The organism is Paenibacillus sp. S150, from assembly GCF_019352175.1.
Taxonomy (GTDB): Bacteria; Bacillota; Bacilli; order Paenibacillales; family Paenibacillaceae; genus Paenibacillus_AQ.
Genome location: NZ_JACBYI010000005.1, coordinates 173015 through 230685 on the forward strand (window position 1 = coordinate 173015; position 57671 = coordinate 230685).

Here is a 57671-nt window from a genome sequence, read left to right on the forward strand (position 1 = left end):
GTCTATGACAACACCTTGGTGTCCGGCAGCCAGGTGGTTAACGCCCTGCGGAAGTTCAATGACCAGGACCAATTTGGCATTCAGGTAATCACAGGGAAAAATCCGGCTGGACAATGGTACGGCAAGGTGATTAATATCGGCGTCCCGGTGGATAGCATTACTTACGGCTCTGTGGTGGGAGCAGCACCCGGCAAGCTGGCTGATGCGATTGACGAGGCCGATGTGGATTATGTGAACCCAAGCGGCAAGTTCAAGGCTCAACTGGTCAAGGACAGCAGCAATGTGATCCGGGGAATTGTTTTCCTCCAGCATTAAAAGCAGCCAAATCTGCCCCCTTTCACGGGTATCCAGGGGGAGGAACGGGTTTTTGCAGAAAGGGGTAAGAGATGGGCCATTCCCTTCGTTCCATGTTGGAGATGAGTGTGGCTTGCCTGATCTTTGTCATTGCTGCCACGGCCGGGCTCCTGTTGTTTCAAAGCGGCGCTACTGCTCTGGAGGCCACTTTCGTTGCCAGCCGGGGAACAGATCACAATGTGCATACGACATTGACTCCCCTTGCCGGGGACGGCACAGTGTCTGGTACTGATGTGCTGCATTCGATTGGTTCAATTGGCGTGGACGTCGTTGTCGATGGCACGGTGTACACAGCGGCACTAGAACGGGAGCAGGCGGACCTGACTGCGATTCAGGCAACAAAACGGTATAGCATGGCTTGGCAGCGGGGTTCGCAGGGAGAATTAGTGCGGGTGTTGTTTACCTCGCTGTGAAAGGAGTGCAGGATGGACAGTATATCCAAAATATTCGCGGTGTTGATCGCCGTTCTTCTATTATATATGTTTCCGATTTCCGCCGCCTTTGACAATCAGGACGAGGTGTCGGAGTTGGTAGTGCTGCGGGAAGTGACTGCCTTTGTGGATATGGTGCGGGATAAGGGTTACATCAGCCCGGTGATGTATAGCGACTTTGAGCAAGCTATTCAAGCCACTGGCAATACGTTTGATATTCAAATGGAGCATGGCCACAAGCGGTACGATCCCGTCTATGATGATCCTTCGCGTCCGGAGACGTTTACAGGCGAGTATGCGGTTCATTATGACACCTTCTACAGCGGGCAAATCCTGCCCATATTGTTTCCGGATTCAGCGGCGGGTAAGGATGAGCTCTCCCGGCGCTATAAGCTGTATCTGGGGGACACGTTTATGGTGACGGTGAAAAACACAAATCGCACCAACGGGACGATTGTTCGTGACTTTCTCAACAATGCCAGCAGCCCTTCCGAAAAAATCTTCATTCCCTATGGAGGGCTGGTGCGCAATGAAGATCACTAACTGGGCGATCGTATTGGTGTTGATCCTGTTCCCACTTTTTGTAGTGAACCGGATAGAGGTCAAGATGCAGCGGATGACGCAGCTCACGGAATTGCGTTATGATGCAGTACTGGATACAGCGGTGGATGATGCGGCCCGGGCGCTGCTTATTAATGTGAACCAGCAGCAGGAAGCCCGCTATGATTCGGCTAAGCGGCTGAACGTGAATAAGCAAGAAGCCATCGCTACGTTTTACCGGACGTTGTATTTGAATTTTGGTATTGCTGACGATCCGATTGCTCAAGGTGTGCTCAATCGCTACATTCCGGCTGTGGTGATTGTTGGGTATGACGGGTTTTATGTCTATGCAGAGGAGGAGTTCATCAATACAGCGGGCGAAACCGAAATTCGCCCGGTATGGGGGCCAAAGAAGCCGTTCGCTTATGCCGATGGGCAGGGCAATAGCCTGGCGTTCACGCTGGACGAATATGTCACCGCCTACGAGGCTGGCACCCGGACGTGGAGAGAGGGATTGAGGTCGGAAATCGCTGCTGGCTCCACCATTCCGCTGCTTCAGGATCCTGAAGCATTCGAGGCTACACGACGGAATACCATTGTGAATGCCATACAGGATGAGATGGCTTACCGGATCAATGCTCACAATCAGTTGGTGTCCCGGATAGGCGTGTCCTACACGTTTACGTTGCCGGTAATCAGCGAGGAAGAGTGGAATAATACGGTCAATGATATCGGGGTACTGGCGTTTGTTCAAGGCATACCCATGGGCAGCAAACGATATAACAACTATGCGCTGGGCGGTAGCCGGGTGCTGCAAAAGCCGGTCATTTACGGAGCTCTCAAGGATGGTTTGAAAGTGTATTATCGCGGCAACTGCCCGTTTTCCTATCCCGTGCAAGAGACGTTTTCCAGCGAAAAAGCGGCGGCGCATAACGGATACCTGTTCCTTTCCTGCGACAATCAGCCGTAGTCAGCAGAGCAGAAACAGACACTTTTTTCAGAATGCATAAAGCTGGTTCGTTGTTTTCTTGCGATATCGTTTGCTTCACGCGGCAGATTCAAATCGCATGATCAGCAGGCTGTATACAGCTGGAAAGCTTGATATTGTGGTATAATAAGCATAGACATCAATTGGTGAATGCTGAAATAATGAAACCAAAAGGGATGGAACCATGAATCAAAAAGTAAGCTTGTTAAGTCCGCTTAACGACCTTGTATTCAAAGCATTATTTGGCCGGGAGGAGCAGCAAAGCAAGCTTCTGCTCATCGATTTTCTAAACTCTGTGCTGGATCTGCAAGGACCACAGGCCATCTGCACGATCACCCACCTCAATCCGATGAACTATCAGGAATATCAAGGCGACAAACAGTCCATCCTGGATATTAAGGTCCAAACGGAGCAGGAGGAACGCATTAACATCGAAGTCCAGGTCAACCACATGGATGATTTCCGGAAGCGAAGCCTGTATTACTGGAGCCGGATGTATAGCGAAACGATTCATGAAGCAGAGGCGTATACCACACTCAAACGGAGCATTGTCATTAATATCTTGAACGTGGATCTTATCGAAGAGACGTCCCGGTATCATACAAAATATCAGATCCTTGAAACCGAGGAGCAGTTTACGTTAGTGGATGATTTGGAAATTCACTATATTGAATTAAAGAAATTTAATCCCGGCAAAGATATTGAGTCCATGGAAGCCATCGAATTATGGCTGACTTTTATGAAAAACGCGGGAAAAGAAAATGTCGACGAATTATTAAACAAGCTGGGAAGCCGAAAGGAGGAATTGCGAATGGCTAAGGAGATGCTAGGGAAGATCAGCGCCGATGAAATGCTGAGGCAGAAGTATTACGCGCAGGAGAAAGCCCGATTGGACGAAGTCTCCCGCATCAAGTATGCGGAGATCAAGGCGGCCGAGAAGGCAATGGAAAAAGGCAAGCTGGAAGGCAAGCGCGAAGTGGCCAAAACGATGCTCTCGCTTGGAATGCCACTTGAACAAATCGTACGGGCCACAGAGCTTTCGCCCGAGGAAGTGCTCCAATTGGAAGAGGACTCCGAGAAGTAAGGGGAGTGCTTAAGTTGACTAAAGCTCTTTTGCTTGGGAAACCGGGTTAAGGGCTTTTTTGTTGTTTGATTGAAGTGCCCTGGGTTTGAAGCCTATATGTGTAAGAAGAGCCGCGGGAAACCTATCTGTCAAAGTAGAAAGGGTTTCTTAGGTTATAACAACTCAGAGAATGATTTGGATTTGACATACCTTCTTTTAACTATTCCGTAAGCCGGATATGAGCTTACTAAGAGGCAAGTTTCCCACCTCCATGTCTATGCTTGCTTCATTATAGGTAAAGGAGTGGACAGGTGGAAAAAGAGATATTATGATGGAAGAAAAACGACATTATTTTCCTAAATTCTTCAAAAAAATTGAAGGAAGGAGTTGATGGCCGCATGAAAAAATGGGCAAGCATAGGCTTGGCAGCCATCATGTTGTTCAGTTTCATGACCGGGGTTTCTAATGCGGAAGCCAAACCAGCCACCTTTGTCCGTGTTGTTTTGGACGGTCAAAAAATCTGGTTTCCCGATGCCCAAGCGTTTGTCGACGAGAACGAACGGACGCTGGTGCCGGTTCGTTTCGTTGCTGAGAAAATGAACGCTAAGGTCGGTTGGGAACCGGCCACCCAAACGGTTCCAATTGAAAAAGGAGAGCAGAACATCCGCCTAACCGTTGGAGAGAGCAAGGCAGTTGTGAACGGCCAAGAAGTTACCTTTGACACGAAAGCAGTATTTAGCGGGGAGCGGACTTTTGTGCCACTGCGTTTTGTCAGCGAGGTGCTGGGAGCGGAAGTGAAATGGGATGGGCCAACATCGACGGTGTTTATCTCTACAAAAGATCAGGAAGCAGTGAAAGTGGATCAATGGGGACGGTTGATTCGTACTACCGACTTGCCAAAAAATGCAGCTGACTATCCCTATATTTTGGCGGATGTACCCAATGAGATGTATGAGATGCGGTATCCTCATTCCCATCCTGATGTTAATGAACGATCCACATCTGCTAAAATGTATGCGGATTGGCCGGAATTTAAGAAAGAGAACATCGACATATGGATGGAGCGCCTGAAAACATTCGGAGCGTTATGGTTAAATGTGGACTACCGGACAATCGATAATTCATGGGCTGAACAATTGGCTTCGGTGGAGTCAGACGGCAATACCGGGAAATTGAAGGCCGCGAAAGAGTATGTGGCATGGGTTAAGGAAAACGAGATTGTGATTGAGGGATATTTAGATCCGGAGCCGTCAATGATTTATTTGGACGGATTAAGAGGATATAATATCCGTTCTAAGTTTAGAATCAAGTTTAATCACTTCAAAGAACATAAAACAATTCTTTACGATAGTTGGTTTCCCAGTGATATGAAATTGGCAAATGATACGTGGGTTCCCAATGATACTCCATTTGAAAAAGGAGTCTGGTATGAAGGTTACTCAGATATTGTAATGAGTACAAATGTCGGTGGAAATTGGGGAAAGACATTGAAGGTAAGCGCAAATGCCAGCCTTTTTTTCAATATTATTATAAGAGGGGCTGAATAAATGGGATGAAAAAACGATTGAAAGTAAGTTTGTGCATGCTGCTGGCATGCACTTTTTTGTTGTCCTTTTTTTCCTCACCTATTTTTGCAGAGGTACCTGATGTTCAAATCATTCAGGGTAAAATTAAATTTAGTGTCACCAGCACTGCAGCTACTACAGAAGTACGTTATAAAACAGTTGGCTGGACGGTGCGTAGGGACAACGTCAATTACAACGATTCGGCAGGAAAACACAGCGACCCAACAGGTGAAGGTTCCGCAGCAATTGAAAATCTGGTGCAAGTAGATCAATATCCGAACCCTCCCATTCCGGGCAAACAAGTTACCACAACTTTTGAAGTGCCAGAAGACAGAGTTACCAAAGCCTTAACAGATAATGGGATGGAAGGGATCAAGCAAAGCGACCAGCTTTACCTGTATGCAATCATGATTGTTACAGAGAACGGGCGTCAGGTTGGAGGTAAATATTATACCTTAGATGGCATAAAAGGTGCGAGAGCATGGGGAAGCCCAGGTGATTTAGACGATTATTATGGCGTTCCGGTCACTTACAACAGTCCGGATTTTCCCATAGATGTGGTAAGCAAGATGGAAGATGGCACGGTGATGAATGATCCTGCTCATACGTATCATAAAGGGGATTACAAAGCCGGAGAAGAAATTGAGCATACGTTCAACCGGGAGATTTCCTATGATGGAAAAGCCTATGAAATCGTCCGCTCCTACATTGTGACGAAAAACAACCCGGAGGATAAAAAGTATATCCAGGAAAAAGATGACGCGAATGTGCTGGACCGGCATATCAATGTCTATTTGAGCGGAGCTGATATTGTTGCCGAATATAAGGAAGCGGATAATCCGGTCAAAGCGATCTACCAAACAGAAGATGGCACACCACTGAAAGAAGTGGATAAAGGGAAGTTTGCTGTGGGAGCGGAAGCCACCCATACCTTTGAGGCGCAGGTGTCCAGCGGTGGGGAATCTTATGAGATTATCCGCTCCTTTATCATCAACAATAACAAGCCAAACGAGAAACAGTTCATACAGGAGAAAACCGATCCCAAGCTGCGGGAACGATCCATTACCGTAGCTTCAGGCGGCTCCAATTTCGTCGGGATTTACAAAATTCCTTCCTCCGTCACTGTCACCTCCTGGATTGAAGCACCAGCGGAAGTGAACGCGGGGACAACCATGGTCAATGGGCAGTTTATTTTTGATGCCGCGGCGCTAAAAGATTTGAAATCCTATGAAATCACCCGCATCGAAAATGCCAATTTTGTACAGCCCAATGATCGAACCGGAACACTAAGCGGGAAATCCGCCAGCAAGACGATTCCAATTCAAATCCCGTTCACCACCGGTACGAGCGTGACAGTGAAAATGACCGTAGTCGCTCGGGATGTGGACGGTAATACTGGCGATTCTACAGCGGATCATACGGTTATAAAAACGGAAAGCGGTGGAGGCAATCCGCAGTTTCCTCCTCCTGGAAAAGGGGAAATCCGCAAAGCACAGGTGATGGATCCGCAAGCAACCGGTATGATCCGGGCAGACCAGCGCGGAGCAGAAAAATTTAATGTGCTTAAGGGCATTCCGACCTCAGAGAGCTTGTATGTAAATGCCTCCGCGAAGGCGTATTTGTTTCAAAATGAGTTTGCGGAAATGTCCGGAGTGATTACCTACCCGATTCAGGTATCCCGCACCTACACGCTGACGTGGACGGATATCCTTCCAGGACCGCCCGATGCAGACGGTAATCCGACTACCATATCTGTGCCCCGGTCTGACACGGTCACGGTTAATAAACCATATAACATCCAGCGGTCCTACAGCTATTGGATCATTGATCGTTTGGAGGTGTACGGCATCCAAAATGCTGCCTTCAACAATTATGCGTTTCCCTCGGGAACGGTTATGGTGCAGCCATCCGGTTATTCGGAGCCAAGCGTAACAGCAGTTCATGAAGCTGCGGCAGAAGCGCACATCACCCATCCGGTGTACAGCAATGCTACTCTTCCCGGCCAAACTGTGTCAGGCGGTTTTAGCCGTCCAGCCGTACCTAGTGAGGACTGGAAGGGCGAGGCGGAGAAGGCAATCGGCAAAATTAAAGTAACCAACGATTCATTAATCTTTAACGGCAACACGGTGATGGACAACCGCATGGTGGAGGAAAAGGGGGCCGTACCTGGAACGATTCCGGAGCCTGCTTCTATTGGAGCCGATGTATTGTATGGCAAAGGCTATGTGATCGACAAGAGTAAAACCAATAAAGCAGATCAGCCCAGCACCGGCACACTGGCCTTCACCCTGGTGAAAGGCATTAATGGCGGAGTGAGCAAAACTCTTCCGATTAACGGTATTAATCCGGTAACCGTGCATACGCCTGTGGTCAACTATGCCGTTGTTTCCGATGATCGTGCCCATAACCAGAAAACTACGCCTAGCAGCGGTCGTTCGGCCTTGATTTTGGATCGTTCGTTTACCGTGACGGTTCCAACCACTGGGCAGCACCGGGATATCTCCGGCTATGGCAACCGGGATTTTGCCAAGTATGTACAGCAACAGGAGGTATGGTTTCCCTTTGATGTCTATTCGGCTGACCGTACTACCTTTATTCCCAAACAAACATGGACGCAGCTGCCGCTTACTGCGGTACAAACCACCTTTTTTCTGCCGGTATGGGTAGATGAAGGCAACTACGACGTACTGTTTCGGACGTTTGCGGAAAACAGCCCGGCTGCTGGCTTCGGCACACAAATGAATGCAAACCTGGAGGTGCCTAAGCATATAGCCACGCAGACTGTTGCAGTGGAAGTAGTGGGGAGGCTGTATGATTTTCGCATCACCGACATTGCTGATTATAACTGGGAAACCGTCTTTCGAACCTCAAAGGGCAGCGCGGCACCGACCGGCAACGCCTATTGGGTGGGCCTAAACGGGATTGACGGCACACCGCGGGGTAACGCCTCGTCATTTGTACTGCCCGTACGACAGGGAAGTCACCCGGAAGCGGGCAAGAAAAATGTAGCCGTGAAAACGGGATATCACTTTAAATTCGATGTCAAAAGCAAGGGGAACATGTTTGGATCAGGGGATGGCATCCGCATTACGCCTACCTTCTACTTTGTAGATAGCAAGGGTAAAAACCGGCAGGAGGTGGACCTTTACTATCACTCGAGCACCCAAAGGTTTATCCGTATTGGCTCCAATGCAGACGTGGAAAAGCGTTACGTAACGTTAGACGACCGGTTTCGCAATGTTCCGCAGCAGCAGTTGATCAACACGGCCAGCTCCTTCTGGAATCTGGAGGGGGCAAGTGGCGACAAGCAGGCATATATCAACGGGTATCTGAACAATGCTAAAAAGCAAACATATGTAGGCGGCTACGATATTTTGCTTTTGCCTCAGCAGCTTCGCAGCTTCATCGGCAGCATGAGTGTGCCGGAGGGGGTGAACCCTGCCAGGGCCAATGCTTCTGTCCAGCAATGGTATGGCGAGTATAGCTTGCCCGCAAATCCGTATGTAGTGCCGAAGGGAACAGATTTGGCGGTGTATGGAAGAAGCCACGTTCTGGATGACCTGTCTCCGATTTTTTTGAGAAATGGGTATATTGTTGTCAATTTCAATCTCGAGACGATCCGCGATAAGGATGTGGAGCATCCTCATCTGCAATATATCCATGGACCGTTGAATAACCAGTGGAAGATGGAAGGCTTCCAGCGGACGTTTACAGATGCGTATGGGATAACCTTTCAACTAAAGGACGGAGATTTGATCTTTTACCATGCGGATTTATCCTCTTATGATGATTTTGGTTCGGGAGGAACGCATTGATTTTTTGGGACATAACGATTCTAGCTCTTAAGGGCAATGGAGCAGAAGAGAATTTAAGCAGGGAATGCTTTGGGAAAGTTAAAATAAAGCGATTGAGACGAATTCTGGAAAAAAAGACTTGCCACAATGTGCGACGAGAGTTACGATAGCGACACTCTCCGGAGAGGGAAAGGGTGTTGCAAGTGGATATTGAACTGTTGAAAGCATTAAGACAGCAATTTCGAGCGCGAGAGCGAATAGTCCGGCAATTCCCGGACCATCGAAAGGAGCGACGGGAAATCGAGGCTTGGCGGCAACGGGTCGCGTCTTTTCTTAACGAGGAACAGATAGAATTCTGGAAAGAAGGGGAAGAGCGCACCGATTGGCTGCAGGATAAGGAAAAGGAACGCTTATTTTACCAGGGCATGATGACGGGGCTCCAACTGGGTGTAATGGTGCATGCCATCGGGATGCCCTGTTCTCTACTGGATGAATTGGACGGATGAAAAGGACTGTACTTCAAGCCAGTTAGAACCCAGCTGTAGAAGGGAGGTGCAGGAGTTGCGGGAATTTCCGCCATGGGTGTTCGCCGTTTTTGGCAGGCGGGTGGACTGGTTGGATCAACAGTTGCAGGCCAAGCGGGATAAGCAGTTGGAGGGTAGGAAGGAATTCGCTGCCTTTCAACATTTTATGGAATTGCTAAATTTGGAACAACGGGACTTGTATTGTAAATGGGAAGAACAACGCAGCTTACTGGCTGCAAGGGAAAGAGAAAGCCTTTATTTGTACGGTTTTTTTGACGGTTTGCATCTGCAAAGCATTTACGCCGATCACGCTGGGCCAATGAACAGGAGCGGCTGTTTTTCTGCTGCTGGACCGGAGGGTACTTCAAAAGAATAGGTTAAGTGAAAAAACCCGTCCAAGTGACGGGTTTTTTCATGTCCAGATGTTTCCAGTAAATGAGGCCATTTACGATTCAAGGATCTGATTGATCAGGAGGGGACGTATATATTTGAGGATAAAGGACCCTGGTTTATGGGGCGGCGTTTTGAAGGGGAAGTGAACGGTTATTTTGTCCAGGCCCAGGTATTTTCCGAACCTTCACCATATGGCATAGCAGAAGGAAGGATCAGCAGGCTGGCAGTATATCCAAGCCCTCATTTTACATTTAAGGAGAAGCTGATTTACTATGAACGGGGCTGGGACGGTGGTGTGCCGGGAAAACGCAAGATACAGGAGGTTATCGAGATAACAGTTCAGTACTTTGATAAAAAATGCGTGAATTGGTCCTTCGAGGCCCGGCGATGAAAAAGGAAGGAGGAGGGGAATAGCATGGAGTGCTCTCATTCATAGGGCAACGGAAGCTGTTATGAAGGCGAAATCAATGGATACCGTGTACTGGCGAAGGTCATGGATAAACCGTGCGCAAACGGACTGGGCGGCGGTCGGATTGTGGAATTGCATGTGGGCAGGTACGGTACCTTTGGTTTGAGGGACTGTACTTTGCAATATCAAGAAGAATGGTTTCACGCCTCCCCTTGCCGACGTGGTGTTACGGGAAAGTAGTTCACCTTGTGGAAAGAAGGCGGATGAACTGGCTGCAGGAGCAGGAGCGGTATGAATGTAAACTCCATAATTAACGATTTTAGGTTATGGATTGCCAAAGGTACGAGGACAGGCCTATTTGTACAAATTGCTTCAGCCTATTGACGAAGTGAATTTTGAACCTCAAGGTCAATCCGGCCTGCCTTCACTATTCAATAATGAATCTGAAGGCATGTGTGGAGTGTAGGCTTGCATTTTTGGTCAGAACGGTGGCAAAGCTGGGATCAATGAGTCCAGAAAGGGACGATGAGAGTGACGAGAATTTTATTTGTTTGTAAAAGCTGCGGGAAGAGCATACAGGTAGAGCCAGGCGTGTATAAGAAAATCTATCAAAACAAATTACAGTGCCTGTCCTGCCGGGGTACAGCCAAGGAGTCTCAGGAGCAGGGCACAAGGATAAAGTCATAACCGTAGAAGAGGGAATGCTTATGAGGTATGAGGCGGTCCCTCTTCCTTCAGTTTTTTGTAAGCCACACAATGAGATCGTAAAAGAACGCTTACTAAAAAATGGGAGGAAAGAGAGGGAGGGGAAATGAATATGAAACGAATTGAAGAGCACTGCTTGGTAATATACAAATGTAATGATGAAATCATAGGCATAATCCAGTATAACCAACCCGCACCTTCAGAAGAGTCTTTGGATTGCTTGGCAAAACGAATCTCCCATCTATTTAAAGAGTCAAAAAAATACAGAAAAGAATAACAAATAGACTTGCTGTCTTTTTATAGGAGAGCTACAATGTCACCTGACCAATATTCTTAATTGTGCGAGGTGATGAGAATGGCTGTAAATCAGGCGTTTCTGAATGAGAATCCGAAGAATGATATACGTGTTGTAGCGAAATACAATAGGAAATCAAGAGGAGACTCAGAAGAGGACCTGGTCAAACACAATTATATTTTAACAGAAATGTGCAAGCGAAATAATTGGAAATATGTTGATTATCCCGAAATTGGAAGTGGGGATTCTATTGAACTGCGCCCGGTATTTCAACGGCTTCTGCAAGATATCGAGGAAGGCTTGTTCGATGCCGTTTTGGTAGTAGATTGGGATCGGCTAGGGCGTGGGGACATGGGAGATACCGATCGGATCAAAAAAGCACTCAAGAGATCAAACACACTGGTTATCACACCTGGGAAATGGTACGACCTGGACGATGACGATGATGACTTCAATGTGGATGCCAAAGCCTTTATCGCTCGTCAAGAGTACAAGATGATCAAATTCCGTTTGAATCGCGGGAAAAAAATAGGCGCAAGGCTTGGCCGCTGGACCAATGGTACTCCTCCCTTTCCTTACGATTACGATCCCCAGCGAAAAAGCCTCATTGTAAACGAAAACAAGCATACGTTGTATCGATTTATAATTGAAGCAGCATTAGAAGGACATGTATGTGACGAGATTGCGTGGGAGCTGAATAAGCAAGGCTTTCCTTCTCCACGGAACAAGAAATGGACAGGTACTACAATTAGCCGGCTATTAAGAGATGAGACCCATCTTGGTAAAATCATTTCCAACAAATCAGAAGGAAACGGTCACCTCAAAAAAATGCCCAGTGCAAAGCAATTCAAAAAATTTCCGAAGCATTTATGGGTTGTCGTAGATAATTGTCATCAGCCTGTGAAAACTCAAGAAGAACACAATAAATTGCTGTATGCGCTCATGAAAAGAAAGAAAGTACCAGTTGCCGCCCGGGCGGGGAAGCATGCGCTATCTGGTCTTGTAAGATGTGCGATTTGCAATTCGTCCCTCCCCATTTACAGATCTCCAAAAAACAGCTCCCGGATAAGAGCATGCCAGCATCGTGATCATTATGGAAATAAATGCACCAATAAAGGGGGATTCGCAGAGATAATCATCCAAGAAATACATGTAAAGCTTATGCGGCTGGAGGATCAAATTGTTAACCGGATAAAGGATGAGGAAGGCGACGATTTCAGGATTATCCAAGATGCCATTCAACAGAAATACCGGGAAATCAAGCAGAGGGAAGAAGCAATTGAACGAATAGAAGAAGGGTTCGAAGCGGGAGTATATACAGCGAACCGGGCCAGAACTAGAAAAATAAAGCTTGAGAGTGAGTTGGATACTCTTCATGAAGAACTGGCTGTTTTAGAGAAACAAAGCATATCGGCGGCCTCGATAACCGATGAAGAACGACTATTCTTCATTCGTGAATTTTGGAGAACCATGCAATCAAGTGAACAGGACAATCATCAAGAATTAAACAAATGCTATAAGGAAGTAATAAGCTCTATTTCATGGAAAAAGGAAGAAAACGGACCTGCTAGCATCGAAATAAATTTTCTATAGGGGTCTGACGAGTATAAAGAACGAATCCTGGGATTTGTTGGGTCTGCATCACGCTCTTTCATTGGAAAGCACCCATTTATTGGTTGGGTCTTATCGGAATGGTTATAATATAGGGAGAATCAAATTTCCGATAAACTAATTATGGAAAGGGTGCTTCCTGATGAAAGAATTCCTGGATAACCGGGACCGGAAAGCGAACCGATTGATAAATGAAAAATCTCCGTATCTACTGCAGCATGCTCATAACCCTGTTGATTGGTTTGCCTGGGGAGAAGAGGCCTTTACCAAGGCTGCAAGAGAGAGCAAGCCGGTTTTCTTGTCCATAGGTTATTCCTAGCTTCGGCTAAAATATAATGGAAAGTGACTTTTATCTACATGTCATTGGTGTCACGTAATGGAACGCGAAAGTTTTGAGGACCAGGAAGTTGCCCGGCTGCTTAACGATCACTATGTTGCGATCAAGGTAGACCGCGAGGAGCGGCCGGATATTGATGCGCTGTATATGTCGGTGTGCCAGGCGCTGACGGGGAGCGGGGGATGGCCGCTGACGGTGCTGCTGACGCCGGAGAAGAAGCCGTTCTATGCGGGGACGTATTTTCCGAAGCGGCAGATGTTCGGGCGCATTGGGCTCCTGGATGTGCTGGAGCAGATTCAACGCAAATGGGAGCAGGATGGCGATGCGCTGGACAAGCTCGGGGATGATCTGCTCGCGGATATTCAGTCGCTGGACCGTAAAAATGCGCAGAGCAGCGGTGCGGCGGGGGATATCCCCGGAGAAGAGCTGCTGCATGAAGCGTACGAGCTGTACCGTCGTGAGTTCGATGAGGAATATGGCGGGTTCGGGAATGCGCCGAAGTTTCCTTCGCCGCATAATCTGTCTTTTTTGCTGGCGTACAGCGGGGCGTATAACCAGCCGGAAGCTCTGCGCATGGCCGAGAAGACGCTGGAGTCGATGTACCGGGGCGGCATGTACGACCATGTGGGCTACGGGTTCTCGCGGTATTCCACGGACCGGGAGTGGCTGGTGCCGCATTTTGAGAAAATGCTCTACGATAATGCGCTGCTGGCCATTGCCTATCTGGAAGCCCATCAGATTACGGAGAAACCGCTCTATGCGGAGATCGCTGAGCAGATCCTCCAGTATGTGCTGCGCGATATGACTTCGCCGGAGGGCGCGTTCTATTCTGCCGAGGATGCCGATTCTGAAGGGGTGGAAGGGAAGTTCTATGTCTTCTCCCGCGGGGAGATTGAGGAGGCGCTTGGCCTGGAGGATATGCATTCCTACTGCCATTTGTACGGGATTACCCCTGAAGGCAATTTCGAAGGTGCCAATATTCCGAATCTGCTGCAGGGCTTGCCGGATGAGACGGCGGAGCGGCTCGGCATGAATCCGCTGGGGCTGCGGACACGGATGGAGGAATGGCGGGAGAAGCTGTTCGCCTGCCGGAAGCAGCGCATTCATCCGTCCAAGGATGACAAGGTGCTTACTTCGTGGAACGGCCTGATGATCGCGGCGCTGGCGAAAGGGGCCAAAGCGCTGCAAAAGCCCGAATACGCCGGGGCCGCAGCGGCGGCAGCGGACTTCATCTGGGACAAGCTGCGCCGCCGTGAGGATGGCAGGCTGCTGGCCCGCTACCGGGATGGCGATGCGGCAATTCCCGCTTATCTGGATGATTATGCGTTCATGATCTGGGGCCTGACCGAGCTGTATGAAGCTACGGGTGAGTCACTCTATCTGGAGCGGGCGCTGACGCTTAAGGATGGGCTGCTGGAGCTGTTCATTGACGCGGAGAACGGCGGGTTCTTTTTCACAGGGCATGATGGGGAAGAACTGCCGATCCGTTCCAAGGAATTGTATGACGGAGCGCTTCCGTCGGGGAATTCGGTGGCGGCGAAGCTGCTGTGGAAGCTGTCGGTGATGACGCAGGATGTGGAGCTGAAGACGGTCGCTGAGCATACGGCGGCGGTTATGGCTTCGGCTGCTTCGGCGTATCCGGCGGGTTACGCGATGTATTTGCAGGCACATCTGGCGATGGCCTCGGGCGGCAGGGAATGGGTGCTCTCCGGGAAGCGGGAGGACGCTGCCCTGCACAGCATGCTGGCTCAAGTCCAGCAGGCGTACCTGCCGGACGCCTCGCTGATTGTCCGCTGGGAAGGGGACGAAGAAGGGATTCTCCGTCTGCTGCCGCACCTGGCGGACAAGCCGGCTGTTAACGGGAACGCGACGGCTTATGTCTGCCGGAACTTCGCCTGCCGTGCACCGGTTACGAATATGGAAGCGGTGAGGGAGCTTTTGGCGTCCGGCAGCCGGGAGGTTTAGCAGAGAACCACAAGGGCAGCCGGCGGCGTAGGCTGCTCTTTGGTGCGGGTACCCCGCTTAAGCGGCACAAAATAACTCCACAAAGTGTGGCCTTGGCTTCGATGATCACTCAGGTACTTTGCGGGTACCCCAAAACATATCAAATTCTTATCTTATGAGAAGAAACGGCTTCGCCGTCCTCTGAAGGAGGCGGCACCCGTTTCTCCAAAAATAGAAGGATAATGGATAGTGTGAAACATATAAATTCTTATATTTCAAAAAAACCGGCACGGGGCCGGCTTCTTCATCTGCTATAGCTCATCCGCTTACCTGATGAATTGTGCGTATAAGGATTCCCGCGGAATCGCCTTTGCCAGCCGCTCCCAATGCCCGCTCATTTCCCCGATAATGCGCTTGCCCGGCCAATGGTCCGGCAGCAGCTCATCCGGGAGGGACGGATCGGCCATGAACAGCCCGCTTAACTCTTCGCCCATTTGCAGATACAGCAAAAAGAGCTGTAATGGCTGCCCCGTCTGAAGCGCCTCATGCATTAAGGGACCGAATTCCTGCTGCATCCAGGCTGCTTTTTCCTGGTATAAGGCTTCGATTCTGTCCAGCTGCCAGATGGCCTGTGCTTTGTGCGGCGTAATCGCGCCTTCCAGGAATTGTCCCTGGAGGATGGACACTTTGCCGTCCAGCCCAAGCTTCCGGATCTGCCCGGCGGCCTCTTGGCGGTAATTCCACGGAGAAATGTACACACTGTTATATAGAGGCCCATACCCAAGCTGCAAAAGCGCCGAACGAAACTGGTCGCGCTTTTTGCGCTCGGCTTCAGGGACTTCGAGCATGACCACCTCCCAGGTCTGATCCCACTGCTCCTGATAACGGGCAGGCTTGCTGTTAATGGCCTTGATGGTTGCGAGGCCGGCCTCCGTCACTTGATACCATGAGCGGGAGGGGGAGGCGATGTAGCCTTCTTTTTTCAGACGGGACAAGGCATTGCGGATATAGTTGGAGGTGTACCCCCTCTGCTCATAAATCTCCACTAACTGCTGGGCGCCCATCTGCTCCACCTTGGACAACAGAAACAGCATGGTTTTTTCAACGGACAGCAACGTTCTTCACACCTCTCTTGACAACTGGCAGCAATAAATATATCATAAAAACATACGAACGTTATAATTTGTGTTATATCATTAATTTCCGGGACTGTCCCGGATTTCTGGATACTGTGCTGTCATTGTAACGTAAACTTTAGGCTTTTGCACGGTTCTGTCTTATGTTTGCAGCTTGAAGTCCATTAGAGAAGAGGAGAGAATATCAATGAAAATCATTTACCATGGCCATTCCTGCGTACAAATTGAGGTGAACGGCAAGTCGCTGATTATCGATCCTTTCATTAGCGGCAATTCGGCGGCTGTCACGAAGGCGGAGGATATTCAGACGGATGCGGTGCTGCTGACGCACGCTCATATGGACCACATTCTGGACGCTGCACCGATTGCCGAACGCAATAACGTGCCGGTTGTAGCCATTGTGGAGCTGGCCGCCTACCTGGGAGAAAAGGGTGCGGAGACGATTGGAATGAACATCGGGGGAACGGCGGATCTTGGCTTTGCGAAGGCGACGATGATCCATGCGTTCCACACCTCGAGCATTACGCTTGAGAATGGGCAGAGCATCTATGGAGGTACGCCTGCGGGCTTCATTATTGAGGCGGAGGGACGCACCGTTCTGCATGCGGGAGATACCGGGCTGTTCAGCGACCTGAAAATGTTCGGAGAGCTGTACGACATTGATCTGGCAATTCTGCCGATCGGGGGCCATTTCACGATGGGACCTGAGCACGCGCTGATCGCAGCCAAATGGCTCGGGGCCAAGCAGGTGCTTCCGGTACACTATAATACCTTCCCGCCGATCCGCCAGGATGCGGCAGCTTTTGTTAAGTCGCTGGAAGGGGCAGGCATCAAGGGTACGGCGCTTGCCTATGGGGAATCGCTGGAGCTGTAGGGTGGTGGAGGCCGGATGAAGGAAATTTGACGCAGTGGGGAAAGTGCGGCCATTGTAGTGGGAAAAAGTAGAACTGACTGAAGTCATTAGGCTGATAGCGTACTTTTAGTGGGGAGAAGGTAGAACTAACTGAGCTCGTTGCGCTGATGGAGCACTTTTAGTGGGAAAAAGTAAAACTAACTGAAGTAAGTAGGCACATGGAACACTCTTAGTGGGAAAAAGTATCACTAATTCTGCTGAAATCGGCTATACGGGGGAATTAGGTTGAAATTATGTATACAAAATCCCACTAACGCCCGTTAAGGCCGTGATTCCGGCGAATTAGTTTTACTTTTTCCACTTAGCTTCCGTTCCCTATTTACCTCACCGTGTTCTATGAAGATTCAGCTTCTCCCGGTCTAGTCCAGTTCATTTAGTTGGATGCGGCAGGAAAGCTTGGATAATTACGGAGCGGAGCGTCTACTTGAAAGCCTTCCGCAGGAAAGCCCGCTTCGGAAGCTTAAGCTTTCAGCGGATTTTCACCGCAAACAGCAGTCTGCAGACGGGCCGGACGGGCAGCGGCCTGAAGTCCGGACATTCCTTGGTACGCGCACGCCAATGTATTTAAGCTCAATCCAGGACATCACTTAATAAGTGGTGTCTTTTTTTTCAAATGATAAGAATTTATCTGTTTCACGCTATACATTTAGCCTTATTCTTTCTCGCTGAAACGGATACCGCCCTTAAAGGGACGGCGAAGCCGTTTCCACTTAAAAGATAAATTTATATGTTTTGGGATACCCGCAAAGTACCTGAGTCATCATCGAAGCCAAGGCCCCACTTTGTGGGGTTATTTTATGCCTCGAATCTTGTCAGTAAAGTGCGGGATTGGGATTCCTTGCCGGATTGTTAACTGTAACTTTTACAGCCTTTTGATATTAGGAGAATAAAAGCTCTGTAACATAAGGGATAGGACCAGCAGGAAGGCAAGCTGGCAGCGGAAGCCATAAGTGAAGGGAGGATGCTCGCTTGAAGCATAACCCCATTATTGCCTCGATCACCGAAGAGTCGCAGATTGGTCAGGCGATGGCCTGCGGTGTGAAGCGCGTGAATCTGATGACCGGCAACATCAACAACCTGGGACAGATTGTGAAGCCTCTGCAGGAGGCCGGCAAGCAGGTATTCGTACATGTGGAGATGGTCGGCGGGATTGGCCGGGATGCGGCGGCGATTCAGTATTTGGCGGAGGCCTTCCGGATTGACGGGATTATTACCACCAAAAGCAATGCCATCGCCACAGCCAGGGCACATGGGCTAGCCAGTATCCAGCGCTTTTTCGCCATTGATACGGCTGCGACTGAGACTGCGCTCCGGATGATCAAGACTTGTAAGCCGGATGAGGTTGAGCTGATGCCGGGACTGATGCCCAGAATTATCAGGGACATGAAGCAGCGCATCCGGCAGCCGCTGATTGTGGGCGGACTGATCCGGGAGAGGCAAGAAATCAGCAGTGCGCTGCAGAGCGGTGCCGATTACGTCTCTACAGGAGATTCGGCGCTGTGGAACTGGAATTGTGGAACAATAGAATAACGCACCCCGGGGTGGAGACGATGAGAAAACCCAGCGGTCAGTCATTGGCATTCGGTGGAGCCTTACCAGGCTTCAATCGGAAGCTTGATTTCTGGAGCTGGTTTTTTTGCGCGGAAATTTCGGCGCGGAGATCCGGCGAAACTGAATGAAAAGGAGCAAGGCGCTGATGGACATCGCTTCATATGAAGCATACTGCTTTGATTTGGATGGTACTGTGTTTATTGGCGATCAGCTGCTTGAGGGGGCGGGGGAGACGATTGCGGAGCTTCGTCAAAGAGGGCGGAGAGTCCTTTTCCTGACCAACAGCTCTGTCCATACTCCCCGGGATTGCCGGCGCAGGCTGGAGCAAATGGGGCTGGCCTGTCGGGAAGAGGAAATATTAACCGCATTGTATGTCAGCGGCAGCTACTTCGCACGGGAGGAACCGGAGGCCAGGCTGTATCTGGTTGGGGAAACGGTGATGCGGAGGCAGCTGGAGGATTTGGGAGTGGCCGTTACAGAGAACCCGGAGGCAGCGACGCATGTTCTGGTAGGCATGGACCGCGGTTTTAATTATGAGAAGCTGTCACTCGGGATGAAGGCGGTAAGATGGGGGGCAAGGCTGGTTGCCGTCAACCCCGATCCGGTCTGCCCGGTGCCGGGGGGATACATCCCTGATACCTGGTCGATTGTCAAGGCGCTGGAGACGGCAGCCGGAGCAAAGTCCGACTTGATTCTGGGCAAGCCGTCCCCGTATTACGCGCAGGAAGCGCTGCGGAGGCTGAATTGCCCTCCGGAAGAGTGCCTGATGGTGGGCGACCGGCTGGAGACGGATATTCTCATGGGCAACGGCAGCGGCATGCAGACTGCGCTCGTGCTCACCGGAGTGAGCGTCAGGGAGGATATCCGCAGGTTGAAGATCGTTCCGGGTTATGTTCTGAATTCCTTGGCCGATCTGCTGAATGGCCGGGCGGAGGCGCGGCAGAGCAGAGAACTGCCGCGAATTTAGCCTATGTAACCGTAAGTCCGCTAAGAACCCTATAACAGGAGGATGATGATCAATGCAGGATTGTAAAATACTCGCCCACCGCGGCGCAAGCGCCTATGCGCCCGAAAATACGATGGATGCCTTCATACTCGCGGTGCAGCAGCATGCCGACGGTTTGGAAATCGACATTCATCTGACGAAGGACGGGGAGATCGTTGTTATTCATGATGACACCATTGACCGGACCTCGAATGGCAAGGGGGATATTATGGCCTATACCCTGGCCGAGCTGAAGGCCTTCCGCTTCAACCGCGGCTTCGAGGAGCAGTATCCGGCGGCGCAGCTTCCTACCCTCCGCGAGGTGCTGGAGCTGGTGAAGGAGCACAGCCTGTACCTGAACATCGAAGTGAAGGATATCCTGTCCAAGACGGAGCAGTATGCCGGACTTGGGAGTGCGGCGGCGGAGCTGGTGCGGGAGTATGGCTTAAGCGGGAATGTGATTTTTTCTTCCTTCAATCATTCGTCCATGGTGAGGCTCAAGGAGTCTTGCCCGGGGATGCGGACAGCGCTGCTCTATATCGCGGGCTTGTACGAGGGCGGAAAGTATGCGCAAATGACCGGTGCGGATGCCCTGCATCCCCTTTATATTGGCGTCAACCGCGAACTGGTAGAGGAGGCAAGGGCAGCGGGTGTCCAGGTCAATGCCTGGACAGTGAATGACCCGGAACATATCCGCTTGATGCTGGAAGCCGGAGTAGACGCGATCATTACGGATCGCCCCGATGTCTGCTATCAGCTCAGAGAGGTTAGGGCATGAACCAGACACAGATACTGGCTCACCGGGGAGCAAGCGCGTATGCGCCGGAGAATACGATGGCCGCGTTCGGGCTGGCCCGGGACATGGGAGCGGAAGGGATTGAGCTGGATGTGCAGCTGACCCGGGACGGGAAGCTGGTGGTCATCCACGATCTGTCCATTGACCGGACTTCGAATGGCACAGGTCTGGTCGGCGGGCTGACGCTGGAGGAGCTGCGGCAGCATGATTTCTCGTATACCTTTGGCGGAAAATATGGGAATGACGGGAGCCGCCTGCCGGAGCTTGGCGAGGTGATGGAGTTCGCCATGCACCACGGGCTGTACCTCAACATTGAGACTAAGGATTACTCCCGGCCCTACGGTGAAGTGAACATGCGGACGGCGGAGCTGGTGCGGCGGTATGGCTATGCGGAGAATACGCTGATCTCTTCGATTAATCACAATGCAGTGGCGCTGCTCAAGCGGGATTACCCGGAAATCCGGACGGCGATTGCGTTTATGGAGAGCTTTTACCGCCTGGAGGAGTATGCGGCGAACTGCCGGGCGGATGTGCTGCATCCGTACTATCTGGGTGTGGATGAAGACTTCATGGAGCTGGCGAACCGCAGCCGGTTCGAGGTCAATCCCTGGACCGTGGACGATGAGGCGGAAATCATCCGCTTGAGAAATCTGGGCGTCACCCGGATTATGACCAACAAGCCGGACCTTGGGCGAGAGTGCCTGAAGAGCTGAGACAGGAATGGCAGCAGGCAGAAGAATACTGCCGGAGGAGGAGGAGAACATGAGCAGCATAGTTCTGGAAAAGATAAGCAAGAAATATGGCGACAAGCTGATTATCGAGGATTTGAATCTGACCATTGAGAGCGGCAGCTTCACAGTGCTGGTCGGCCCTTCCGGGTGCGGCAAGTCTACGACGCTAAGGATGATTGCGGGACTCGAGGATTCCTCGGCAGGCTCCGTTCACATCGGCGGCGTTAATATGGGCCGGGTGGAGCCGGGCAGGCGGAATCTGGCCATGGTGTTCCAGAATTATGCCTTGTACCCGACGATGACGGTGGAGAAGAACATCGAATACGGGCTGAAAAACAACAAGGTCCCGAAGGAGGAACGCAAGCGGCTGGTTGCTGAAATTGCGGAGACTGTCGGACTCACCAGGCATCTGCACAAAAAGCCGGAGTTCCTCTCCGGCGGAGAACGACAGCGGGTCGCCTTGGCAAGAGCCATGGTCAAGAAGCCCGCCGTGTTCCTGATGGACGAGCCGCTGTCCAATCTGGATGCCAAGCTCAGGCAGCAGATGCGGGCGGAGCTGATCGAGCTGCACAAGAAGCTGGGCGCAACCTTTGTCTATGTGACCCATGACCAGGTGGAGGCCATGAGCATGGGCACCCGGATCGTGCTGATGGACGGCGGGAAGGTGATGCAGGAGGATACGCCGCACAATCTCTACTGCGAGCCGGCCAATATGTTCTCCAGCCGTTTCATTGGCACCCCGCCGATGAACATTCTGGAGCTTGAACGCTGCGGTGAAGGCATACGCAAGCTGGCACCGCAGCAGGCCGGGTATCTCGGCTTCCGGCCGGAAAAAGCGAAGTTCGGCCTGGAGCCGGGTATGGAGCCGGAGGACGTCGTTACCCTGACGGGTACCCTCAGCAGCCGGGAGCTGCTCGGTTCGGAGATTATCTACAAGGCGCAGCTTGAGAACGGGCACAGCATCTCCGTGAAATGCTTCGACCGCCCCGAGCGTGCGCTGGAAGCCGTCAGGCTCTATGTAAACCGGGAGCATCTGGTATTCTTCGACGCGCAGGAGCAGCGGATCTGGGGGCAGGTCCGGTCCGGGAACGGGGCGGACGGAACCATGGGAGATTCGGCATGAGGCGCCGCAGCCCGTCTCTGAGGGTGCTTCCTTATCTGCTGGTTGCTCCGGCGGTGCTCATCCTGACAGTATTTTACCTCTATCCGATTCTGTACAACATCTATTTGAGCTTCTTCAGCTGGAATATGCGCGGTCCGATGAAATTCAGCGGCCTCAGCAACTATGCCGAGCTGTTCAGCGGCCGGGATTTCGTCCGCACGCTGGTCAATACGCTGCTGTACATGATGATGGACGTGGGGCTGGTGATGGTGCTGGCGATGCTGCTCGCGCTCTTTTTACAGAAAAACACCATGGTCAACCGGTTCATCCAGACACTGAGCTTCACGCCCAATATCATCCCGCTGGTGTCCGTATCGCTGATCTGGATGTGGCTGATGAATACGGATACGGGGCTGTTCAACTATGTGCTGTCGGTGCTGGGGGGCGGGCCGGTGGGCTGGCTGACCGACAAGAATGTGGCGCTGTTCTCGCTGGTGCTGGTCTCGGTCTGGAAATCCGTGGGCTTCAATGCGCTGATCATCTGCTCCGCGCTTGGCTCCATTCCGCGCTATCTGTATGAGGCTGCCGCCCTCGACAATGCGTCCAGGCGTTCCGTCTTCTTTCAGATTACGCTGAAGATGGTTTCGCCGACGCTGTTCTTTCTGGTTCTGATGAATATTATCGGCTCCTTTCAGGTGTTCGAGACGATCAATATCATGACGCAGGGCGGGCCGTCCAATGCTACGAACACGCTGATCTTCAGCATCTATAAGCAGAGCTTCGAATATTACCGGGTCGGCTATGCTTCCGCGATGGCGGTGGTGCTGATGGGTATCGTGGGACTGATCACTATTTTTTACTTCAAAGCACTGAACAAACGGGTTCATTACCGGTAAAGGGGTGGGATAAATGAAGGTTTGGCTCCGGTTGCCGGGCGTTGGACTGCGGATTATTGTATCGGTTCTGCTGATTGTCATCTTCCTGCTGCCGTTCTATTGGATGCTCCTCACTGCGTTCAAGACACTGGGCGAGGTGCTCGCCATGCCGCCGGAATTCTGGGTGGATTCGCTGCAGTGGCAGAATTTCCGGGCCGCTTTTACGAGGATTGACTTTCTGCATTATACCCGGAATTCCCTGATCATTACGCTGGGGACGATGCTCGGCCAGTTGTTCGTCGTTGTGCCGGCTGCCTATGCGTTCGCAAGATATCAGTTTAAGGGTAAAAATGTGCTGTTCGGCATCGTTCTCGCCACCATGCTGATTCCCGGCCAGCTGATCTTTCTGCCGATATTCGTGATGTTTGCGAAGTCCGGGCTGCTGAATACCTATGTGTCGCTCATTGTGCCTTTCATTGCCAGCGGTACGGCGATCTTCCTGCTGCGCCAGACCTTCATGCAGGTGCCGGATTCACAGCTGGAGGCTGCCCGCCTCGACAACGCCAGTGAATTCAAAATCATCTACACAATCATGATGCCGGCGGCGATCCCCACTCTGTCCACGCTTGCGCTGCTGACGTTCATCGCGACCTGGAACAGTTACTTTTTTCCGCTGGTCTGGACGACAACCGATGCCGTTCGGACTTTGCCGCTCGGGATCCAGAAGCTTCAGGATGTTGAGGGACTCAGCCCGCAGATTGTGATGGCGGGGAATATGATGCTGATTGTGCCGATTCTGCTGGTGTTTCTGATTGCGCGTAAACAGATTATCAAAGCGTTCACCTACATGGGAGTGAAATAGCGGGTGCGGCCTGCGGCCTTGCATGTTGAATACCAAATACAGCTATTCAGGAGGAGAAACGAACAATGAAGGTATGGGGAAAAAGGGTTATTCCGCTGCTCGCCGCTGTTGCGCTTACAGCCGTACTTGCAGGCTGTGCAACCACCGGAGCCGAGTCCGGCGCAGCGGCTTATGAGAAGGGCGACGCCGTTGTCGAACTGAACTTCTGGACCTCTGCGGTGGAGGATGTGAACAAGAATCTGGTGGACCAGTTCAACGAGACCAGAGGGGCTGAGCTGAATATCCATGTGAATGCCGAATATCAGGGCGATTACTGGGAAATGCAGCAGAAGATCAATGCCGCAGCCATCGCGGGTACGCTTCCGAATGTTTTTATTGATGAGGTTGCCATGACCAAGGGCTTTGCGGACAGCGACATTATCTCCAATCTGGAGCCTTATATTGAAGCCGGCAAATTTGACACCTCGGATTTCAAAATCGGCGACCTCGGCAACCTGTACCTGGGCGACGACCTGTATGCTTTTCCGCATATGCGGAGTGTGCCGGTGATGTATGTGAACAAAACGCTGGCGGCCCAAGCCGGAATCGATGAGAACGGCCCGGCAGCCTTTGCGGACCTTGAGGCATATCTGCAGGCTGCGTATGATGCTACCGGCGAGCCGCCGATGTACCTGTTCAATTATGATTTCTGGGTAATGGAGGCGCTGCTGCATTCGTATTCGGATACCAGTGTGGTCAACGAGGATGAGACGAAGTCCAACATTAACAGCGAAGGTGCGGTGAAGCTGATCACCTTCATTGAGGACCTGGAGTCCAAGGGTCTGATCAAAGTTTTGGGCGTTACGGACAGCGATGCCTTCTACGCCTCCATCGCCAAGCCGAGCACTGCGCTGGTCTTCACCAGTATCGGCGGCTACAAAACCCTCGCAGGCATGGCCGCGCAGAGCGGAATTGAGCTTGGCGTATCGATGATTCCTGCCGGTGAGGCTGGCAAGCGGGGCGTTCCTGTCGGCGGATCGAATACGTATCTGGCCAACACAGGGACGGACAATGAGAAAGCGGCGGCTTTTGAATTCATGAAATGGCTCTCGGATACCGAGCAGGCGGCTTATGCTTCTGCCAATACCGGATATCTCCCGACCCGCCTGACCTCCCTGGATACGGAGCTGATGAAAGAGACCATGGCCGCTTTCCCGGGCTACAAGGTCGCTTCCGCCGAACTGGAATTCAGCAAAATGCGTCCGATGACCGGTGCCTACCACGAGATTGAGGATCTGATGGGCACGCGCATCAACGATATCTGGCTGGACAACCTTCCAATTCAGGAAAGCCTGGACACGCTCGCCAAAGAGGTGGATGCGATTCTGAACCGCTGACAGGAGCGGCGGAATAAGCTGAGCCGCTGATTTCAAAACCGGCATGGCGTGACTGCGGTGCACGAAAGGATTTGCTGATTTGCACCTTTAACCACGGTAGAAATCCACATCTGGACCTGGCTCCGCTGCGGGCCTGTCTGCGGCAAGCTTTCAGGCGGCCGCTATCGCGCCGCACGTATCCCCTTAATGGCTGCTGGATGAAAAAAACGCTTAAAGCGCGGGAAGCTGCGCCTTAGGCGTTTTTTTGGCGTGCGCCCGGCTGATTTCCCCAGATAACGCTTCTCCTGTCCGTAACCGGATAATTCATCGCGTGAAGCGGCCTATGCTAAATACTAAGTGTCAGTCAGCAGCCGTGCCGCCGCAGCGGGTCTGCGCGTTTGAGCGGTAGCCTGAGCCGTGCCGCCGCAGTGTGTCTGAGTGTCTGGATAGTAGGCGGAGCCGCTCTGCCGCAGCGCATGCGGGCAATATCTGCCCAGTCAGCCCCGCCCCGGACTTTCGGGCAATCACCGGCGGCGCCTGGCTGCCACGCCTCGAAGTAAGGCTGAACCCGGCGGGCTTCAGGTTCGGGGGAGCTTGCCGCCGTAACGCGACCGCAGCTGCTGGAGCTTGTCCAGCTTGCGCAGGCTGCTGTCTTTGTGCAGCAGCCCCACGCCGAGAATCAGATTCTCGATGATATACGTGGGTCCGACCATCGAATGGAATTCCCAGACCTCGCCGCGCCCGGCATACAGCACAATGTCGGCATCCTGCGAACGCGGATAGACCAGCCGGTCGGTGATCAGGATGACCAGATAGCCCGCTTCGCGGGCATGGTCAAGAATGACCTCTGTCTCCGGCAGGAGCTGGACGAAGCCGAAGATGAGGACAACATCTTTGGTCCCGGCATGCATCAGCGCTTCCAGCAGCTCATGGCCGCTGGGTGCCATCCGTCTGATCGTCAGGCCGAACCGGGCCATCCGGTAAGCCATCAGCTCGGCCAGTCCGGCGCAGGGTCCGGGGCTGTAGATGTAAATATGCCTGGCACCGGACAGCGCTTCAACCGCCTGCTCCAGCTGCAGCCCGTTCAGATAGCGGCGGGTCTCCGCCAGATGGTGCGAGGCGACCTCCAGCAGCATTTGCGGAAGGGGGCTGCCGCTGGCAGCCTGCATGGCATCGCGCATTTTGACCGAGGGGGCGGATTCGAAGCGGAAGCGCAGCCGGGCTTTGAATTCCTTGGCATGCTTGTAGCCGGCCGCTTTCCAGAAGCGGGAGACAGAAGCGATGCTGAGGCCGAGCTCACCGGCGATCTCCTGCTCCGTCATGTAGAGGGCGCGCTGCTCGTTTTTTTGAATGAAGTCGGCAATGATTCTCTGGTTGGGCGAAAAGGCGCGGCGGTTCCAATCTTTATACATCGTGATCTGCCTCCCTTAATTAATCCTTATGCTCTGCCGCATACGCTGAGCTGTCCACTCTTAAGTCTGCTCCCGGCTCGCTGCACTCTCAATATAGCCGCTGATTATGTTGTAAATATTTTTACAGCGTTAAAAATAATGAAAAAAACATTACGCCCGCTTAACAATCGGAAAAACCTGTCCTGACACGGCCTTTCTATACTTAAGATAAATTCCTGGAGGGGGCCGATGGTTCATATGAGTACGTTAAAAGTGCGGTATACGCTGACCCAGTCTCAAAAAATGATGATTTTTGTCCTGTCGATGTCATTGTATGGTTTGTCCAACATGTTCACGGAGCTGATTCCGAGTGTTCAGCTGGGGCCGGTTGAGCTGTCCGTCGAATACTTCGCCTTCATACCGCTTACGCTCTGCATGCTGTTCCATCCGCTGTATGCGGCAGTAGGCGCCGCTGTGGGAGAATTGATCTTCGGTGAGCTGATGCTCGGCCAGTTCGGGGGTCTGGGAGAGCTGGAGAAATTCATCACGTTCTCCCTGGCGATGTATACGGCGGGCCGGATGGTATCCGATCCCAAGAACCGCCTGCAGGTAGGAGCAGCGGCGATCAGCGGGGTGGCCATCCACCAGTTCTTCAGCTCGGTGATCGACATTGTCAAGGTATGGGTCGGGGTTGAGGAGCTGGAGGCCGTGAAGGGCCTGGCTGAAAGTATTGTTGTGATCGAAGGCGCCGGCTTCCTGAATGATGTGCTGTTCTCCGGCATTCTGTTCGCGCTGCTGCCGACATTGTATCTGGTGCCGCGCCTGTACGGCAAAATCGAGCCCTTGCTTGGGATGAAGCCGCGTGAACGGGGAATGCAGTATGCGGCCGGGGCCTGGCTGTCACCAAAGCTGGTGATCGGCGGGACACTGCTTGCCGGGGTTGCGCTCGGTGCGGAGCTGCTGTCGGAATCCGGCTGGAGCATTGGCGAGTTCGAGCTGCCGGGTGCGGAGTCCCATGAAGGAAGCCTGATCTGGCTCAGCATGCTGGTTGCGGCGGCGGTTGCGGCAGTGGTCATTGTGGTGCTGTTGCGCCGGGCTGCCCGCAGGCGGCACGAAGCGGGGCAGCTGGATGGATAAGCGGCAGCCGGTTCTGGAGCTGGACCATGTGAGCTTCACGTATCCCGGGACGGAACAGCCGGTGCTGCAGGACGTCTCGCTGAAGCTTCAGAAGGGGGATTTCGCCGCTGTCATCGGCAGCAACGGATCGGGCAAATCCACCCTGTGCAAAACCTTCAACGGCCTGATCCCGCATTACTACACCGGCGACTTCGGCGGAGAGGTCAAATGGAACGGTGAATCAGCAGCGGGGCAAAGTGTGAGCGAGCTTTCCCGGCGGATGGGGTACGTCTACCAGGACTTCGAGAACCAGCTGGTCCGTCCGACCGTGCTGGATGATGTGTGCTTCACCCCGCTGAATTACGGACTGGCCGATTATAAGGAGCGGGGACGGCGGGCGCTGGAGCTGACCGGTCTCGTCGGCCTGGAAGGCAAATATATCTGGCAGCTCAGCGGGGGGCAGAAGCATTTGCTGGCCCTGGCCGGAGCGCTCGCCATGGACCCGGAGGTTCTCGTCATTGACGAGCCGGTGGCCCAGCTCGATCCGCAGCATGCCCGGCAGATCTATGACATTCTGCGGCGGCTCAATGAGGAGCAGGGCAAGACCATCGTCGTCATCGAGCATCATGCCGAGTTCATCGCAGAATACTGCCGGACGGTCATTCTCATGGACGGCGGCAGTCTGCGCTGGCACAAGCCGGTGCGCGAAGCCCTGTCCTCCGTGGAGGAGCTGCTGGCGCTCGGCATTTACCCGCCCGATGTCACCCGGGCGGCCTGGCTGCTCCGGCCCGGTAACCGGACGGGAGCGCATTATCCGCTGGGCAGCCGGGAGGGAGCCGGCTGCTTCATCCGCCGCAGGCCGCCGGAGCAGGCGGAAGCTTCAGCAGCAACCGCGGCAGCACCTGCGGAAACGGCGCTGTCCGCTGCGGAGAAGCGGGCAGACAGAATGGTCCGTCTGGACGGTGTGAAGCTGTCTTACCGGACGATTCACAAGACGCTGCAGCCGGTGCTGAACGGAATCAGCCTGGAGCTGTACTCCGGTGAATCCGTAGCGCTGATCGGCAACAACGGTGCGGGCAAATCTTCACTGATGAAGCTGATTGCCGGAATTGTCCAGCCCACGGAAGGAAGCGCCGAGGTCAAGGGAATTCTGGTGAACGGACTGCCGCCGGAACGTCTGGCCGGGATTGCGGCCTATGTGTTCCAGAACCCGGAGGATATGTTCATCGACGATTGCGTGCGGAAGGAGATCGCCTATTATCTGAAGGCCCGGCGGCTTTCCGATGCGGAGGAGACCGTAGAGCGGATGCTGCATGCCTTCCGCCTCGGCGGCCTGGCCGAACGCGATGCCCGCCTGCTCAGCGGCGGGCAGCAGCGCCGGGTGTCGCTGGCGATTGGAGCAGCTGTCCGCCCCGCGGTCATGCTGCTGGATGAGCCAACGGCGAATCTGGATATCTGCGCGAAGCAGGAGATGGCCCGGGTGCTGCACACGCTGCGCAGCCATGTGGAGACTGTGGTGATCGCCACACATGATATGGCGCTGGCGGCGGAATGGGCCAGCCGGATCATTGTGATGAACGGAGGGCGGATCATCGCCGACGGCAGCAAAGAGGAAATCTTCACCGACGGCAGGCTGCTGCGCCGCGCCGGACTGGCCGAGACGCAGCTGATGGAGCTGAGCCGGATGCTGGGACTCCCCCGCATCTGCAGCAGCCTGGAGGAATTCGCAGCATACGCCGAATGGCGGGAAGGAGGGGCGGATCATGGTGGAAGCCGTCAAGCGGGCGCTTAACCGCATTTCGGTTGAGCAAATCAAGCTGGAACTGCTCGGGAACGCCTATAACAGCAGCAGCACATTTCTTGGAAGGCTGGACCCGCGCACTCTGCTGGTCTGGTATTTATTCTTCGCTGTTGCGCCCTGGTTTATTTATAACCGGACCATACTGCTCGGCATGTTTGTGTTTATGGTGCTTACCACCGTACTCTCAAAGGCCAGTCCATATATTATTTTCATTCTTTGTCTGGGGCTGATCAGCCAGATCGGCTGGATGTTCCTCTTGTCGCTGTTCTTTGGCGGCGGGGCCGGATCTCTGCTGCCCATGCTGACGCTTACGCTGAAGCTGTCCGTAATCTCGCTGGCGAGCATTACGGTCTTCTCCAGCCTTGACCCCGAACGGCTGAGTGACGGGCTGTCTTCCCTGGGGGTTCCGGATGCCTTTGCCTTCAGCCTGTCTTACGGATACCGCATCCTGCCTGCGCTTTTGGAGGAATTCCACCAGATTTTGCTGTCCTTCCGGCTGCGGGGGCAAAGACCGCCGAGGCACGGGGTGCTGTATTGGCGGACTGCCGCTTATTACCTGCGGATCATTGTGCTGGTTTTTTATCCTTTGATGCTTAACACAGCCAAACGCTCAAGAACGACTGTAGAGGCGCTTGAGACCCGGGGCTATACCTATGCTCTGAACAATCCCAAGGTAAAAAGGCTGAAGCTGGCCTATTTGAAGCTGAAACGTGCAGACTGGATGTTTGCCGCAGCCTCCGTACTCTATCTCTGCCTGCTGTTCCCGCTGGGGACGGTGTACCCTAATCTGCTCTACTGACTACCCGACTATAAAGGAGACGACACTATTGAATATAGATTTGCATACCCACGGCAAGCTGTCCAAGAAATCCGGCTTCTCTGAGTCCTATTTCCGCGAGATGGTCCAGGAGGCCAAGGCGAACGGGCTGCAGGCGCTGGCGCTGACCGAGCATTTCAACACGCTTAATTTCTTCGGCATGTATGAAGCGCTGGATATGATGTACCCCTATAACGGGCATTACTATGAGGCGGACGGTCTGAAGATATTTCCGGGCATGGAGGTGGATATATCCGAGACCGGACATATCCTGCTGATCGGACTGAGGGAAGACATCCTTGCCGTCCGTTCCGGACTTGCGGATTACACGAAGGAGGGGCAGTTCATTCCTTTCCGGGAGCTGCTGGACCGGGCAGATGAACGCGGACTGTGGAAGATCGGCGCCCATCCGTTCCGTATTTCCACCCCGCTTCACCATTTGGACCCGCAGCTGCTGGGGCGGCTTGATGCTTTTGACTTCAATGCCAAGGACATTTACATGCAGGGAGCGGAGGCATACCGGGCGCTGATCACGCCTTTTGCCCAAAAGCTGGGTGTCCCGGTCATTGCCGGCAGCGACAGTCATCAGTGCCTGCAATACGGCAGTGTCTTGAACAAGCTGGAGCAAGAGTGCTCTACAGCGGCGGAATTAAAGGCAGCGGTGCGCGAGGGAAGCTACTCGATTGAAATTTCTCCCTGCCTGCAGGCCAAGGTGAAGGGCTCCATCATGATGAAGAAGCTGCTGAAGCAAATGCGCGGGGAAGCCCCGTCCAGAGATGAAGAGACAGAGTACACCGCCTAATTAACAGTCCCGGTAACACGCCAAAAAAAGCCTAAAGCATGTCTGGCGTGCCTTTAAGCTTTTTTGGCGATATATAACCAACCGGCCGGATTAGCAGGAGCAGCATCAGATAAACCCGCCGTTAACCCTCAGCGTCTGGCCGGTTACCCACTGTGCGCTCTCGCTGACCAGGAATTCGATGACATTGGCAATGTCCTCCGGCTCGCCCAGGCGGCCCATGGCGTTCATTTTTTTCATGCCTTCGATCTGCTGCTCCGTCTTGCCCGCGTTGAACAGCTCTGTGTTGACCGGACCGGGAGCAACGGCGTTGATTGTGATGCCTTTGGGGCCGAACTCCTTGGCGAGCTGGCGGGTAAGCTGCTCCACTGCACCTTTGGTGGCGGAGTAGATACTGTAGGCCGGGAACATCTGCCCGTTGACCGAAGTCGAGAAATTGACGATTCTTCCGCCTTGCTCCATATGCTTCATCGCCTGCTGGGTGGCAAAAAGCGTGCCTTTGACGTTGACGGAGAACTGCTTCTCATAATCGGCTTCCGTGATCTCAAGCAGCGGCTTGGTGATCATCAGTCCGGCATTGTTGACCAGAATATCGATCCGGCCAAAAAGGGCAAGCGTCTCGCTGAACAGCTGCTCCACTTCGCTGACTTTACTGATATCGGCACGAATCGCCGCCGCTTCGCCGCCGGCTGCAATAATCCCGCGTACCGCTTCCCCGGCCTGTTCCGGGCTGCTGGAATAATTGATGACTACCTTGGCTCCCAGTCCGGCGAGCTGTTCTGCTGTCACGCGTCCAATGCCTCTGGATGCTCCAGTGATAATTGCAACCTTACCTGTTAAGTTGGTCATGTTCATTCTCCTTTGTCCTAGGTTCTGAATAGCGTGTCCCAGCTATACATTCAGACCGTTAAGTTCCATGAAATTGCTCTGAAGGCTTCGGCCGGCCCGGTGGCTTCCGTGGCTCCGCCGCCGCCAAAGCCGGCGGCTGTTTCTGCCGTTCATTTCATATTCTGTTCTTTTGCAGACTAACCTTAACATATGGAATGTCAAATGACAAGTATTTTAATTTGTCATTTGACATATATTTCAGGTAGATCTATCCTGAATTTAATCTTTGCCGGCCGGTATGGTATGATCGGATGGATAAGATGCGGACCCAAGTTCCTGCGGCCGGCATTGCCTGGGAATTCGGTCTTAGCGCATTCCAGCGAGCAGAACGATTATTTGACATGGAGAGGCGGTAAGAAGATGAATACAAGAACACTCGGAAACGGCAAGCTGCAGGTTTCGGCGCTGGGACTCGGCTGCATGGGGATGTCCGATTTCTACAGCGGGCGGGATGAAGCAGAATCCATCCGCACCATCCGGCTGGCCCTGGAGCTTGGTGTGACCTTTCTGGACACAGCGGATATGTACGGGGTCGGAAAAAATGAGGTGCTTGTAGGACAAGCGGTCAAAGGGCGCCGCAATGAAGTGGTGCTGGCTACTAAATTTGGCAATATGCGCAGTGAAGACGGGCAGTTCCTCGGCGTAAACGGCCGGCCGGAATATGTGAAGTCTGCCTGCGACGCCAGCCTGCGCCGCCTGGGTGTAGATCATATTGATCTCTACTATCAGCACAGAGTAGACCCGAACACGCCGATCGAGGAGACTGTCGGAGCAATGGCGGACCTTGTCACTGCGGGCAAGGTCCGTTTTCTGGGCTTGTCCGAGGCCGGGGCTGGGACGATCCGCCGCGCCCATGCCGTACATCCGGTAACCGCGCTTCAGACGGAATATTCGCTCTGGAGCCGTGAGGTGGAGGACGAAATCCTGCCGGCATGCCGTGAGCTCGGCATCGGCTTTGTTCCGTACAGCCCGCTTGGGCGGGGGTTCCTGACGGGACAGATTCAGAAGTTCGAGGATCTGGCGGAGGATGACTACCGCCGCTTCTCGCCGCGTTTTCAGGGGGAGAACTTCACGAAGAATCTGGATCTGGTGGCGCGCATCCGCGAGATTGCCGCTGCGAAGGAGTGTGAGCCTTCCCAGCTGGCCTTAGCCTGGCTGCTGGCGCAGGGAGAAGATATCGTGCCGATTCCCGGCACGAAGCGGACGAAGTATCTGGAAGAAAACATCGGGGCGCTGGAGCTTCGGCTGAGCGAAGCAGATCTGGAGAGCATCAATGAGGCTGCCCCGCAAGGAGCGGCTTCCGGCACACGCTATCCGGAGCAGAATATGAAGAGTGTAAATCTGTAAGCAGGGAAGGTAAGGCGCTGGAGGGACAAATATTTAACTTACGGGCAGAGTGCCCAAAGAGGAAATGCCGAACAGGCAGCGCGTATCCGTTACGCAGCTGCCTGTTTTTGTTGTAATAGGATATTATGTTTCTGCTGCATTGCGGAAAGGCACAGAAAGGTTGAATGCCGCGGGCGCAATTGTGCAGAACTTTGCAGAGCGCAACAGGTGAGGGATGCGGAATTAGTAAACTTAAAACATACTCCTAAGCGATCCGCAGCAGTTTAGTGGGAATTAGTAGACTTAAAGCATACTCCAATGCGATCCGCAGTAGTTTAGTGGGAATTAGTAGACTTATTCGAGGCAGATTCCATTGTAATGGTGCGAATTGGCCAGATTAGCTGTACTTTTTCCCACTCGCGCTTGTTTTGGAGCTAGATCGGGCGGATTAAGTTTACTTTTTCCACTTGGGCTTGCCCCTACAGTCCAAGGCAGCCTGGAGCTGCCAGGTAACCTGTTAAGAGCGGGAACTCCCAGCCCAGCCCAACCCAGCCCAACCCAGCCCAGCCAATTCGGCTTATCCCAATCCTGCCGAGCCCAGCGCAATCCAGCCCATCCCCATCCAGCCCAGCCCGAATCCAGCCCAGCCCGATCCATCCGGCTCAATCCAGCCCGGCCCGATCGGATCATCACTTGTTCTCCGGCCCCTTGGGCATTGCCCGTTTCGGACGGGTCACCCAGTTGCTCCGGTTCATCGGCTTAACCGTATCAAGGCGCGGGTTGAAGCTCTCTTCAGCGGCCGGTGCGGGCTGATTTTGCCCTGCGGAAGGCTCCGCGGCGGCATTTTTTTTCGATAATCCCCGTCCATTATGCTTGCCTTTGTTCCATACTCGATCCTTGCTCATCATTACACTCCATTTCTGCAGGCTTATGCCTCCACCATATCACAAGATGAAACGTTAGAAAAGAAGTGAAGCATAAAACAATCCTTTTGACAAGTTATAAAATGTACTATTGATAACCGGTCAGGGTGACTATAATGGTATAGAATTGAAAGGAGAGCACCCTGATGCCCATCAAGATTATTACGGATAGCGGTTCCGACCTACCCCTGGAATATGTGGAGAAGTATAATATTGACATCGTACAATTGCCCGTTCACTTTGAGCATGAGCTGATGCCTGAAGATACGGATACCCGGGCTTTTTATGCCAAAATGCGTGAATCCAAGGAGCTGCCGAAGACAGCCAGTCCCAGTCCGCAGGCATTCCTCAATACCTTCAAGGCAGTGGAGCCGGGCAGCGATATTATGGTCGTCTGTATGTCCTCCAATATAAGCAGCACTTACCAGACCGCATTGATTGCCAAGGAAATGTACGAAGAAGAAGGCCATCCGAATGCGATTGAAATTATAGACTCAAAGACTTTTTCCGGGGGGCTGTCCCTCGTTGTCGCCATGACGGCGAAATGGTCGCTTACCTGCTCCAGCCTGGGAGAGCTTAGGCAGATGGTTGTGGACCAGGCCCAGGATGTGAACGCGTACTTTACGCTCGATACCCTGGAGAATGTGATCAAAGGCGGACGGCTGAACCGGCTGTCGGGCGCGGTGGCTTCCGTGCTTAACATCAAGCTGCTGCTGAAAATAAGCGACGAAGGCACCGTTGAGGTCGTAGAGAAGACGCGTGGTTTTCCGAAGGCGCTTACCCATCTGCTGGCGAAGCTCGAAGACAAGCAGCATGATTACGAAAAAGCCGTGGTTGCCATTGTGCACAGCAACTGCGAGAAGCTGGCGCTGGAGATTAAGGAGCGTATCCTGGAGAAGCATCCCTTCAAAGAGGTGTTGTTCTCCAGCATGGGTCCCGTGATGGGCACCTACGCGGGCGAAGGCGGAATCGGCGTGGCCTTTTAGTCCCCGTCTTCTGGAACCGACAGTCAGGCCGTACCCGGGAATCCGCCCGGTGTGCGGCTTTTTTTTCAAAATATAAGAATTTACATGTCTTGCACACTAAATTATCCTTCTATTTCTCGCTGAAACACGCCGTTCTTTACAAGGACGCCGTAGCCGTTTTTGCCTGTATCCTGCTTGCCTGAAAATTTATCTATTCTTTAGATTTGGTTTAGACTGGATTAAGAATGGCAGGCTATAGTTACAATTAACGCTTCCTGCGGAGATAAATAGAGGGGGATTCACGATGTACACCATTCTGATCGCCGATGATGAGTCGGAAATTGTTGAGCTTCTGCAGCTGTATCTGGAGAAGGAATACAACATTCTGCAAGCGCAGAACGGGAATGAAGCCTTGAAGCTGATGCAGAACAACACCGTTGATCTGGCAATCCTTGATATTATGATGCCGGGTATGGACGGGCTTCAGCTGCTTAAGCGGATCCGTGAGAATGATTATTTTCCCGTGCTGTTCCTGTCGGCCAAGAGCCAGCATCACGATAAAATCCTTGGCCTTGAGCTGGGAGCGGACGATTATATTTCCAAGCCGTTCAATCCGCTGGAGATCGTCGCCCGTGTAGGCTCCATGCTGCGGCGGGTCCATCAATTCGATGCTCCGGCGGTACAGGAGAAGAAGAAGGAGCAAATTGTCCTTGGACGGCTGACACTTGACCGGAGCAGCTGCCAGGTCCATGTAGCCGGAGAGCCGGTTGCTCTGACCTCTACCGAATACAAAATTCTGGAGCTGCTGATGGAGCAGCCGGGCCGGGTCTTCACGCGCAAAAAAATATACGAAACCGTCTGGGAAGACTTCTATGTCTATGAAGACAACAGCATTATGGTGCATATCAGCAACATCCGCGACAAGATCGAACGCGATTCCAAGAAGCCGGAATACCTGAAGACGATCAGGGGATTGGGGTACAAAATTGAAGCACCCGTGGAAAAGTAGGGATAACCGCCCGCTGCAGACGTCGCTCACCCTGGATTTTCTGTTATTTAACTGCATGCTGCTGCTGCTCGTGCTGGGAGTCTATCTGTTCATCCAGAAGGATATCACCCACATGATTCTTGACCGGCAGCTCACCGACCCGAATCTGTCTGTAGAAGCCGGTGAGTACAGCGAAGAGCTGGGCGAGGGGCCGCAGAGCACACGGCTGCTGCAAAGCGGAGGCTGGCTGGAGGTCCTCAATTCCGGCAAAGAGGTTGTCCGTGTCATCGGCGGCAAACGGGATGAGATTCGCGCCTACGATGAAGACAGCCTGTATCTGGGACTGGAGAACCGCACGGATCAGCCGTACTACTACTCGATTGCCAAATTGGAGGGAGACGGCGGGGCGGCCTGGCTGCTGCTCAAAATCCCCCGCAGCGTGATCAAGGTGTCCATTAACAATGAAATGCTGGTCTCTTATCTGAACCATTCCGTGTTTTTCTATGTGTTCCTGGTCAGCGGTTTAATTCTGATGCTGATCTTTGTATACAGCTATTGGGTCACGAGACGGATTAAAAAGCCTCTGCGTGTGCTGAATCTCGGACTGAAGCAGATGATCGAAGGGCATTACAGCACGCGGATTAAGCTCTATGCGGAGACGGAATTTCTGCGGATCGGCGAGAGCTTCAACTATATGGCGGATGTGATCGAGAAGGCCACGGAAGAGAAGCGGCGGGCGGAGAAAAGCAAGCAGCGGCTGATGGTGGACCTGTCCCATGATCTGAAAACACCGATTACGAGTATTCAAGGCTTCGCGCAGGCCTTAATTGAAGGCCGGGGGACCGACCCTGAACGGCAGACGAAATATCTGAACTATATTTACAGCAAATCGGTGCAGGTGACCAAGCTGATTCAGCATATGCTGGAGCTGCTGAAGCTGGATTCCCCGGATTTCATTCTCCGTACGGAACGGCTGGAGCTGGGGGACCACCTGCGGGAGATTGTTGCAGACACCTACGGCGAGATTGAGCAAAAGGATTTCCAGCTTCAGCTTCAGGTTCCCGAAGAGGAAGTGTATGCCCGCTATGACCCGGAGCTGTTTGCAAGCGTGGTGAACAATCTGATCTCCAATGCGCTGTCCTATAATCCCCCGGGCACCAGCCTGCGGGTAACGGTCATCCCTGAGGATACAGAGGTCCTTATTGAGATAGCCGACAATGGAATAGGCATTCCCAAAGAGCTGTGGTCGACGATCTTCGATCCGTTTGTGCGGGGGGATGAAGCCCGGACGGCAAGCGGCGGAACGGGGCTTGGTTTATCCATTGCGAAGAAAAACGCAGAGAAGATGGGCGGCTCGCTTACGCTGGAGAGCAGGGAGGAAGAGCTTACAGTATTCACCATCCGGGTTCCGAAATAACGGACAGCAGCCGGATGAATTCTGGAACGGGAGAGGATCATGGCCAAATTAAATTTGTTTATCCGCATTTGTATCGCGGTGCTGCTGGTGCTGGGAATTATCTACGTAGGCTCTCAGGTGAAATTCATTTTTACGCCTGTTCTGTCGCTGATCCGTGTGGTCATCGTGCCGCTGATGCTGGCCGTGTTCTTTTTTTACCTGCTGCGGCCGCTGATTAATCTGCTTGAGTCACGCAAGCTGAACCGTACGGTGGCGATTTTGCTGGTCTATCTGGTCATAGCTGTTCTGCTGCTGGGATTCAGTGTAGGCGTGTGGCCTTCGCTGCGGAATCAGCTGATGAATCTGATCAACAATATGCCTAATGTGTTCACGGCAGTGTCCGCGCAACTGACCAGGCTGGAGGACAGCGAGCTGTTGTCCGGGCTGATTCCCGCAGATATGAATCCGGCCGGACAGCTGGTGGAGTATTTGAACAAAGGCTTCTCCCTGATCACGAACTCTGTGTCGGAGCTGATCTCCTTTGTCTCCAACTTCGCCATTGTGCTGTTCACGTTTCCGATTCTGCTGTTCTATATGCTTAAGGAAGGCGGCAGGTTTGGAGTAAAAGTGGTGAGCTTCTTCCCAAGAAGGTATCATGAAGAGGGAGCGGCGGTCGTTGCCGATATTGACGGTGCGCTGAGCGGTTTTATCGTAGGCAGGGTATTGGTGAACCTGGCGCTTGGCGTATTAATGTACGTGGGCTTTCTGATCATCGGCCTGCCCTATGCGCTGCTGCTGACAGTGGTGGCTGTGCTGATGAACTTTATTCCTTTTATTGGGGCCATCCTGTCCGCTGTGCCGATCTTCATCATCGGCCTGATCGAGTCTCCATCGACGGCAATATGGTCCATCGTGGTTGTGCTTGTAGCCCAGCAGATTCAGGATAACCTGGTGGCGCCCTATATTTTTGGCAAAAGCCTGGATATCCATCCGCTGACCACGATTATTCTGGTACTGGCTGGAGGTGACTTTGGCGGCATTATCGGCATCCTCCTGATTATTCCGGTATACATGATTGTCAAGATTATTGCGGTCAAGCTGCATCAGCTGTACATCCGTCGGCGCTGGCCGGAGGAACCGCAGCTGTCTGAGGAGCCGGGGGCTTAGCCGGCCTGGGCCTAGCCAACCTGGGTTAAGCGGACAGGGCCATTGCAGCTCTGCAAATATGGAATCCGAGTGACTTAGGGGGAACATTATATTGTTTTTGTTCGAATCTATATCCTTGGGGATCGTACACTATACGCAGGGAGTTGCTTTCGAGGCGAGCTGGTCCGAAGTTCCGCTAAGAAGCCATGCTAACAAAAATACGTGTACGCTTCCGGAATGAGTTTTGTCCGAAAGGATTCCCTGCAGTTCAGCTAACAAAACTTTGAGGAGGAATGGTTATGGATCAGGGTGGTCATGAAGGGCTTGTTAATATTTCCGATCGGGTAATTTCGGCTATTATTGGCTATGTCGTTATGGATACACCGGGAATCGCCGGAATGTCGGGCAGCTCGGTTACCGGAAATCTCGCCAAACGGCTGGGCGGCAAAATCGGCACTAAGGGAATGTCCCTGGAGGTGTCGGAGGAGGATGTTGCCGTTCATCTTCAAATCATTGTGGATTACGGCTGCCGCATTCATGAGGTATGCGTGAATCTGCAGCACAATGTCCGCAGCGCAGTTGAGAACATGCTGGGCTTGTCGCTCGCTGTTGTAAATGTCCGGGTCGATAAGCTGGTTCTCCCGCAGCAATAGCTCCGGGCTTAGGCACCCTGGGCTGGGCATCCGCATAGAATGGAGCAAATCCATTTACGGAGGTCATGCAATAATGTCATCATATCAATCCGGCCAGCCCTCAACGGTGATCTACCAAGCCGATCCGGCCGTGGTGCAGCAGCTGCACGGAGTCCGCGAATCGCTGCACCTTTCCTGCAAGCCGTACTTAAACCACAAAGTCAATGTACAGACGATTGACGGCCAGATACATGAAGGAACCCTTGCCGGAATGGACAACAAGCATCTCTATCTTATGATTCCGGCAGCCACTGAGCTGGGGCGGGGTTACTACAATCCATATTATAACCCCTATCCGGGGCCAGGCTATCCATACCCCGGACCGGTTCACAACAATGTGATTCTGCCGCTGGTATTGTTCGAGCTGCTGGCCATTTCATTGATTTGACTCGGAACAGCCCAAAAAGACATGAACCGGAGCACCGGCAGCTCGCCGGACCCTGGGGTCATGTCTTTTTTTTGCGGGTTTGGGCATGTGCCCGGCTTGCAAATGGGACGACAAGCAGGCCAGACACATGCCCGTAATGAAGCCGGCTCATCGGAAGCCTGGCCACAGGAACAACAAGCCGGGTCCTGATCAAGCCGAATGGCTGGGCAGACCTGCGCCTATACAACCAAGTGGGCTTAGCCAGCTTATATTACGGTGAAGTGCCTGCTTGTCTGCCTTATTCATCTGCCTTATTCAATTAAAGGCTGTTATTCAGAAAACTATGGTTTTACGGAGTGCCGCCCGGTCCACCGCTGCTCAGCGTGATGCTTTCCGCTTCTGTGGTGCCTGTTTTCAGCGTGAACTGGATGATGTCTCCGGCTTTTAACGCCGACAGAGCCAGTGCCGCTTCACTCCGTGTACCATTATCGAAGGTGACGGCCAGCAGCTTGGTGCCCGAAGATACCGTAATCACCTTCGTAGTCTCCGAGAAGCTCATCTGCCCGCCGCCCTGCGGTCTTTCTCCCGGCTGTTCACCGTTTGCGGCTCCCGGAGAAGCGCCGGGTCTGGCTGAGGGGGCAGCGCCTCCGGCGTTTCTGTCAGAAGCCGCTCCATTCTGCGCAGGAGCTGAGGGTGTGTCCGCGATGTACAGCGTAATGGAGCTGCCGCTGATGCTCTTGATCTTGCCAATGCTCATTCCGGCGCCCGGTCCGGCTTCCCCGTCCGGGTTGGCGCTGGAGCCAGCAGTGGCCGCCGGCTTGGCGCTGGCACCTGCATCAGCGGTGGCCGCCGGGTTGGCGCTGGCACCGGCGCCAGCAGTGGCTGCCGGCTTAGCGCTGGCACTGGCGCCCGCCGCCGGCTTGCCGCCCGCGGCTGGCTGTGCCGCCGCCCCGGCTGTGTCCGGCGCGCCGCCAGCCCCCGCGCCGCCGCCCGGCGCTCCGCTTGGCGGCGTACCGCCTTTCCCGCCGTCCCTGTCTCCGGCGGGGGCTTGTCCCGCCCCGCCGCCCGGCGCGGCCCCGGGGCTCTGCTGCGGCTTGCCGCCAGCGCCTTCGCCCGTCAGCGGCTGCCCGTCAGCGCCGGGACTCTGCTGCGGTGAAGGGCTTGCGCCGGGGCTTGCTTCCGGCGTCATATTGCCGCCGCCTGTAACCCCTGCGGCCTGCACCTCAATGACCGCCGCCGTCAGTGAATCCGGCTGCAGGGTAACCACGATCACATCGCCTGCCTTCAGGCCGGCGAGGGTCAGGGTGCCGGCTGCACTTGCTTCACCGTCACCCGCCGCCCCGACGTACTGTGTATCGTCGTCTACCGCTATAACCAGCAGCTCATCGCCGAACTGAAGAGGGGCTCCGCCCTGGCCGTCTCCACCAGCCATTCCCGGCGCTTCTCCGCTTCCCTGCCGGGCAGCCTCCTGAGTCCCGCCGTCTCCGTCAGTACTTCCGGCTGCGCTGCCGGCAGACGCTGCCGAGCCAGCTGTATTCCCCGCAGCCGACCCGGCTCCTTCCGCAGCTGCGCCAGTCTCGCCGCCGGTATTCTCCGCCGCCTGTCCGGCTTCCGCGCCGCTCACCTCCGCCGGATCATCACTCGTCGTCTGCGGTTCAGCTACGGCCGCAGCTTGCACACCGCCCTCCACCGCCTTATAAAGAGTGATTTCAGTGCCGCTGATGCTGCTGATTTTGCCGGTAAAGCTCTGAACGGCCGGCCCGGGTTCCGTCTCCGCACTGGCAACGGGGACAGTGGCTTCATTCGTGCCGGAGCCGCAGGCAGTCAGCAGCAGCATCCCCAGCAGCACCCCTGTGAAAAGGCGTTTCCTTGCTTTGAACATGTTTACTTGGCCCTCCAATACTTGTTTTGTAAGCTTCCAACCTGTTATGTAGCGCAAAGGTTCTGAGATAATATACCAGCGCTTCCTGAAAGAAAAATGAAAGCTGGCGGCGCAGGCCCCTTTTTAACCCCCGGAAAAGTACAGAATTGTGGCGGAAATATGGATATTGATCCCATATTATCTAAAATTGTTCTATGCACACGTGTTCGGAATATCCTAGTTATCGGGTGTAACGCAGAGGTGCACATCTGCTGCAGGCCTGCACGGTACCGGCTCAAGCCGGACCGATAATCTACTGCTGAAGGGCGGAATATTTTTGAAAAAGGTTTTAGGATTGCTCCTGTCGGTTGCCATGCTTTCGATGTTCTATGTTGCCAAACCGGTTTCTGTATCGGCCGCATCGCCGATTGTTGTGAGTTCGACGATTTTAGTGGCCGCAGGCCAGACCTTCGACGGCGGCGGCCAGACTTATATCGCCAATGCCAGTACGCTTGGAGACGGAGGCCAGGGAGAGAACCAGAAGCCCATCTTCCGGCTGGAGAACAATGCCACACTCAAAAATGTAATCATCGGCGCTCCCGGCGCTGACGGGGTGCATTGCTATGGAAATGCCACAATTTCCAATGTGACCTGGCAGGATGTCGGCGAGGACGCGCTGACGCTTAAAGCCTCCGGCACGGTTAACATTACGGGCGGCGGCGCATATAAAGCTTACGACAAGGTGTTCCAGGCCAATGCCGCAGGCACCATTAACATTAAAAATTTCAGAGCCGATGACATCGGCAAGCTGGCCCGGCAGAACGGCGGAACCTCTTATACAGTGAACTTCACCCTGGACAACTCTGACATCTCCAATGTGAAGGACTCGATCTTCCGTACGGACAGCAGCAGCAGTACCGCCAAAATCACCAACACACGTTATCATAACGTGCCAACGCTTTTTAAAGGCTATGCCTCCGGCAAGACCAGCCAGTCAGGCAATACGCAGTATTAAGAAGCCATAAGAAGCAGGCTGTGAAAGACGGATAACGTATCCTGGCAAGCATAGCGGGCACCCATACGCTCTCGTGCGGCATTACTGGAGGATGAAGTTTCGCAGGTATAACAGTGTCCTCTGACCGGACGTTGTTATCCGCAGGCGGATTGTCTCCATTCGGGCAGATAGTCCGGGTGGAGGCAGGTTTTTTGAAAGATAAAAATTTATATGTTTCAAGCTATAAATTAGCCTTATCTTTCTCACTGAAGAGGCTGTCCCATAAGCCATGAAATGGCTGCTTGGGACAGCTCTTTTTTTGGAGTCAGATAGGCGGTTGCGCTTGTGTGAGGACGCTCCGCGAACGGACCGTTGTCTGGGTCGCTGTGGTCTCCGGATTTTTTTCATTCCCCTTAGCGGTGATAATCCGGAGGCCCGGGCGGCCGCTGCCGCTGTTCTGCAATCAGTCCGTCCGCTCCGCTGTTTAAGCGGAAGGTAGTTTGAACCAATCCGGTCAGGACAAGAGATAAACCCTCTTTTTCCTTCACCCATTGGATGCAAGCTGTTTTAGCAATTTAGCAAGAAATCCCTTCGTGTAGAGTTTTTTAGATGATTTGTGGATACTTATTTTCGAAATTCAGGTTATATGAATGGAACCGGCGAACCTGAACAAGCGGATGGAACGCAAGGAGATTCATAGGAACGGAAGCGAAGTGTAAAAAGTAACACTAATGAGCTGGAATTCTGGCTTGAACGGGCTTTAGTGGGATTTTGTACACTTCATGGAGGCCAGCTCGCCCCATATGGCTGATTTCAGCCGGATTAGTTATACTTTTTCCCACTAGGGATGATCCGGAATCCGAATGCGGTGGATTAGTGATCCTTTTTTCCACTAAAATGGCTGCCCTTTTGATGAAGGTTTCAAGTAAATCTTAATGTAGGCGTATTCCTCTGCAAGGGAGAGAACCGGATCGATTAGGGTTCCTTTTTCCCGCTAAGGACTTTCGAAAAAGCGGCTGGGGGGATATGAAGTGACCTTTTCCACATGGCTTCCCGCCTGGCTTCAGCAGCCAGCCTTACACCTGAAATGCCAACAGCTGCGCTGCCCGGTCAAAGACGGCGCAGCCGTTTCTGCTTATCAGCTTGAGAGGTACTTTATTGTCAGCTTGAGACGTCTTTATGCATTTTCTACAGCAGATGCCCCTTTGACCGGGCGGTAAGCTGAATCTAATGCACTCTGTACAGCAGAATCCGGTAAACCGGGGGCTATTGGCCAGTAATCAAGAAATCCATCCTGAAATAACATTGTCCGGAGTGAGGGTATTGTTATGGAAGCCTCGAATTTTGGCGAAGCCAAATTGAGGGCCTTCCCTGAAAGTTTCATCGTCTGAAGCGCCGCGATTGAGCGGCATGGATGTCTGTTGCACTCTGTACAGCAGAAAGCGATTTGCCGCAGAAACAGCGGGCTTTCTGTTGCAGAAAGTGCAATCACAGATTAATCTATAAACTTCACTTGCGGATGACAGGCACTCAGGACTGATATAACGTCGAAGAAAGTCGGAAATCATTAAATGCACACGTTAAATAAATGTTATCATAATTACATCCATGAATTTAATTATTTGGATATTAACAGCCGCTTTCCTTGCGGTTATATTATGAATATCTGAGAGATATCGTATATCTTTGTAATGAAAATAATCTTATAATAACACAGTTAATTTTAGTAAACGGAGAACTGTACAGCCAATTTTAACGTAATCGGTTTATTTATAAATTGGGCTAAAATTATTATGATTTTATTTCTGCACACGTTAAAAAATCATGGAATAACTTTATTGAAAGCGCTATAATTAAGCGAAAAGAGTCGAAAGGCAAAGGGGAAGCGCAATGAGAAAAGGAAGGATGTTTTACGGGATTTTTATTCCGGTGCTGGTCCTCGGCGTGGGGCTTGTGGCAGGCTTTGGCAGCTATATTTATATCAGTACCATTGACTCGGTGGTCGAACAGTTTTCCAGCAGCAAGCAGAGCAATATTGAACAGATCAAGAACAATCTGGAGCACAAAATCCAAACCATTGAGTACGCCTTCAATACCTACAGCACAACCAGCTCTTTTCAGGACGTGGTGACAAATCCGATTACCGAAAAGGACTTCATTGCATACAGAAATGTTAATTCGCAGCTGAATTACATCGCCTCCATGGCTGCGGAAGGGACGGAATATTCACTGATCAGCCTGGTGCAGAACTGGCAGATTATGAACGAGAGGCTCAGCAGCCTGAATGATGAAGAGGTGCAGCAGCTGCGGGAGAGGTATATTGAGAATCAGAAGCAGAGCCTGTTCTGGATTAAGACGGATAAAGGCATACGGTTCGTGAACACACTCCCGGTATTCTCCAGTAAAAAGCAGGCGATTGCCTTATCCGACATTTCGCTGCATACCCTGGATGCGACGATCAAGACCGAAGAGAAAACGACCGTCTACATATTGAACAAGCAGGGCGAACTGATGTATGAATCCGATCCGGGCCATGAGCTGTTAACTCCGGAGCAGTTCGTCCGGCTGTCAGGAACGGTCAGCGCCATGGAAGACAAGGGGATGGTGAAAGAGCATGCTTCCGGCCGTGAGAGCCTGCAGCTCATCTATGCCAAGTCCTCCTACAATAACTGGATCTATCTGACCGTGCTGGACCAGACGGAAATCGCCGGTTCGCTGAAAATGACCAAGTTTGGCCTTTCCGCCATGGGACTGTTGTCCATTCTCTTGATTTGGATTGTGGCCTATATGATCTCCCTTCATTTCACGAAGCCGATTCAGCAGATCAAACGCAGCCTGTCCGTTATTCCGCAGGCGAATTCCAGAAATGAGATTGAATATATTATGAACTCCATCGATACGATTATATCGGAAAAGGCATCCCTGGAAAGCCTGATCGAAGCGGAAATGCCCCGGCTGGAAACGCAGCTTATCCTCAACCTGTTCCGGAACCGGGTTTCGCCGGAGGAGCTGGAGCAGAATCTGCTGCGCTTCGGGTACCACCTGTCAGAGCGGCACAGATATGCCGCAATGCTGATTCAGCTGGACAGCCTGGGCGGGCGGGAGGCCTCCGACAAGGATGTGCTGCTGCTTGCCATCAACAACATGGTGGAGGAGGTGATTCCCGGGCAGCAGCGGCTGCAGCCGATTATTCTGAATGACGATACCCAGGCTACCATCCTGGCCTTTGCCGGAAAAAGCGATCCGGAGATGAACAGGGAGGTCCTGGATTATGCCACGGCGCTCCTGAAGGCGGTGCGCGATTATCTCAAGGTATCGATCAGCATCGGCATCAGCAAGTTTTATACAGATCTGCTGGAGAGCAAGGAAGCCTGCGAGATGAGCAAGCAGGCGCTGCACCAGCGGCTTAATCTGGGCAAGGAATCCATCATCTTTTATGAAGATATATCCATGGTGGTCTCCGGGCCTGTACTGCTTCATTATCCCGTTGAGCTGGAGTCGCAGCTGTTCAATGCCATCCGCCTGGGTGATAAAGAGCAGGTGGCGGCTGCGCTGTATCCGTTCCTGGCCGAACTGATGGGCAAGAACCGGAGCACCATGAACTTCGAGGTAATGCTGGTGCGGCTTGTGAATAATCTGATACAGCTGGAACAGCATCTGGGGGTCAATGTGCTGCTGACACAGGACAATAACAAATTGTATCACCGGGTGCTGGATATCCGTAATCCGGAGGAGATTGAACGCCTGCTGGTGCAGGAAGTCATCTTTCCGATGATGTACAGCATGAAGGACAAGACCAGCAAGCAGTTCCGCTGCCTGTCGGACAAGATCACCGACATCGTGCATGCGGAGTATGACCGTGAGCTTACGCTCGACATGATCGGGGAGCGCCTGCATTACAATCCGAATTATTTAAGCAGCATTTTCAAGAAGGAATACGGCACAGCATTCAGCGAGTACCTCATGAACTACCGCCTGGAAATGGCCAAAAGATGGCTGACGGAGACGGATATGACGATCAAGGAGATCGCCGAGCGGCTGCAGTATCATAACCCCCAGAATTTCATCCGTTCGTTCCGGAAGAAGGAGCAGGTGACTCCCGGAGCCTACCGCAAGCTGAGGCAGGCCGATTAGAGTGCAGCTCCCGCAGGCAGCGGGACTGCCGCATTTTCCGTTTGTGCAGAAACGGTACCGTCCCTTGGCTCGAGGCGGTACCGTTTCTTTTTATATAACAGAGATGCCAGCGGACTTATGCTCTGCCCGGAACCGGTCAGCCTTTTACCGCTCCCAGCAGGGCGCCTTTGGTAAAGTGCTTTTGCACAAAAGGATAGGCGGCGAGCATGGGAACGGTGGCGATAACAATAACGGCCATCTTGATGGTCTGGGCAGGCGGAACAATATCCACAGAGGTTCCTTCGGCCTGCATGCCGCTGGAGACGATGACGATCTGGCGGAGCAGCACCTGGATCGGCCACTTGGCGGAATCATTGATATAGAGAATTGCATTCATGTACGTATTCCAGTAAGCAACCGCATAGAACAGGGAGATCGTGGCGATGGAGGGCAGGGCGAGCGGCAGCATGATTCTCAGGAAAATGCCGAAATCGTTGCTCCCGTCGATCTTGGCCGATTCCTCCAGACTTTCCGGCAGGGCCTGGAAGAAGTTCCGCATGATAATCATGTTGAAGGCATTGATCGCGACCGGAAAAATCAAGGACCAGTAGGAATTGATCAGTCCGACCCCCTTAACGACCAGAAAGGTGGGGATCATTCCGCCGCTGAACAGCATGGAGAACACTACAATGAAGTTGATCGGATTTCTGCCGGGCAGATATCGTCTGGACAAGCCGTAGGCCATCAGGGCCGTGAGCAGCATGCTGACCACCGTTCCTGCGGCCGTAACTCCGACGGAAACGCCCAGCCCCTGAAAGATGGTTGGAGTGGAGAGGATGTACCTGTAGGCATCCAGGGAAAATGTGGTCGGAAATAAGATGAAGCGTTTCGCCATGACCTCCTGGGTCGTGGCAAAGGAGCTGGCGATGATATTGACAAAGGGCAAGAGACAGGCAAGGGCTATCAGAATCAATATGGCGCTGTTTACAAAGGTAAACACCCGGCCGCCGATGGATTCTTTTCTTCGCAGGCTGTGGTTCATTCAGTTATCCTCCTCGTATTTCGTTACCTCTCAACTGTAACAAGGGCGGAAGATTACGTATATAATCCGGGCATGAGGTGTTCGGGAATCCGTCGTGCCGGGAGCCTGCACCCCCCATAATCATTAGCTTGGATGTGTAATCATCAGAGGAGATGAACCGGCTGCAAAGCCAGCAGCCCCGCGGAATCTGTAAACGCTATCACATAATGATTATATACGTAATGCGGGAAATTTCTTACTCTGAGAGCGTAATCGGGAACGACCAAAGGAGGCTGACTAGTGAAAGTTTCAAGTATCACCGCAACACCAAATCTGACATTGGAAAAGGGGAAAAGCGCAAGCGTTCTTACAGCCTTGAAGAAATACAAGCTGCTCTATCTGATGATTCTGCCCGGACTGCTGTATTTCATTGTATTCAAGTACCTGCCTATGGGCGGACTAATCATTGCGTTTCAGGATTATCAACCGTTTCTGGGCATCACCGGAAGCCCGTGGGCAGGGATGAAGCATTTCATCCGTTTATTTACGGAGCCTACCTTCATGATGCTGCTGCGCAACACGCTGATCCTGTTTGCCATGAATATCGTGATCTTTTTTCCTTTGCCGATCATTGTGGCCCTGATGCTGAACGAGCTGAAGAACCGTCATCTGAAGAACTGGGTCCAGACCATTATTTACATTCCGCATTTCATGTCCTGGGTAATCATTGTTTCCATTACCTATGTGTTCCTGACGGTTGACGGAGGTGTGATCAATGAGCTGATCTTCAGCCTGGGCGGCAAAAAAATCAGCTTTCTGACCTCCTCGGAATGGCTGCGGACGATCTACATCGGCCAGATTATCTGGAAGGAATTGGGATGGTCCACAATCATCTATCTGGCTGCAATTACCGTCGTAGACCCTCAGCTGTACGAAGCGGCTGAAATGGACGGCGCAAGCCGCCTGCGCAAGACCTGGCATGTTACACTGCCGGCCATCCGTCCCGTCATTATTACGCTGCTGATTCTCAAAATCGGCAGTACGCTGGATCTTGGCTTTGAACATATGTATTTGCTGCTGAATTCGCTTAACCGCGATGTTGCCGAAATTTTTGATACCTATATCTACACTGCGGGGCTCAAGAACGGCCAATTAAGCTTCAGCACCACTATAGGCTTGTTCAAGGGCGTGGTCGGGCTGGTCCTGGTGATGGCATCCAACAAGCTGGCCAAGAAAATGGGCGAAGACGGTGTGTATTAAGGCAGTGCATTTTAATCTACCAAAGGAGAAGTGTTATGAACAAAAGATGGGTCAGTCTAATTGCAATCGTTACCATGATCACCGCAGTGCTGTCGGCGTGCGGCGGTGAGAACGAAGAGAAAAAGAACGCCGCTGTAGCCGATCCGGATGCGCCTCTGGAATTAACCTGGCTGAATATTCTGCACACCGCTTCACCGCCTACAGATACGATCAAGACCTTGCTTGAGGAATATACCAACACCAAAATATCCTTCAACTGGGTTCCCGATGCTTCCAAGGAAGAACGGATCACAACGGCGCTGGCCTCCGGCGAGCTGGCGGACATTGTCACCTTGACCATGATGACGAATTCATCGGTTCGAAGCTCACTGAAATCCGGACTGTTCTGGGATGTAGGCCCGTACATTGACGATTACGGCAATCTGGCAAAGATTGCTCCCGAAATCCGGGAGGCGGCATCGATCGAAGGGGTCCTGTACGGTGTTCCGTTCCAGAAGAATCTGGCCCGCTCCGGGCTGATCTTCCGCAAGGACTGGCTGGATAAGCTGGGGCTGCCTGTTCCGTCAACGCTGGATGAAGTCTATGAAATCGCCAGAGCCTTTACGGAGGATGATCCCGACGGCAACGGTATTGACGATACGACAGGCTTCGGCGACAGATCGGATCTGAAGTACAGCAGCTTCAAAACGCTCAGCTCCTATTTCGGCACACCGAATGGCTGGAAGGTGGATGAGAGCGGCAAATTCACCCCGGAATTTGATACGCAGGAATATATCGACACGATGAATTTCTCCAAAAAGCTGTATGAGAACGGATACCTGGCCCAGGATTTCGCGGTTACCGCCAAAACCGACCAGCAGCAGCAATTTGCCCAAGGGAAAACGGGGATTTATACCGGTATGGTTGACATCTCCAGCCTGAGAACCCTGGCTCAGGATTTGCAGCCCGGCATGGAGCTGGTGCCGGTGAACAAAATTTCGAACGGGGACGGGCAGTACCATATCTGGTCGGAAGGAAGCGGTGTCGGCGGCTTGCTGGCTTTCCCGAAATCGGAGGTCAAAACCGAAGCGGAGCTGAAGCGGCTGCTGCAGTTTGTCAATGATCTGATCGATGAAAAAGCGTTCATGCTCATGACCGGCGGCATCGAAGGCACGCATTACGAATACGATGAGAACGGTGCTTATAAGATTCTTAACACGGAGCTGTGGCAGGCCGATGTACAGCCTTTTTCCTCAAGCAGACCGAGCGAAATTGCCTACACCCTGAAGGACGCCAACCCCGAGAAGCAGCTGGCCAATGAGCTGATCCGGGAAAATGACAAGTTTGCTGTACTTGATCCTACAGTGCCGCTGGATTCTGCAACCAACAACGAGCAGGGGACGGAATTGCAAAAGATCGTTACCGACGCTACCTTCAAGTTTATTATGGGCCAAAGCACCGAGGCTGATTTTAGAAAAGCGGTGCAGACCTGGAAGGACTCCGGCGGAACCAAGATTGCCGGGGAGTATGAAGCGGCGTACAAGCTGACGCAGAAGTAGGCATGGCAGAGGCGAATCCACCCGCGGGGTGGGTTCGCTTTGACGAAATGAATGCCAACTGGAGGTGAGGCCATGAAGCGGACCCTGACGATTAATCACGCAGGCACTGGGGACTTCGCTTTACTGCAGGCGGCCATCGACAGCATCCCGGAGAACGGCTCGGGGGAAACGGTCCTGGTCATTGAAGCAGGGGTGTACAGGGAGAAGCTCTGCATCAATAAGCCGAATCTACGTCTGTGCGGCAAAGGCGAGGTACGGCTGGTCTATGATGATTATGCCCTGAAGCCGGGCGCCGGAGGAAGTCCCATGGGCACTTTTGCTTCAGCAAGCACTTATATCACCGGAGACAACATCAGGGCGGAGAATATCATCTTTGAAAACAGGGCAGGGAAGAGCAGCGAGGCCGGCCAGGCGGTTGCGCTATATGTGGACGCGGACAAGGTCTCCTTTGTGGACTGCTCCTTTCTGGGAGCGCAGGATACACTCTATCTGGGGAGGCCGAAGGAGGAGACGCGCAACAGCAGCGGACGCAATTATTTTGAGCGCTGCCGGATTGCCGGTGACATTGATTTTATTTTTGGCTCGGCAACCGCGTATTTTGAGGAATGCGCAATTATCAGCCTGAATCAGGGCAGGGAGATCAATGGCTATATTACAGCGGCCGCCACACCTGCGGATAAGGAGACCGGTTTTGTCTTTCACCGCTGCAGGCTGCTGAGCGATGCCGCTGCTGACAGTGTCTATCTGGGAAGGCCCTGGCGGGACTATGCCAGGACGGTATTTCTCGATTGCTGGATGGGCGGCCATATCCGCCGGGAGGGCTGGCATGATTGGGATAAGAGCAGTGCCGGAACCACAGTATTCTACGGTGAATACGGCTCTGCCGGACCGGGAGCGCATCCGGAGGCGCGTGCTGCATGGACCAGGCTGCTGAAGCAGGCGGACACGGCCGGCTTCACGCTGGAGGCGTGTTTTGGCGCAGACCTCTCCTGGACGCTGTGAATACGCAAACTACAATATGGAGGGCAAAGCATTGAGCGAACAATGGGCTGTCAGGACGGCGGCTTCCATCATGGAACGGATGCCAAGAATGCACGAGGACAAAAGCTACAAGGGGAAATGGTCTTACGACTACGGTGTGGTGCTGAAGGGCTTTGAGCTGCTGTGGCGGCAAACGGGCGACCGCAGCTATTTCCGCTACATTGCGGATAATCTGGAATTTTTTGTCCAGGCCGATGGCAGTATCCGCGGATACCGCCAAGACGAATACAATATCGATCATATCAACAACGGAAAACTGTTCTTCAGTCTGTACCAAGAGACCGGAGATGAGAAATACAGGCTGGCGGCAGGGTCCCTCCGGGAGCAGCTGAAGACACATCCCCGTACTTCAGAGGGGGCCTTCTGGCACAAGAACATCTATCCGTATCAGATTTGGCTGGATGGTCTGTATATGGGGGCGCCGTTCTATCTGGAATATTTGCTGGCCTTTGAGCAAGCGGAGGGCCTTGATGATGTGACGAAGCAATTTATCCTGTGTGAGAAGCATACAAAGGACCCTGTAACAGGACTGCTCTATCACGCCTGGGATGAGAAGCGGGTTCAGCCCTGGTGCAATCCGCAGACCGGCTTGTCCGCAAATTTCTGGGGCCGCTCGATGGGCTGGTACGTAATGGCGCTGGTGGACGTATTGGAGCTGCTGCCGCTCTCGCATAAGTATTACCCGGAGCTGGCACGGATTCTGAAGGATACCTTGACCGCTTTGGAGAAGGTTCAGGACAAGCAGACCGGTGTGTGGTATCAGGTGCTTAATCTGGGAGGAAGCAAGGGGAATTACCTGGAGGCTTCTGCATCCGGCATGATCGTCTACGCGATTGCCAAGGGCATCCGTCTCGGTGTGCTGGATACAGGCTGGAACACCGTGCTTGACCGTGCTTATGCCGGTCTGCTTGCGGAGTTTGTGCTGGAGACGAAGGAGGGCTGGGTCAATTTGAATAAAAATTGCCAGGTCGCCGGGCTCGGCGGAGCGGATGGGCGCGACGGCACCTATGCGTATTACATCAGCGAGCCTATCATTACGAATGATCTGAAGGGCTTGGGCGCTTTCCTCCAGGCCTGTACTGAAGTTGAGCATGCAAGAGTAAGAGTACATGATGAACATGCGGCAGCGGGAGGCGGGTACGATGCAGATGTATAACATTGAGGATTACGGTGCGGTCCGGGACAGCGGAATCCCGGCAACCCGGGCGATTGCGGACGCCATTGAAGCGGCAGGCAGGGACGGCGGAGGAACGGTATATATTCCGGCGGGAACTTTTGTGAGCGGGGCCATTCTGCTGCGGAGCCATATTGAGCTGAACCTGAGTCCCGGTGCGGTCCTGTCCTTCAGCACGGACCCGGCGGATTATCCGGTGGTGGAATCCAGATGGGAAGGAGTCCGCCAGCAGGTGTATGCCTCCTGTATTTACGGGAAGGATCTCGTGAATGTATCCGTGACCGGAAGCGGGACCCTGGAGGGCAACGGCGGCCCCTGGTGGGAGCTGTTCCGCAAGCGCCGCCAGGAGCTGGAGCATCCCCGTCCGAAGCTGATCAGCTTCGACAGCTGCACCCGCGTCACGCTTAAGGATGTAACCTTGCTGAATTCCCCCAGCTGGACCGTGAATCCGATTAACTGCAGCAATGTCACGGTAGACAACGTATCGATTCTGAATCCGTCCGACTCCCCGAATACGGATGGCATTAACCCGGAATCCTGTTCGAATGTGCGCATCAGCAACTGCAATATTGATGTTGGGGATGACTGCATTGCGATTAAGGCGGGCACGGAGGACACCCGGGAACGGATTCCGTGTGAGAATATCACGATTACCAACTGCACAATGATTCACGGCCACGGCGGCGTTGTCCTGGGCAGCGAGATGAGCGGGGATATCCGCAATGTTGCGATCAGCAATTGCATCTTCAAACAGACGGACCGGGGAATCCGCATGAAATCGCGGCGCGGACGCGGCGGGATCATCGAGGATATCCGCATTTCGAACCTGGTGATGGACAATGTACTATGTCCGTTCACCATGAATCTGTATTATTTCTGCGGGCCCCGCGGCAAGGAGAAATATGTCTGGGACAAGAATCCGTATCCGGTAACCGCCGGGACCCCCTGCTTCAGACGGATTCATTTTGCCAACATTACCGCCCGGAATGTACATGCAGCCGCAGGCTTTCTGTACGGGCTGGCGGAGCAGTATGTGGCCGAAGTTACTTTTACCAATGTAGATATCTCCATGGCGGCGGATGCCACTCCGGGCCAGCCGGATATGATGACCGGAATAGAGGATATGCAAAGACGCGGCTTCTATCTGGGCAATGTCCGCGATGTGCAGTTTCAGCAGGTAACGGTGGAAAATCACGAAGGACCGGCCTTTTATATCGAGAATGGGGAGGCAGTGGAGCTGTTGAACTGCCAATCGCGCAATACGGTCCGGCCGGAACAGCTGGAGGCGCGGGTTGCAATCGCTGCGGCGGACCTGAATGCCGGCGGGCAGGCTGAAGCGCTATGAATAACGGCAAAGACAGACTGCTGGATTTGCTGGGCGATCTGCCGGAGCCGGGGCCGATTACTGTGCAGCCCCTTAAGCAGGAGGAGCATGACGGGTACCTGCTGGAATCGCTGCTGCTGGATCTGAACGGAATCGAGCGGGTCCCGGCCTATGTTGCGAAGCCCCTGCAAGGTGAAGGCCCCTTTCCGCTGGTGCTGTACAACCACTCCCATGGAGGGAACTATGCCAACGGACGGAATGAATTCATCCGCAGCAGCCCATATTTGCAGCAGCCCTCCTTCGCCGAGACGCTTACTGAAATGGGTTATGCTGCCTGCTGCATTGACATGTGGGGCTTCAATGAACGCGGAGGCAGGACAGAGAGCGAGCTGGTCAAGGAAATGCTCTGGCAGGGGCGGGTGATGTGGGGGATGATGCTGCATGACAGCAGGCGCCTGCTCGATTATATGTGCGGACGCGGGGATATCGATGCCTCCAGAATAGGCACAATCGGCATGTCCATGGGCGGACTGATGGCCTGGTGGCTGGCCGCGCTGGATGAACGGGTCCGGGTTACCGTAGATATTTGCGCGCAAGTGGATGCACACAGCTTAATTGCCGCACGGGGACTGGATCATCACGGCTTTTACTCTTACGTCCCGGGATTGCTGAAGTATTACTCGACGCTCCAGATCCAGGAACGGATCGTCCCGCGGCCGCGGATGAGCCTGACCGGCAGGAACGACAGGCTGTGTCCGGCGGGCGGCGTCCGGCTGCTGGCGGAAGGCCTCGGCGAAGCCTACCATCATGCAGGCCAGCCGGAGCATTGGCAGCCCGTAACATGCGGCGGGGGACATATGGAAACGCTGGAAATGCGGGTGGCATGGCAGGGATTTCTGGCCGCGTATCTGTGACCCGGATGATCGAACAGAGACGGGAACGGCAGGCTTATGGGTGCTTCCCTCCATACAGGCAGCGACCGATGCCTTGGAATGACAGAAGCCTGTAATGCCGGAGAAGCAGCAGTGAGCGGCAGGTGCCATGGGCGTAAAAGCATGGATAGCGGCGGGAAGCCTGTAGCCGGGAGCTGTACGGGCCGGATTCAAATTTCAAGAATAAGAAGGTGAGCTGCAAATGAACAAGGCGATGAACATCGTAAACCCGGTATTGCCCGGATTTAATCCCGACCCCTGTATTCTCCGCAGCGGAGATACTTATTATATTGCCGTTTCTTCGTTTGAATGGCTGCCTGGTGTGCGGGTATATCAATCGAAGAACCTGGCGGAATGGGAGCATTGCACCGATATCATAACCCGCCAGGCGGAGCTGAGGGGAAACCCGAAGAACTGCAGCATCTGGGCGCCGCAGCTCAGCTGGCACGAGGGTCTCTTTTATCTTGTGTACACGGATGTCAAAAGCTCCAGGCGCCCGTTCAAGGACTGTCATAACTATCTGATAACCGCTCCCGGGATAGAGGGGCCGTGGTCGGAGCCCGTCTATTTGAACAGCAGCGGCTTTGATCCTTCCCTGTTCCATGATGCGGACGGGCGCAAATGGCTGCTGAACGCCCTATGGGATTACCGGATTCCCGAAGGCAACAAATCCAGCGGGATTGTCATGCAGGAATACGATGCGGTGCAGCGGTGCCTGATTGGCGAGCCTGCCAAGCTGTTCGACTGCACGCCGCTTAAGAAAACCGAAGCTCCGCACATATACAGGCAGAACGGGTATTATTATCTGATTACCGCCGAGGGCGGAACCGGCACGGGCCATGCGGTGACAGTCGCGCGCTCCAGGGAGCTTGCCGGGCCATACGAGGTGGACCCGCTTAATCCCATGCTGACTTCGCGGGACAACCCCGGCTGGCCGCTGCAATGCGCCGGACACGGCAGTCTTGTGGAGACTCCGGGCGGCGAGTGGTACATGGCGCATCTCTGCACACGTCCGGTTGGCGGTGAGTATGCCATTCTGGGGCGGGAAACGGCGCTGCAGCAGGTGTACTGGAATGAAGAGGGCTGGCTGCGCCTGAGCGCAGGCGGCCATTTCCCGCAGCTTGAAGTGCCTGCGCCCGCAGGTGAGCACGCGCCGCCGCGCCGCCCCAACCGGTTCGAAGATACCTTCGACGGACCGCAATTGAAGCAGAACTGGAATACCCTGCGGATACTCGCTGATGACAGCTGGTGCTCACTGTCCAGGCGGCCCGGCTATCTCCGGCTTGCCGCAGGTGAATCGGTCCAAAGTCTGTTCCGGCACCATATCCTGGCCATCCGGCAGACGGATGTATGCTTCCGGGCAGAAACAACGCTTGAATATGAACCGAGGAACTATCTCCAGATGGCGGGCTTGCTGCTGTATTTAAATGATGAGAATTATCTCTATGCTTATGTAACCCATGACGGGCAGGGGCGGGTACTGCGGTTGATGAAGTGCGCTGCCGACCATTTCAGCCTTGAGCCGGAAGCGGTACCGCTAGGGGACGGTCAACCGGTTCATTTGGCGGCGGCAGGAGAAGGGGCAAAGGGACAATTTTATTTCCGCACCGGTGATGAACCCGCCTGGACAGAGCTGTATGCGTCTCAGGAGCTCGGCTTCCTCTCCGGAGGCTTCACCGGCAATTTTATTGGAATCGCAGCCCATGACATGGGGCGGTTCGCAGGCAGCCATTCCGATTTCGCCTGCTTCCGCTATGAAGGCAAAGATTAATAGTGCTGTACAGAAAGAGGGATGGCCCGCATTGCCGGGCCATCCCTCTGCTTGTTTGTTTAGGAAATTATGCTCTTTGTCTATTGTGGATAAAGTTTGTATCCAGTTGGGGACCGGTTAAAGTGCCTGCCGGTGCAGCCGCAAAAAAACCGTCCGCTGTAATAGCCGGACAGTTCCTGATGCAAGAAAATTCACGTGTTCACAACCGCTGTAATTTCATCCTCCAGTTCAAGCCGCACATTCTCACGGTAGGCGCGAATGCCGTACTCACTGTGCAGATAGCGGAGGATTGCTTCGATCATATTGGACTCTACCAGGAACTGGCTGCGGCCCTGAACCCATACCTCAGCCGTGTAGCCGGTGTCCTCCTCCCAGCTAAGCTCCACCTGGACCTCCTGCACCCGAACACCCTTGCGCTCAGCCATATGCAGGCAGATGGCGTTGATGATCTCGTCCATGGTCAGAACAGCCGCCGGCATATTAGTACCGCCCATCCCGTTCTTCCAATCTGCGCCGTTCCTGTCTGCGGCGGAAGAAGGACATGATCATCATCACGATGAAATAGATGGCCAGCATGTTTACAGCGAAGCCGAGCAGATTGCCGAAGGCGCCCATTCCGGCGAACATGCCGCCGAACAAGAATCCGGCGATCCCGCCGATCATCAGGCCCTTCATCAGGCTGCCGCCGCTGAAGAATCCGCGATTGGCCGTGGTGCCTGCTCCGGCCTTTGTTCCAGTGGTGCTATCGCTTTGTTTCACATTATTTGT

49 protein-coding genes and 1 pseudogene (2 of these 50 running past the window's edge) are annotated in these 57671 nt (G+C 53.3%); 42 read left to right on the forward strand and 8 right to left on the reverse strand.

From position 1 onward, the window contains the following. The 13 genes and pseudogenes from HYD27_RS07910 to HYD27_RS07965 form a co-directional block, all read left to right on the forward strand. Positions 1 to 315: the 3' portion of an ABC transporter permease gene (locus HYD27_RS07910; protein ID WP_219213351.1), read on the forward strand. 165 nt of this gene lie to the left of the window's left edge; 315 of the gene's 480 nt are visible here — the last part of the coding sequence; its start codon lies beyond the left edge, outside the window; it ends in the stop codon at positions 313 to 315. Between the two features lie 71 nt (positions 316 to 386). Then, a complete protein-coding gene (locus HYD27_RS07915) occupies positions 387 to 767 on the forward strand; it encodes a hypothetical protein (RefSeq protein ID WP_219213353.1) in 381 nt (126 codons plus the stop codon). A 12-nt stretch (positions 768 to 779) separates the two neighbouring features. Further along, a complete protein-coding gene (locus HYD27_RS07920; protein ID WP_219213355.1) occupies positions 780 to 1328 on the forward strand; it encodes a hypothetical protein in 549 nt (182 codons plus the stop codon). Continuing rightward, positions 1315 to 2295 (forward strand): hypothetical protein, encoded by a 981-nt coding sequence (locus tag HYD27_RS07925; protein ID WP_219213357.1) that lies wholly within the window; start codon positions 1315 to 1317, stop codon positions 2293 to 2295. The genes HYD27_RS07920 and HYD27_RS07925 overlap by 14 nt, the downstream gene beginning before the upstream one ends. A 202-nt stretch (positions 2296 to 2497) precedes the next feature. Beyond that, a complete protein-coding gene (locus HYD27_RS07930) occupies positions 2498 to 3397 on the forward strand; it encodes an Rpn family recombination-promoting nuclease/putative transposase (RefSeq protein WP_219213359.1) in 900 nt (299 codons plus the stop codon). 377 nt (positions 3398 to 3774) lie between these two features. Further along, positions 3775 to 4923, forward strand: coding sequence for a copper amine oxidase N-terminal domain-containing protein (locus tag HYD27_RS07935; protein WP_219213361.1), 1149 nt, complete (start codon positions 3775 to 3777; stop codon positions 4921 to 4923). Between the two features lie 380 nt (positions 4924 to 5303). Beyond that, on the forward strand, positions 5304 to 8756 hold the full coding sequence (locus tag HYD27_RS07940; protein WP_219213363.1) for a DUF5704 domain-containing protein: 3453 nt from the start codon (positions 5304 to 5306) through the stop codon (positions 8754 to 8756). Positions 8757 to 8938: 182 nt separating this feature from the next. Continuing rightward, positions 8939 to 9241, forward strand: a complete 303-nt coding sequence (locus tag HYD27_RS07945; RefSeq protein WP_219213365.1) for a hypothetical protein — start codon at positions 8939 to 8941, stop codon at positions 9239 to 9241. A 55-nt stretch (positions 9242 to 9296) separates the two neighbouring features. Beyond that, positions 9297 to 9635 carry a hypothetical protein gene (locus HYD27_RS07950; protein WP_219213367.1) on the forward strand — a complete coding sequence of 113 codons (339 nt, stop codon included), beginning with the start codon at positions 9297 to 9299 and terminating at the stop codon, positions 9633 to 9635. Between the two features lie 135 nt (positions 9636 to 9770). Beyond that, positions 9771 to 10043, forward strand: a complete 273-nt coding sequence (locus tag HYD27_RS33055) for a DUF7678 domain-containing protein (protein WP_483874571.1) — start codon at positions 9771 to 9773, stop codon at positions 10041 to 10043. 72 nt (positions 10044 to 10115) lie between these two features. Next, entirely contained in the window at positions 10116 to 10301 is a 186-nt protein-coding gene (locus tag HYD27_RS33060) for a hypothetical protein (protein WP_483874572.1), read from the forward strand. Between the two features lie 820 nt (positions 10302 to 11121). Continuing rightward, positions 11122 to 12654, forward strand: coding sequence for a recombinase family protein (locus HYD27_RS07955; RefSeq protein ID WP_219213369.1), 1533 nt, complete (start codon positions 11122 to 11124; stop codon positions 12652 to 12654). Positions 12655 to 12814: 160 nt separating this feature from the next. Further along, positions 12815 to 14974 (forward strand): annotated as a pseudogene (locus tag HYD27_RS07965) (thioredoxin domain-containing protein). 305 nt (positions 14975 to 15279) lie between these two features. Here the strand turns inward: HYD27_RS07965 and HYD27_RS07970 are convergent. Then, positions 15280 to 16068, reverse strand: a complete 789-nt coding sequence (locus HYD27_RS07970) for a PaaX family transcriptional regulator C-terminal domain-containing protein (protein ID WP_219213372.1) — start codon at positions 16066 to 16068, stop codon at positions 15280 to 15282. A gap of 208 nt (positions 16069 to 16276) precedes the next feature. Between HYD27_RS07970 and HYD27_RS07975 the strand changes: the two genes are divergently transcribed. The 9 genes from HYD27_RS07975 (at position 16277) to HYD27_RS08015 (ending at position 25280) form a co-directional block, all read left to right on the forward strand. Next, complete coding sequence (locus tag HYD27_RS07975) at positions 16277 to 16963, forward strand: metal-dependent hydrolase (protein ID WP_219213374.1); 687 nt, start codon at positions 16277 to 16279, stop codon at positions 16961 to 16963. A 1008-nt stretch (positions 16964 to 17971) separates the two neighbouring features. Beyond that, the gene (locus HYD27_RS07980) at positions 17972 to 18532 is read left to right on the forward strand and encodes a glycerol-3-phosphate responsive antiterminator (RefSeq protein WP_219213376.1); all 561 of its coding nucleotides are present in this window, start codon (positions 17972 to 17974) and stop codon (positions 18530 to 18532) included. Positions 18533 to 18677: 145 nt separating this feature from the next. Continuing rightward, a complete protein-coding gene (locus tag HYD27_RS07985; protein ID WP_219213380.1) occupies positions 18678 to 19520 on the forward strand; it encodes an HAD-IIA family hydrolase in 843 nt (280 codons plus the stop codon). A 52-nt stretch (positions 19521 to 19572) separates the two neighbouring features. Beyond that, positions 19573 to 20316 (forward strand): glycerophosphodiester phosphodiesterase, encoded by a 744-nt coding sequence (locus tag HYD27_RS07990; protein ID WP_219213383.1) that lies wholly within the window; start codon positions 19573 to 19575, stop codon positions 20314 to 20316. Further along, a complete protein-coding gene (locus HYD27_RS07995) occupies positions 20313 to 21047 on the forward strand; it encodes a glycerophosphodiester phosphodiesterase (protein WP_219213386.1) in 735 nt (244 codons plus the stop codon). The genes HYD27_RS07990 and HYD27_RS07995 overlap by 4 nt, the downstream gene beginning before the upstream one ends. A 49-nt stretch (positions 21048 to 21096) precedes the next feature. Further along, positions 21097 to 22188: an ABC transporter ATP-binding protein gene (locus HYD27_RS08000; protein ID WP_219213387.1), complete on the forward strand. Its 1092-nt coding sequence runs from the start codon at positions 21097 to 21099 to the stop codon at positions 22186 to 22188. Beyond that, on the forward strand, positions 22185 to 23063 hold the full coding sequence (locus HYD27_RS08005) for a carbohydrate ABC transporter permease (protein ID WP_219213389.1): 879 nt from the start codon (positions 22185 to 22187) through the stop codon (positions 23061 to 23063). The genes HYD27_RS08000 and HYD27_RS08005 overlap by 4 nt, the downstream gene beginning before the upstream one ends. A 13-nt stretch (positions 23064 to 23076) precedes the next feature. After that, positions 23077 to 23904: a carbohydrate ABC transporter permease gene (locus tag HYD27_RS08010; protein WP_219213391.1), complete on the forward strand. Its 828-nt coding sequence runs from the start codon at positions 23077 to 23079 to the stop codon at positions 23902 to 23904. A 65-nt stretch (positions 23905 to 23969) separates the two neighbouring features. Further along, positions 23970 to 25280 carry an extracellular solute-binding protein gene (locus tag HYD27_RS08015; protein ID WP_219213393.1) on the forward strand — a complete coding sequence of 437 codons (1311 nt, stop codon included), beginning with the start codon at positions 23970 to 23972 and terminating at the stop codon, positions 25278 to 25280. 557 nt (positions 25281 to 25837) lie between these two features. Here HYD27_RS08015 and HYD27_RS08020 read toward each other — a convergent pair. Beyond that, positions 25838 to 26671 carry a MurR/RpiR family transcriptional regulator gene (locus HYD27_RS08020; protein ID WP_219213395.1) on the reverse strand — a complete coding sequence of 278 codons (834 nt, stop codon included), beginning with the start codon at positions 26669 to 26671 and terminating at the stop codon, positions 25838 to 25840. Between the two features lie 237 nt (positions 26672 to 26908). Between HYD27_RS08020 and HYD27_RS08025 the strand changes: the two genes are divergently transcribed. Genes HYD27_RS08025 through HYD27_RS08040 form a run of 4 tightly spaced genes read left to right on the forward strand, consistent with a single transcriptional unit; the run spans position 26909 to position 31186 of the window. Beyond that, positions 26909 to 27787, forward strand: coding sequence for a DUF8171 family membrane protein (locus HYD27_RS08025; RefSeq protein WP_219213397.1), 879 nt, complete (start codon positions 26909 to 26911; stop codon positions 27785 to 27787). Then, positions 27780 to 29558: an ABC transporter ATP-binding protein gene (locus HYD27_RS08030; protein WP_219213399.1), complete on the forward strand. Its 1779-nt coding sequence runs from the start codon at positions 27780 to 27782 to the stop codon at positions 29556 to 29558. The genes HYD27_RS08025 and HYD27_RS08030 overlap by 8 nt, the downstream gene beginning before the upstream one ends. After that, positions 29530 to 30366 (forward strand): energy-coupling factor transporter transmembrane component T family protein, encoded by an 837-nt coding sequence (locus HYD27_RS08035; protein ID WP_220101544.1) that lies wholly within the window; start codon positions 29530 to 29532, stop codon positions 30364 to 30366. Before HYD27_RS08030 ends, HYD27_RS08035 begins: the two co-directional genes overlap by 29 nt. A 28-nt stretch (positions 30367 to 30394) precedes the next feature. Next, positions 30395 to 31186, forward strand: coding sequence for a PHP domain-containing protein (locus HYD27_RS08040; RefSeq protein WP_219213400.1), 792 nt, complete (start codon positions 30395 to 30397; stop codon positions 31184 to 31186). Between the two features lie 105 nt (positions 31187 to 31291). Here HYD27_RS08040 and HYD27_RS08045 read toward each other — a convergent pair whose 3' ends face one another. After that, positions 31292 to 32032, reverse strand: a complete 741-nt coding sequence (locus HYD27_RS08045; RefSeq protein ID WP_219213404.1) for a glucose 1-dehydrogenase — start codon at positions 32030 to 32032, stop codon at positions 31292 to 31294. Between the two features lie 399 nt (positions 32033 to 32431). Between HYD27_RS08045 and HYD27_RS08050 the strand changes: the two genes are divergently transcribed. Beyond that, a complete protein-coding gene (locus HYD27_RS08050; protein ID WP_219213407.1) occupies positions 32432 to 33418 on the forward strand; it encodes an aldo/keto reductase in 987 nt (328 codons plus the stop codon). A gap of 668 nt (positions 33419 to 34086) precedes the next feature. Here the strand turns inward: HYD27_RS08050 and HYD27_RS08055 are convergent. Next, complete coding sequence (locus HYD27_RS08055) at positions 34087 to 34302, reverse strand: hypothetical protein (protein ID WP_219213409.1); 216 nt, start codon at positions 34300 to 34302, stop codon at positions 34087 to 34089. Positions 34303 to 34466: 164 nt separating this feature from the next. Between HYD27_RS08055 and HYD27_RS08060 the strand changes: the two genes are divergently transcribed. From HYD27_RS08060 to HYD27_RS08085, 6 genes are all read left to right on the forward strand, one after another. After that, the gene (locus tag HYD27_RS08060; protein WP_219213411.1) at positions 34467 to 35306 is read left to right on the forward strand and encodes a DegV family protein; all 840 of its coding nucleotides are present in this window, start codon (positions 34467 to 34469) and stop codon (positions 35304 to 35306) included. A 283-nt stretch (positions 35307 to 35589) separates the two neighbouring features. Further along, a complete protein-coding gene (locus tag HYD27_RS08065) occupies positions 35590 to 36294 on the forward strand; it encodes a response regulator transcription factor (RefSeq protein WP_219213413.1) in 705 nt (234 codons plus the stop codon). Continuing rightward, on the forward strand, positions 36272 to 37690 hold the full coding sequence (locus HYD27_RS08070; protein ID WP_219213415.1) for a sensor histidine kinase: 1419 nt from the start codon (positions 36272 to 36274) through the stop codon (positions 37688 to 37690). Before HYD27_RS08065 ends, HYD27_RS08070 begins: the two co-directional genes overlap by 23 nt. A gap of 39 nt (positions 37691 to 37729) precedes the next feature. Further along, a complete protein-coding gene (locus HYD27_RS08075) occupies positions 37730 to 38836 on the forward strand; it encodes an AI-2E family transporter (RefSeq protein ID WP_219213417.1) in 1107 nt (368 codons plus the stop codon). 278 nt (positions 38837 to 39114) lie between these two features. Beyond that, positions 39115 to 39468 carry an Asp23/Gls24 family envelope stress response protein gene (locus HYD27_RS08080; RefSeq protein WP_219213419.1) on the forward strand — a complete coding sequence of 118 codons (354 nt, stop codon included), beginning with the start codon at positions 39115 to 39117 and terminating at the stop codon, positions 39466 to 39468. A 73-nt stretch (positions 39469 to 39541) separates the two neighbouring features. Continuing rightward, positions 39542 to 39895: an LSm family protein gene (locus tag HYD27_RS08085; RefSeq protein WP_219213420.1), complete on the forward strand. Its 354-nt coding sequence runs from the start codon at positions 39542 to 39544 to the stop codon at positions 39893 to 39895. Positions 39896 to 40223: 328 nt separating this feature from the next. Here HYD27_RS08085 and HYD27_RS08090 read toward each other — a convergent pair whose 3' ends face one another. Further along, positions 40224 to 41756, reverse strand: a complete 1533-nt coding sequence (locus tag HYD27_RS08090; RefSeq protein ID WP_219213423.1) for a hypothetical protein — start codon at positions 41754 to 41756, stop codon at positions 40224 to 40226. Between the two features lie 352 nt (positions 41757 to 42108). On the opposite strand from HYD27_RS08090, the gene HYD27_RS08095 reads away from it, so the two are divergent. Together HYD27_RS08095 and HYD27_RS08100 are read left to right on the forward strand one after the other, a co-directional pair. Continuing rightward, positions 42109 to 42750, forward strand: coding sequence for a pectate lyase (locus HYD27_RS08095; RefSeq protein WP_304623695.1), 642 nt, complete (start codon positions 42109 to 42111; stop codon positions 42748 to 42750). Between the two features lie 1869 nt (positions 42751 to 44619). Continuing rightward, on the forward strand, positions 44620 to 46863 hold the full coding sequence (locus HYD27_RS08100) for a helix-turn-helix domain-containing protein (RefSeq protein WP_219213431.1): 2244 nt from the start codon (positions 44620 to 44622) through the stop codon (positions 46861 to 46863). 136 nt (positions 46864 to 46999) lie between these two features. Here HYD27_RS08100 and HYD27_RS08105 read toward each other — a convergent pair whose 3' ends face one another. Next, positions 47000 to 47884, reverse strand: a complete 885-nt coding sequence (locus HYD27_RS08105) for a carbohydrate ABC transporter permease (protein WP_255596432.1) — start codon at positions 47882 to 47884, stop codon at positions 47000 to 47002. A 279-nt stretch (positions 47885 to 48163) separates the two neighbouring features. Between HYD27_RS08105 and HYD27_RS08110 the strand changes: the two genes are divergently transcribed. From HYD27_RS08110 to HYD27_RS08140, 7 genes are all read left to right on the forward strand, one after another. After that, a complete protein-coding gene (locus tag HYD27_RS08110) occupies positions 48164 to 49123 on the forward strand; it encodes an ABC transporter permease (RefSeq protein WP_309242036.1) in 960 nt (319 codons plus the stop codon). Between the two features lie 35 nt (positions 49124 to 49158). Next, on the forward strand, positions 49159 to 50661 hold the full coding sequence (locus HYD27_RS08115) for an extracellular solute-binding protein (RefSeq protein WP_219213434.1): 1503 nt from the start codon (positions 49159 to 49161) through the stop codon (positions 50659 to 50661). Positions 50662 to 50733: 72 nt separating this feature from the next. Next, the gene (locus HYD27_RS08120) at positions 50734 to 51663 is read left to right on the forward strand and encodes a pectinesterase family protein (protein ID WP_219213436.1); all 930 of its coding nucleotides are present in this window, start codon (positions 50734 to 50736) and stop codon (positions 51661 to 51663) included. A gap of 16 nt (positions 51664 to 51679) precedes the next feature. Further along, positions 51680 to 52858 carry a glycoside hydrolase family 88/105 protein gene (locus tag HYD27_RS08125; protein WP_219213510.1) on the forward strand — a complete coding sequence of 393 codons (1179 nt, stop codon included), beginning with the start codon at positions 51680 to 51682 and terminating at the stop codon, positions 52856 to 52858. Beyond that, a complete protein-coding gene (locus tag HYD27_RS08130; RefSeq protein WP_219213512.1) occupies positions 52845 to 54221 on the forward strand; it encodes a glycoside hydrolase family 28 protein in 1377 nt (458 codons plus the stop codon). The genes HYD27_RS08125 and HYD27_RS08130 overlap by 14 nt, the downstream gene beginning before the upstream one ends. Next, complete coding sequence (locus HYD27_RS08135) at positions 54218 to 55114, forward strand: dienelactone hydrolase family protein (RefSeq protein ID WP_219213440.1); 897 nt, start codon at positions 54218 to 54220, stop codon at positions 55112 to 55114. The genes HYD27_RS08130 and HYD27_RS08135 overlap by 4 nt, the downstream gene beginning before the upstream one ends. Before the next feature lie 232 nt (positions 55115 to 55346). Then, the gene (locus tag HYD27_RS08140; protein WP_219213514.1) at positions 55347 to 56903 is read left to right on the forward strand and encodes a glycoside hydrolase family 43 protein; all 1557 of its coding nucleotides are present in this window, start codon (positions 55347 to 55349) and stop codon (positions 56901 to 56903) included. Positions 56904 to 57094: 191 nt separating this feature from the next. Here the strand turns inward: HYD27_RS08140 and HYD27_RS08145 are convergent, their stop codons facing one another. Then, complete coding sequence (locus HYD27_RS08145) at positions 57095 to 57397, reverse strand: YxcD family protein (protein WP_219213443.1); 303 nt, start codon at positions 57395 to 57397, stop codon at positions 57095 to 57097. Then, on the reverse strand, positions 57384 to 57671 hold the 3' portion of the coding sequence (locus HYD27_RS08150; protein ID WP_219213516.1) for a hypothetical protein. Its footprint extends 138 nt past the window's final position; 288 of the gene's 426 nt are visible here — the last part of the coding sequence; its start codon lies off the right edge, out of view — the gene reads right to left on this strand; it ends in the stop codon at positions 57384 to 57386. Before HYD27_RS08150 ends, HYD27_RS08145 begins: the two co-directional genes overlap by 14 nt.

Excerpts from the sequence above, each read along its gene's own strand:
- HYD27_RS07915 (WP_219213353.1), top strand. The coding sequence starts at position 387 with ATGGGCCATTCCCTTCGTTCCATGTTGGAGATGAGTGTGGCTTGCCTG.
- HYD27_RS07920 (WP_219213355.1), top strand. The coding sequence starts at position 780 with ATGGACAGTATATCCAAAATATTCGCGGTGTTGATCGCCGTTCTTCTA.
- HYD27_RS07925 (WP_219213357.1), top strand. The coding sequence starts at position 1,315 with ATGAAGATCACTAACTGGGCGATCGTATTGGTGTTGATCCTGTTCCCA.
- HYD27_RS07930 (WP_219213359.1), top strand. The coding sequence starts at position 2,498 with ATGAATCAAAAAGTAAGCTTGTTAAGTCCGCTTAACGACCTTGTATTC.
- HYD27_RS07935 (WP_219213361.1), top strand. The coding sequence starts at position 3,775 with ATGAAAAAATGGGCAAGCATAGGCTTGGCAGCCATCATGTTGTTCAGT.
- HYD27_RS07940 (WP_219213363.1), top strand. The coding sequence starts at position 5,304 with ATGGAAGGGATCAAGCAAAGCGACCAGCTTTACCTGTATGCAATCATG.
- HYD27_RS33055 (WP_483874571.1), top strand. The coding sequence starts at position 9,771 with ATGGGGCGGCGTTTTGAAGGGGAAGTGAACGGTTATTTTGTCCAGGCC.
- HYD27_RS07955 (WP_219213369.1), top strand. The coding sequence starts at position 11,122 with ATGGCTGTAAATCAGGCGTTTCTGAATGAGAATCCGAAGAATGATATA.
- HYD27_RS07975 (WP_219213374.1), top strand. The coding sequence starts at position 16,277 with ATGAAAATCATTTACCATGGCCATTCCTGCGTACAAATTGAGGTGAAC.
- HYD27_RS07985 (WP_219213380.1), top strand. The coding sequence starts at position 18,678 with ATGAAAAGGAGCAAGGCGCTGATGGACATCGCTTCATATGAAGCATAC.
- HYD27_RS07990 (WP_219213383.1), top strand. The coding sequence starts at position 19,573 with ATGCAGGATTGTAAAATACTCGCCCACCGCGGCGCAAGCGCCTATGCG.
- HYD27_RS07995 (WP_219213386.1), top strand. The coding sequence starts at position 20,313 with ATGAACCAGACACAGATACTGGCTCACCGGGGAGCAAGCGCGTATGCG.
- HYD27_RS08000 (WP_219213387.1), top strand. The coding sequence starts at position 21,097 with ATGAGCAGCATAGTTCTGGAAAAGATAAGCAAGAAATATGGCGACAAG.
- HYD27_RS08005 (WP_219213389.1), top strand. The coding sequence starts at position 22,185 with ATGAGGCGCCGCAGCCCGTCTCTGAGGGTGCTTCCTTATCTGCTGGTT.
- HYD27_RS08010 (WP_219213391.1), top strand. The coding sequence starts at position 23,077 with ATGAAGGTTTGGCTCCGGTTGCCGGGCGTTGGACTGCGGATTATTGTA.
- HYD27_RS08015 (WP_219213393.1), top strand. The coding sequence starts at position 23,970 with ATGAAGGTATGGGGAAAAAGGGTTATTCCGCTGCTCGCCGCTGTTGCG.
- HYD27_RS08020 (WP_219213395.1), bottom strand. The coding sequence starts at position 26,671 with ATGTATAAAGATTGGAACCGCCGCGCCTTTTCGCCCAACCAGAGAATC.
- HYD27_RS08025 (WP_219213397.1), top strand. The coding sequence starts at position 26,909 with ATGAGTACGTTAAAAGTGCGGTATACGCTGACCCAGTCTCAAAAAATG.
- HYD27_RS08030 (WP_219213399.1), top strand. The coding sequence starts at position 27,780 with ATGGATAAGCGGCAGCCGGTTCTGGAGCTGGACCATGTGAGCTTCACG.
- HYD27_RS08035 (WP_220101544.1), top strand. The coding sequence starts at position 29,530 with ATGGTGGAAGCCGTCAAGCGGGCGCTTAACCGCATTTCGGTTGAGCAA.
- HYD27_RS08045 (WP_219213404.1), bottom strand. The coding sequence starts at position 32,032 with ATGACCAACTTAACAGGTAAGGTTGCAATTATCACTGGAGCATCCAGA.
- HYD27_RS08050 (WP_219213407.1), top strand. The coding sequence starts at position 32,432 with ATGAATACAAGAACACTCGGAAACGGCAAGCTGCAGGTTTCGGCGCTG.
- HYD27_RS08055 (WP_219213409.1), bottom strand. The coding sequence starts at position 34,302 with ATGAGCAAGGATCGAGTATGGAACAAAGGCAAGCATAATGGACGGGGA.
- HYD27_RS08060 (WP_219213411.1), top strand. The coding sequence starts at position 34,467 with ATGCCCATCAAGATTATTACGGATAGCGGTTCCGACCTACCCCTGGAA.
- HYD27_RS08065 (WP_219213413.1), top strand. The coding sequence starts at position 35,590 with ATGTACACCATTCTGATCGCCGATGATGAGTCGGAAATTGTTGAGCTT.
- HYD27_RS08075 (WP_219213417.1), top strand. The coding sequence starts at position 37,730 with ATGGCCAAATTAAATTTGTTTATCCGCATTTGTATCGCGGTGCTGCTG.
- HYD27_RS08080 (WP_219213419.1), top strand. The coding sequence starts at position 39,115 with ATGGATCAGGGTGGTCATGAAGGGCTTGTTAATATTTCCGATCGGGTA.
- HYD27_RS08085 (WP_219213420.1), top strand. The coding sequence starts at position 39,542 with ATGTCATCATATCAATCCGGCCAGCCCTCAACGGTGATCTACCAAGCC.
- HYD27_RS08090 (WP_219213423.1), bottom strand. The coding sequence starts at position 41,756 with ATGTTCAAAGCAAGGAAACGCCTTTTCACAGGGGTGCTGCTGGGGATG.
- HYD27_RS08095 (WP_304623695.1), top strand. The coding sequence starts at position 42,109 with ATGCTTTCGATGTTCTATGTTGCCAAACCGGTTTCTGTATCGGCCGCA.
- HYD27_RS08100 (WP_219213431.1), top strand. The coding sequence starts at position 44,620 with ATGAGAAAAGGAAGGATGTTTTACGGGATTTTTATTCCGGTGCTGGTC.
- HYD27_RS08105 (WP_255596432.1), bottom strand. The coding sequence starts at position 47,884 with ATGAACCACAGCCTGCGAAGAAAAGAATCCATCGGCGGCCGGGTGTTT.
- HYD27_RS08115 (WP_219213434.1), top strand. The coding sequence starts at position 49,159 with ATGAACAAAAGATGGGTCAGTCTAATTGCAATCGTTACCATGATCACC.
- HYD27_RS08120 (WP_219213436.1), top strand. The coding sequence starts at position 50,734 with ATGAAGCGGACCCTGACGATTAATCACGCAGGCACTGGGGACTTCGCT.
- HYD27_RS08125 (WP_219213510.1), top strand. The coding sequence starts at position 51,680 with ATGGAGGGCAAAGCATTGAGCGAACAATGGGCTGTCAGGACGGCGGCT.
- HYD27_RS08130 (WP_219213512.1), top strand. The coding sequence starts at position 52,845 with ATGCAGATGTATAACATTGAGGATTACGGTGCGGTCCGGGACAGCGGA.
- HYD27_RS08135 (WP_219213440.1), top strand. The coding sequence starts at position 54,218 with ATGAATAACGGCAAAGACAGACTGCTGGATTTGCTGGGCGATCTGCCG.
- HYD27_RS08140 (WP_219213514.1), top strand. The coding sequence starts at position 55,347 with ATGAACATCGTAAACCCGGTATTGCCCGGATTTAATCCCGACCCCTGT.
- HYD27_RS08145 (WP_219213443.1), bottom strand. The coding sequence starts at position 57,397 with ATGGGCGGTACTAATATGCCGGCGGCTGTTCTGACCATGGACGAGATC.